The sequence below is a fragment of the Parahoeflea alexandrii genome (assembly GCF_024105735.1).
GTDB lineage: Bacteria > Pseudomonadota > Alphaproteobacteria > Rhizobiales > Rhizobiaceae > Hoeflea > Hoeflea alexandrii.
In genome coordinates, this window is the sequence record NZ_JAAAML010000003.1 from 453,787 (window position 1) to 510,137 (window position 56,351).

A 56,351-nucleotide genomic window follows, 5' to 3' on the forward strand; every position below is an offset into this window, starting at 1 on the left:
ATCGGGCAGCTGGTCGACAGGCGCCGAATCCTCGTGGATGATGCCGCGATGGCCGATCTCGTTGCCGTAGCGGTCAAGGAAGGTGACGGCGAAATCGTCCCGCGCCTGCCAGTTGCCGGCGGTTTCCTCAAACGCCGGCAGCGCCAGCGCCAGCAGCAGCACGAAGCCCGCGGTACCGGCATTCATGCCCTCGCCGGCGACCTCGAACACCGCCTTCCAGACCCCGCGGGTGCGGAACCGGCGGAAGAAGATGGTGATCTCCTCCCAGATCTCGCCGACCCTGAAACCGGCATTCCAGATGGTGGAATCGATCCAGGAGTCGATGCGCAGAAGGATGTTGGAGCGCTTGCGGGGCCGGTTTTCCTGATTGAACGGGTCTTGCACGGGTCTTGGGTCCATTGCGGGCTTGGCGACCAGCATCGTCGCGCGTTGCTTTTGCCGCGGTGCAGGATGTCACCACAGTTTTTGCCCCCTGTGAGCTATGCTTTTGGCGCATTTTCAGTCAAAGGACAAGCCGTCGGCGCATGCGTGCGCGCCAAGCAGATGATAAAAAGGAAGCCGCTCATGAACGCCAAGCCCTTCTGGAAAGCCAAGACGCTTTCCCAGATGACCAGGGCCGAATGGGAAAGCCTGTGCGACGGGTGCGGCCGCTGCTGCCTCAACAAGCTCGAGGACTGGGACACCGGCGAAATCGCCTGGACCAACATCGCCTGCCGGCTTCTCGACGGCCAGTCCTGCCGCTGCAAGGACTATGACAACCGCCAGGCGACGGTGCCCGACTGCATCGGGCTGACGCCTCAGCAGGTCGAGACCATCACCTGGCTGCCGCCGACCTGCGGCTACCGGCTGGTGGCCCAGGGCGCCGATCTCTACTGGTGGCATCCGCTGGTCTCCGGTGATCCCGAGACCGTGCACGAGGCCGGGGTCTCGGTGCGCGGCCGCACGGTGAGCGAGGCCGGCATCGAGGTCGAGGATTTCGAGGACCACCTGGTCGACTGGCCGGGCGAGGAGCCCTGAGCGGCGGGCGCGCCGTTTTTTCGCCACGAAGGTGGAACCAAGACTGCACAAGCGGCGTTTAGTCCCCGTATTCCAAACGGAGGGACTATCCGATGATCCAGTGGATCCTTATTTTGCTTATTGTCGCAGCCGTCGCCGGCCTGCTTGGTTTTGGCCGCCTGTCGGGCGCAGCGCTGACCGGCGCCAAGCTTCTGATTGCCGTCGTGCTGATTCTTTTCCTGCTTGCCGTTCTCGGCATTGTCGCCATCGCCTAGCGCGAAACGTCCTTCATCCCCCAAGCTGAAGCACGCCTTGAGCCGCCGGAGAGATTTCTCCGGCGGTTTTTTCATACGCTGGCCCGGGGTGTGCCGGGGGGTGCGCCGGGCGTGTGCCCGAGGGTGTAGATCCCAGGCGCTTGCGAAGACGCCGGTCATCCCCACTTTAGGGTGCCAGGCCAATGCATGTCGCGCTCAATCGGATTCAATTGAGCGATAACGAACATGTATTATTTCAAAGTGCTACAGCATCCTTTGCGCATCCAAATGGATGCGCGGCGCTGCAGGACCCGAACGCAGGAGACATGCACCGTGGCAGACACACCCGACACGCCGCCGAAACTCGAGACCCTTCTCTCCGGAGAGGCGCGCCCGCAGAACCAGTCGCTTGCGTTGAACTATGCCGCGGCGGGCGGCGAAAACATCGGCATCGAGCTCGATGCCCGGGTCGTGCCGGCGACGATCACCGCGCTGACCAGCCTGCTGGGCCAGGTGATGTCGAGCCTGCCGGAGGAGGAGTGGCCGAATTTCCAGGTGCTCAAGACCACCGCGATGGGCCTCGCCATGAACGCCGAGGGTGAACTGGCGCTGGCGCTGGAACTCGAAGGCGGCGGCCAGCTGACGCTCGGCCTCGCCAAGGGGGACTTGGCCCTGCTGCGCGATGAGATCGACGAGGCGATGCGGATTGCGGGGGATTTGCGGCATTAGGGGGATTGAGCCGGGCGTCAGCCAGGACGCTCGGCTTTCAATTCGGCGAGCAACGGTCCGGCATTCACCGCGCGGCCTTTGCCGCTGGCCTTGCCTTCGTCATAGGCGCGCTTCAGCCGGTTGAGTTCGAGCGCGCGGATTTCCTGTTGGCATACGTAGCTACTGAGTTACAGCGAAGACGAACTTAAGCCCTAGGCTTTTCATCACGCTTTTCCTTGCTAACATCCTTACCGGTCTTAGGATCGGGAGGGTTTTCAACAGGCGGCGCAAAATCTTGTCGCCTTTCTTGTCGTTAGTCTGTTTTTTGGGTTCGGGCATGTTTCCATCCAGAAAGAAATTCAAGTTTCAAGTTACACCATCGGACCGCGAATTGTGGGCTATAGGCATGGTGGCAATGCAGTGGTCGCTTCTGGAAGCGTGGGTGTCGACTTTGGTTCAAGGTTTAGCCCAACATGACGAAGACGCCCTAGCTCGTTTCAATACTACCCATTCCCTAGAGGGTAGGTTGGAAACCTGGAAAGAACTCACCAAGGAAAAGATGCAGGAACCCTACTGTAGTAGGATGCTACGGCTTCACCAAAGAGCTGTCGACACAAAGCAGATGCGCGATAGGATCATTCACGGCATTTGGTCGTCTAACGATCCCGTAGCCACCACGATTCAAGGCGGGGCACCTAAGCATCCTTTCAAATGGTCTCCCAAATTCGACAAGATCAAGGAAACAGCCGAGAGGATCGACAATCTGATGATGGATATCCTTCAGATGCTTGCCGAATTGTCTCCAGACAAGAACGAGGTCAACGGGCGTGATGCATTGCGACAAACATTAAAACAGCCAAATCACCCACGTTCGAAAAATGAGGGTTAGCTTCCTTCCAAAGAAAAAATGCCTTTGGTCCCTTTAGCCTCATCGCTGCCGTTGCATTGTTGAGTTCAATTTCATTGCCCTGCTCTATACCGGCCTGGCGCCAATCATCGATATTCACCATGGTACGCAAAAGGCTCGTGATAGGAAAATAATCCTTGACCCCGTCACGGTCCTCTGGTAGGGTTATGTCATCGTCACAGAACTGCGCCGATAGCGGTGCGGCGGCGAGGGCGGTGGTGCCTGCGGGTGCACCGGTTTGAGAGTTTGATGAATGCGCGAGGCGCCTCTGGATTTTCAGGGGCGCTTTTTTGGTGGCCGCTGCCCGGAGGGGTGGCCGGATTTTTTGGATCTTTGCGAGGCATGTGATGACCGAGGCTTATGCGGCCGCCGGGCGGCTTGGGCTGTCCGCGACGGATGTTTCTGTCGCGGGCGAGCTGGCGCTGGTCGACCGGCTGATCGATCTGCTCACGGCGCTCGAACCGTTCGAGATCAAGCAGTCGGCGGTGTCCGGCGATTCGGGGCCAGGAGAGGGGCGAGTGCCGGGGAAAGGGCAAGAGAAAGGGCAAGGGATCGGTGACGGGATTTGCGACGCCGCCGGTGATGCGGCAGCGGTCGCGACTGCAGGTTCGGTGATGGCCGCGACCTCTGAGACCGGAGCGCAGCTCGCTGCGGCAGAGGCGGCGGATGCCGGGCCTGTGCCGGAGGGCCATGCGGCGAAGCCTTCCGCCGAGAGCACCAGGGCCATGCTTGCCCGGATGCGCGCAGTGCTCGACCGCGAGGCGGCACGGCTGGGCGAGGACGGGCTCGAGGGCAAGGCGGCGGTCGACCAGGTGGCGCTGATTGCCCGCACGCTCGAGAAGATCGACCAGATGGAACGGCTGATCGCCGAGGACCAGGCCCGCACCGCTGGGCAGCGGCTTGGGCCACAGGAACGCGAGCAGCTGCGGCAGACGGTGCGGCAGCTCATTATCGCCGCCGCCGAGCGTCTGGCGGTCGAGCGGGCAGGCGGGCCGGATGAGGCCCATGAGGCCCATGAGGCCAATCAGGCAGGGCAGGCGCGGTCATCAGCATCGCCGTGCGGACCGCCCGGATGACCGCCCCCTTGACCATGCCCTTGGTTACGCCCCTGGCACCGCTTTTGGCCAGCGCAGTGTCCGCTTGGTTTGCGGCAAGGCTGGCGGCGAGCGTCTGGGACAATCCGGTGCCCGGCGCGCCGGTGCCGCTCCGCAACCTCGTGGCGCTGGGCCGGCAATTGCCGCCGGTGTGGCGCAGGCCGCCGGCCCTCACGGAGCCGGACCTTCCCGGCGATATCCGGGATGCCGGGGACCCGGAGGCGGCAACGCCCAGCACGGGGGACATTTTCGCCGGGGATCTTTTCGCCGAGGACCTGGTCACAGCCCACATCGCCCGGTTCGACGACCGAACGCTGATGGCGCACGCCCATGACTGGTCCCTGACGGCGCGGCCCGAACAATTGCCGCCTCGCGGCGCGTGGCGCACCTGGCTGATGATGGGCGGGCGCGGCTCGGGCAAGACCCGCGCCGGGGCCGAATGGGTGCACGCGCTTGCCACCGGCGATATGCCGGGGCTGGGGCGCGATGGCCGCATCGCGCTGGTGGCCGAAACATTTGGCGATGCCCGCGAGGTGATGATCGACGGCATCTCCGGCATTCTCGGCGTGGCGCGAGCGGAGCGGCCGAGCTTCGAAGCGACGCGGCGCAGGCTGGTCTGGCCTTCGGGCGCGGTGGCGCAGATGTTTTCGTCCGAAGATCCCGAAAGCCTGCGCGGGCCGCAATTCGATCTTGCCTGGTGCGACGAACTCGGCAAGTGGCGCCATGCCCGCGAGACCTGGGACATGCTGCAATTCGGTCTCCGGCTCGGCACGTCGCCGCGCCAGCTGGTCACCACCACGCCGCGGGCGACGCCCTTGATGCTGGCGCTGGTCAAGGACAAGGCGACGCGGGTGACACGGATTCGCACCGAGGACAATGCGGCCAACCTCGCGGCGGGTTTTCTCGAGACCATCCGGGCGCGCTACGGCGGCACGCGGCTGGGGCGGCAGGAACTCGACGGCGAATTGATTGCCGACCGCGAGGACGGGCTGTGGCGGCGCGAGCAGATCGAGGCGCTGGTGGTGCGCACGCACGGGCCGCTCCATCGCATCGTCGTGGCGGTCGATCCGCCGGCCTCGGGCGAGGCGAAACACTCCTGCTGCGGCATCGTCGCCGTTGGCCTTGATGCCGAGGGTCGCGCGGTGGTGCTGGCCGACGGCTCGGTCGAGGGCGCAAGCCCATCGCACTGGGCGGGCGCGGTGAGCCGGCTCTACCGCCGCTTCGACGCCGATTGCGTGGTGGCCGAAATCAACCAGGGCGGCGACATGGTGACGAGCGTTCTGAGAACCGTCGATCCGACGCTGCCGGTGAGGCAAGTGCGGGCGACGCGCGGCAAGTGGCTGCGCGCCGAACCGGTCGCCGCTCTCTACGAGCAGGGCCGGGTGGCTCACGCCGGCCACTTCGCGGCACTGGAAGACCAGATGTGCGATTTCGGCCCCGACGGGCTCTCCTCCGGCCGCTCTCCCGACCGGCTCGATGCGCTGGTGTGGGCGCTGACCGAACTGATGCTGGGCCGGAGAGGCGAGCCGCAGGTGCGGCATCTGTGAGCGGTGTTCAGCCGTAAAACAAAGCGGCGAGGGCGAACAGGCCGGTCAACAGCAAGGGCGGCCAGCCGATGTGGCGACCGCGGCTGACCACGAGATCGAAAATGCCGACCGCGGTAAAACTCAGGCCGACACTGCCCAGGATCATCGTTTGCAGATGCGGCTCGTCAAAGGCCAGCACGTAAAGAATGACGGCCAGAACGATCCAGGTAACTGATGTGACGTGCCAGGCGAACCGCAAGACCATGCGGGCCAGATGGTGGTCGAGCACCCGGTTGCCGCGATGTTTGAACAGCGGCCGCAACAGATAGATTTCGCCGCCGATTGAATGAAGCACGGACGTCACAACCAGCCCGGCAATGCTGGCGACGACCAACCATTGAAACAGCAAACGGCCACTCCTTGTGGGCAGGGATCCGCATCTTCAGGCGGTGCGCGGCGGCAAACAGACGTCAGGTTCTAACCACTGGATTTTGAAAGGGCAACAACATGGCATTCGGATTTCGGCTTCCCTGGACCCGCGCCGCCGCGTCACGACCGCCTGCCGCCAGGAACTGGTTGCCGGGCGCGATCGCGGCGCTGTCGGGCGACGCGGGCGCACGCTGGAGCGGGCGCTCCTATGCAGGCCTGGCGCGCGAAGGCTTCATGCGCAACCCGGTGGCGCACCGTGCGACGCGGATGATTGCCGAAGCCGCGGCCTCGGTGCCCTGGCTGGTGTTTGACGGCGGCCGCGAGCAGGAGCGCCACCCGGTCAGGGACCTGCTCATGAGGCCCGATCCGAACGGCGCGGGCGACGGTTTCTTCGAGACACTTTACGGCCACCTGGTGCTCGCGGGCAATGCCTGGATCAACCCGGTCGGCGCCGGCGGAAGGATCGCCGGGCTGCAACTGCTCAGGCCCGACCGGATGCGGGTGATCGAGGGCGCCGACGGCTGGCCGGTGGCCTATGAGCACCAGTCCGGCGGGCGGCGGCAGCGCTTTGCCGTCAACCCCGAGGAGGGGCCGGGGCTCTTGCACCTCAAGCTGTTTCATCCGCTCGACGATCACCTCGGCTTCGCGCCGCTGGAAGCAGCGCTGATGGCGCTTGATCTGCACAATGCGGCGATGAGCTGGAACAAGGCGCTGCTCGACAATTCCGCCCGGCCCTCGGGCGCGCTGGTCTACCAGCCCAAGGACGGCGGCAACCTGACGCCGGAGCAATATGAGCGGCTGAAGGCCGAACTCGAGGACGGCTACCAGGGCGCGCGACGGGCCGGGCGGCCGATGCTGCTCGAGGGCGGGCTCGACTGGAAGGCGATGGGGCTGACCCCGCGCGACATGGATTTCGTCGAGGCAAGGAACGGGGCGGCGCGCGACATCGCGCTTGCGCTCGGCGTGCCGCCGATGCTTCTGGGCATCCCCGGCGACCTGACCTACGCCAACTACCAGGAGGCCAACCGCGCCTTCTGCCGCCTCACCGTTTTGCCGCTGGTCGGCCGCACCGCGCAGGCGCTGACCGCCTGGCTGCAGCCGGTTCATGGCGCGGGGCTGAAGATCGATTACGACGCCGACCGCCTGCCGGGGCTTGCCGCCGAGCGCGACGGGCTCTGGGCCCGGCTCGGCGCCGCAGATTTCCTCACCGACGAGGAAAAGCGGGAAGCCGTGGGATATCAAAATGTTGCGGGCTGAACCGGACTCAATCCGGCAGCCAGATGAATCAGTTTGTGAACAAGAATTGACCGTCAGGGGCGGAGGTGAAGCGATGCCTAATATTGATCCGGACCCCGCGATGCTGGCGGCACGGATCGCCGGCGCGGTTGCCGGAGCTCTGGTCTCGCTCGCCTACATGATGCCGCGTGGCGCACGCGAAGCGATGGCCCGTGCGGTCGCGGGCATCGTCTCCGGCCTGGTCTTCGGCGGCCCGGCGGGTGTTGCGCTGACGCAGTGGATGGGCGTGTCCGACATGCTCTCGCCCGCCGAGACACTGCTTACCGGATCGGCGGCGGCGAGCATGACCGCCTGGTGGGCGCTGGGCGCGCTCGCCCGCATCGCCGACCGGACCGGGCGCGGACCCCGAGCCTGAGCCGGGCCCGCATCGACCCCATTTCGACACCAACAAGGACATCATCATGACACCTGACTGGAGCGCATCCGGACGGCAGCACAAGCGCGTCGATCTGGCATTGGAGGACGTGAGCGGCGATGGCAGTTTCTCGGGCTATGCAAGCCTGTTCGGTGCGGTCGATCTCGGCCGCGACGTGATCGAGCCCGGCGCCTTCGCCGCCTCGCTGAAGCGCCGGGGAGCGGGCGACGTGCGCATGCTCTACCAGCACGACCCGGACCAGCCGATCGGCCGCTGGCTGTCGATCCGCGAGGATGCGCGCGGCCTGCATGTCGAGGGCAAGCTGTCGCTTGGCGTGGCCCGCGCCCGCGAGGTGCACGAGCTGATGAAATCCGGCGCGCTCGACGGGCTGTCGATCGGCTTCCAGACCCTTCGCGCCCGCAACGAGGCCAAGGCCGGGGTGCGAAGGATATTGAGCGCCGATCTCTGGGAGATCTCGGTGGTGACGTTTCCGATGCAGCCGGGCGCGCGGGTGACCGCGGTCAAGGCCGCATCCGGGCTGACCGCGCCGCCGACAGTGCGCGAACTCGAACGCCGGCTCACGCGGGATGCGGGGCTGACACGGCGCCAGGCGCGCGGGCTGATCGCCCGCGGCTTCGGCGCGCTTTCGGACAGGCAGGACGCTGGCCCGGAGGATCTCAAACGCCTGGAACGGCAGTTGCGCAGGCTAACCGCGACGCTCGGCCGTTCCACCCCTTCCACCGACAACACCCTGTTGAAAGGACGACCAATGACCTTCCAGACCAGGGCGCCCCGCGCGCCCGAAACCAAGAGCATCGACGCCGACGTCTCCGCCGCCTTCGAGGACTTCATGTCCGCCTTCGAGCATTACAGGCAATCCAACGACGAGCGGCTGAGCGAGATCGAGCGCCGCGGCGGCGCCGATGTGATCACCGAGGAAAAGATGGCCCGCATCGACACGGCGCTCGACGAGCAGAAACGCGCGCTCGATGCGCTCGCGGTCAAGCGCGCGCGGCCCGATCTCGGACGCGGCGCGGCGCAGCCCAGCGCCGTGCGCCAGGCCTTCGACGCCTATGTCCGCCGTGGCGACGAGGCGGCGCTGCGCCAGACCGAACTCAAGGCGATGTCGGCGGGCAGCGATGCCGATGGCGGCTACCTGGTGCCCGACGAACTCGACACCGAGATCGGCCGGCGTCTCTCCGAACTCTCGCCGATCCGCTCGATCGCCACGGTGCGGCAGGTCTCCGGCGCTGTGCTGAAGAAGCCGTTTGCCCTGAACGGTATGGCCACCGGCTGGGTCGGCGAGACCGACGCGCGGCCGCAGACGAACACGCCGCAGCTCGCCGAGCTGCAGTTCCCGACCATGGAGCTCTACGCCATGCCGGCCGCCACCGCCTCGCTGATCGAGGACAGCGCGGTCGACATCGAGGGCTGGATCGCGAGCGAAGTCGAGGCGGCGTTTGCCGAGCAGGAGGGCGCGGCATTTGTCACAGGTGACGGCGTCAACAAGCCGCGCGGTTTCCTCGATTATCCGAGCGTCGCCGACGACAGCTGGAGCTGGGGCAATCTCGGCTTCGTCGCCACCGGCGCTGCGGGCGCCTTCGGCGCGGACCCGTCCGACCGGCTGGTTGAGCTGATCTATGCGCTCAAGGCCGGACACCGGCAGAACGGGCGCTTCGTCATGAACCGCAAGACGCAGGCCCAGATCCGCAAGTTCAAGGATGCCGACGGCAACTATCTCTGGATGCCGCCAGCGGGCGCCGGCCAGGCCGCCTCGCTGATGGGCTTTCCCGTGGTCGAGGCCGAGGACATGCCGGATGTCGCGGCCAACGCGCTGGCGCTTGCCTTTGGCGATTTCCGCCGCGGCTACCTGGTGGTCGACCGGACGGGCGTGCGCATCCTGCGCGATCCCTATTCGGCCAAACCCTACGTGCTGTTCTACACCACCAAGCGCGTCGGCGGCGGGGTGCAGAATTTCGAGGCGATCAAGCTTCTGAAATTCGCCGCCTGACGGAGCCTTCGCTCCTTGCGAGCAACCCCTCTCCCGGCTTCCGGGGGAGGGACTCGGACCCCCAACCCACGCACACCCCGGAGACTGCCATGACCCTGATTTCAACCGATCCGCCGCTGGCGGAACCGGTGACGCTTGCCGAGTTGAAGGCGCATCTGCGCATCGATGCGGGCGACGAAGACACGCTGCTCGAAGGCCTGATCCGGGTCGCCCGCGCCCATCTCGAAGCGGTCACGGGCGTGGCGCTGATCACCCAGGGCTTTCGCTTGGCTCTCGATGACTGGCCGCGCGGCGAGGTGATTCATTTGCTCAAGACGCCGGTTCAAACCATTGATGCGATTCTGGTTTACGACGCCGACGGCGTGGAACAGACCCTCGATCTGTCGGGGCTCGTGCTTGACGGCACCGCGCACCCGGCGCGGCTCATGGTGCGGCAACGACCGCCTGCCGGCCAGCCGATCAACGGCATCGAGATCGAGTTCACCGCGGGCTTCGGTTCGGGCGCGGAGCTGCCGCCAGAACTCAAGCGCGCGGTTCTGATTCATGCCGCTTATCTCTATGAATTCCGCGGCGCGGTAACCCCGGACATGCAGCCTGCGGCGATCCCCGCGGGCTATGACCGGTTGATTGCGCCTTGGCTGTGGCGGGCTCTCTGATGGGCGGGCTGTTCATCGATCCGGGCCGCTTGAGCGCCCGGCTGGATCTGGAAACGCCGGCCGATCTGTCTGACGGGCAGGGCGGCGTGACCGGGGGCTGGACGCCGGTGGCGAGCGTGTGGGCTCGGATCGAGCCGCTGCGCGCTGCGCCCCGAGAAGAGGCGAGCGCGGGCACCGCGCCCATCACCCACCGGGTCACCTTCCGCTATCGCGACGATGTCCGCCACACCATGCGCTTCGTCCACCGCGGCCGCGAGCTATTGATCCGCGCCGTGCGCGATCCCGACGAGAGCCGCCGCTACCTGGTCTGCGATTGCGAGGAGACAAGGCCATGAGCGCCAATCAACTGCAACAGGCGGTCGTCGAGCGTCTGGCCAATGACCCGGATGTGCTCGCCATCACCGGTGCAGGCCGGATCTTCGACCGGCTGATCACCCGCGCCGAGCCGCCTTACCTGGTGCTGGGCGAGATCATCAGCACCGACTTTTCGACCGGCGATTCCGATGCCAGCGAACACCGCTTCGAGATTGAGGCCTGGAGCAAGGACAACGGCCGCAGGGAGGCGGTCGAACTCGCCGATGCTGTCCGCGCCGCCCTGCATGACGCGGATCTGACACTCGCGGGCGCGGTGCTGGTCAATCTCCGCCACGTACGCACCACGAGCCGCCGCGCGCCCAAGACCGGGCTGCATGTGGCGCGGCTGAGGTTCCGCGCGGTGACCGAGCCGTGATCCCGGTACGCGCCGGCAATTCAATCGGACAAGCAGAAAGGACACATCCATGACCGCCCAGAAAGGCAAGGACCTGCTCATCAAGATCGATGATGGCGGGAGTTACGTCACCATCGCCGGCCTGCGCGCAAGGAGGCTGGCCTTCAATGCCGAGGCCGTCGACATCACCGACGCGGAATCAGCGGGGCGCTGGCGCGAGCTTTTGGGCGGCGCCGGGATGCAGCGGGCCTCGCTGTCGGGCGGCGGGCTGTTCAAGGACCAGGCCAGCGACGGGCTGACGAGAAGCGTCTTCTTCGCAAGCGAGATCCGTGACTGGCAGGTGGTGATCCCGGATTTCGGCACCGTGACCGGGCCGTTCCAGATCACGGCGCTCGAATATGCCGGCCGGCACGATGGCGAGATGACCTTCGAGATCGCGCTCGAATCCGCCGGCGCGCTTGTCTTCGCTGCTGTGTGAGGTGGCGATGAGCGTTCATCCCAACCGCCGCCGCGGCGAGATCGCGGCGCAATTCGATGGCGAGATCCGGCTGCTGTGCCTGACGCTGGGCGCGCTGGCCGAACTCGAAAGCGCCTTCGGCGTCGACGATCTCGTCGGGTTGGCCGAGCGCTTCGAGGCCGGAAAGCTCTCGGCCGGCGACATCATCCGCATCGTCGGCGCGGGCCTGCGCGGTGCGGGAAACCGGCTGAGCGACGAGGACGTGGCCGAGATGTCGACCGAGGGCGGGGCTGCGGGCTTTGCCCGGATTGCAACCGAACTGCTCTGGCTGAGCTTCGGCGGCGCCGAGACCGACCGGCTTTCACAAGCAACACCCAATCGGGAGGGCCGGGCTCCGGACAGGCCCGAAAACCCTCCCGGGCCGCAGGTGGCACCGAGGTGACGATGCCGGACCGGACGTTTTTCCCCTGGGCGTCCGTGCTCCGCTTCGGCCTCGGCCACCTGCGGCTGCCACCCGATGCCTTCTGGCGACTGAGCCTTACTGAACTCAACGCGCTCGCCGGCGCAGGCGACCGGCCTGAAACGACCACCCGGAGCTCGTTGCAGGCGCTGATGGCGCTCTACCCGGACAGGCGCGGGGCGCCCGCCCAGCACAATCGAAAGGACCTTGCCGATGACCGATGAGCCAAACCTCAACGTCTCAGTCGAACTCGATCTCAATGGCGCCGACAGGGCGCTCGATGAGCTGACGCGCAAGGCCGACGCCTTTGGCGGGGCGTTGTCGGGCGCGCTCAAATCCGCGACCGTCGACGGCCGCGGCCTTGACGATGTGCTCAGAACGCTCGGAACCCGCATGGTCGGCATTGCGGTGGATGCCGGAACGCGCCCGCTCAACCAGCTGATGAGCAATTCGATCGCCGGGCTGACCGGCAGCCTTGGCCGGCTGTTGCCATTTGCCCGGGGCGGCGTGCCGGGCCGGATGCACGCCTTTGCCGATGGCGGCGTGGTCGGCGGACCGTCCTATTTTCCGATGCCGGGTGGCGATGTCGGGCTGATGGGCGAGGCGGGCGCGGAAGCGATTCTGCCGCTCGCCCGCGGGCCGGATGGACGTCTGGGCGTGGCGGCTGGTGGAGGAACCCAACCGGTGCAGGTGACCTTCAATGTAACCACGCCGGATGCGCAGAGTTTTTCCAAGTCCGAGGCCCAGGTCACCGCCATGCTGGCCCGTGCCGTCGGCCGTGGCCGGCGCGGCCTGTAGGAGGCAGACATGAGCAATGGTTTTCACGAGGTGCGGTTTCCGCTCCGGCTTTCGCTCGGCGCCAGCGGAGGGCCGGGACGGCGCACCGACATTGTCGCGCTGTCCAACGGCGGCGAAACCCGCAACGCCCGCTGGGCCGATGCACGGCGGCGCTATGACGCCGGAACCGGCCTGCGCGGGCTCGATGACCTCTATCAACTCACCGCGTTCTTCGAAGCTCGGCGCGGCCAGCTTTACGGCTTTCGCTTCCGCGATCCGGTCGACCATGCCTCGGCGCCGCCGGGGCAGGCGGTCACCGCCATCGACCAGCAGATCGGGGTGGGAGACGGGGTGAAGGTCCTGTTCGAACTGACGAAGACCTATGCCGATGCCGGCGGCGCCACCACGCGAAGGATTGAAAAGCCCGCCGAGGGCAGCGTCGTGCTGGCTGTCGGTGGCCTGGCGCTGGAACCGGGCGAATACGCGGTCGATCACATCACCGGCCTTGTCACGATTGCGCCCGGATCGGTTCCTGCGCTCGGCGCGATCGTGACCGCGGGCTACGACTTCGACATTCCGGTGCGCTTTGACACCGACCGCATCGAGATCAGCCTCGCGGCCTTCAAGGCGGGCTCGGTGCCGAGCGTGCCGCTGGTGGAGATCAGGCCATGAGGAATATTCCCGAAGCGCTTGCAACGCATCTTGAACAGACCTCGACCACCACCTGCCATGCCTGGCGGCTGACACGGACCGATGGCCTGGTGCTGGGCTTCACTGAGCACGATCATGATCTCGAATTCGCCGGTACGGTGTTTTCCGCTGCCACCGGATTTCGCGCCAGCGAGGTGGAAAGCGGGCTGGGACTGGAAGCCGACGCCGCCACTGTGGCCGGCGCCTTTTCCGATGCGTCGATCAGCGCCGACGATCTGGCGCTCGGGCGTTATGACGGCGCCCGCGTAGAGACCTTTCTGGTCAACTGGCAGAGTCCGGGCGACCACGTGCTTCTGTCGACGCGGGAGCTGGGCGAGGTCCGCACCGCCGGACAGGCCTTCACGGTCGAATTGCGCAGCCTGGCAGCTTCGCTCGACCAGCCGCATGGGCGGCTCTACGGACGCCGCTGTGACGCCGACCTGGGCGACGCAAGCTGCGGCAAGGACATCTCCGCGGCTCCGTTCACCCTGAGCGGGACTGTCGTCGCGGTCAGCGACGAGATGACGTTGATCGTGAGCGGTCTCGACGGTCGGCCCGCGGGCTGGTTCGACCAGGGCCGTATACGTTTCGTGACCGGCCTGCTTGCCGGCCTGTCCGCCGACATTTCCAGCCATGCGATTGAGCCCGGCGGAGCGCGGTTGGGGCTGTGGTCGCCGTTGGCGCGGCTGCCCGCGCCTGGGGATCAGGTGTCGGTCACCGCGGGCTGCGACAAGTCTTTTGAGACCTGTTCAGCCAGGTTCGGCAACGGATTCAATTTCCAGGGCTTTCCCTATCTGCCCGGCAGCGACTTTGCCTATGGCTATGCCGATGCCGATACCGTCCACGACGGAAGGCCGATCGTGCCATGAGCGCGGAACCTCACGGCCAGCGCATCGTCGCCGCGGCGCGCGGCTGGATCGGCACGCCCTACCGGCATCAGGGATCGCGCAAGGGCGTCGGCTGCGATTGCCTCGGGCTGGTGCGCGGCGTCTGGACCGAGATCACAGGCAGCGTGACGCAAGATCCAGGCGCCTATGCGCCCGACTGGGCCGAGCGGGCCGGAGCCGAGCGGCTTCTGTTGGCGGCACGGCTGCATTGCGGCGATCCTGTTGGGCTATCGGAGGTGATGGCCGGTGACATCGTGCTGTTCCGCTGGCGCGACGGCGTCTCCGCCAAGCATGCGGGCATTTTGTCCGGCCCGGATCATTTCATCCACGCCTATGAACCGGTTGGCGTGATCGAAAGCGCGCTGGTTCCTTCCTGGTGGCGGCGGATCGCCGCCGTTCACCGCATTCCCCAGACCAGCTGAAAAGCGAGACACGACATGGCGACAATCCTTTTGCAGGTGGCCGGCGCTTCGCTCGGCGGTGTCTTCGGACCGGTCGGCACGGCGATCGGCTCCGCCATCGGCGCCACCGTCGGCGGCATGCTCGACACCGCGCTGATCAACTCCACCCGGACCATTGCCGGACGGGGCCTGAGTGGCGCGCGGATACCATCGGCCGATGAAGGCTCGCCGATCCTGCGCGTGCATGGCTCGATGCGCATCGCCGGCGCATTGATCTGGGCGACCCGGTTCGAGGAAACCGTGACGCAGGAACGCCAGGGCGGCAAGGGCGGCGGACCGAAGGTCGAGCGCTATCACTATCACGCCAATTTCGCGCTTGGGCTGTGCGAGGGCCCGATCGCCTTCATCCGGCGGGTCTGGGCCGACGGGCGCGAGCTCGATCTCGAAAGCCTCGACATGCGGATCTATCGTGGAACCGCGAGCCAATTGCCCGATCCGTTGATCGAAGCCAAGCAGGGTGCCGGACGGGCGCCGGCCTGGCGCGGGCTTGCCTATGTTGTGTTCGAGCGCTTGCCGCTTGACGATTTCGGCAACCGGATTCCGGCGCTGCAGTTCGAGGTGATCCGGCCGGTGGGCGGGCTGGAACCGGCAATCGAGGCGGTGGCGCTGATCCCTGGTTCGACCGAGCATGGCTATGCGACGACGCCGGTGCGTGAGACCACCGGGGTCGGCGCCGCGCGAACGCTCAACCGCAACATGCGCCAGGCGTCCACCGACTGGACCCAGTCGATCGACGAATTGCAGGCGCTGTGCCCCAATCTCAAGTCGGTCGCGCTGGTGTCGGCCTGGTTCGGCGACGATCTGCGCGCCAGCCATTGCCGCTTCCGTCCCGGTGTCGAGGTGGTCTCGCGCAACGTCGAGACGCGGCCCTGGAAGGTGGGCGGGCTCGACCGGACAACCGCGCATCTGGTTTCCACCAGCAATGGCGGCCCGGCCTATGGCGGCACGCCTGACGATGCCGCGCTCGTTGAGGCGATCCGCGATCTCAAAGCGCGCGGGCTCAAGGTGGTGCTCTATCCCTTCGTGCTGATGGACATACCGGCCGGCAATGGCCTACCAGATCCTGGCGGCGGAACCGGGCAGCCGGTCTACCCCTGGCGCGGGCGGATGAGCGCGAGTATCGCGCCGGGATTGCCGGGAACGCCGGACGGCACGGCCACTATGCGAGCCGAAATCGATGCGCTGTGTGGCGGAACGCTTGTGTCCGATGTCGTCGTCTCGGGCGACATCGTTGCCTGGTTCGGCGGCGACGAAGGCTACCGGCGCTTCATCTTGCATCACGCCGCACTGGCCATCGCCGCCGGCGGTGTCGACGGCTTTGTCATCGGCTCGGAGATGATCGGCCTGACCCGGCTCAGGGATGATGCCGGGGCGTTTCCCTTTGTCGATCAGCTGATCCAGTTGGCCGCCGACACCAAGGCGATGCTGGGCGGGGCGACGACGGTGACCTATGCCGCCGACTGGACCGAATATGCCGGCTACCGGCCCGATGACGGTTCCGGCGACGTTCATTTCAATCTCGATCCGCTCTGGGCCCATCCGGCCATCGGCGCCATCGGCATCGACAACTACATGCCGCTGAGCGACTGGCGCGACGCGGATCTGTCGGCCGGCAATCCCGATGATGCGAATTTTGCCAATGATCAGGCAGCCATGCGAGCCGGCATCGTCGGCGGTGAAGGCTATGACTGGTACTATGCGAGCAAGGCGGGCCGGGATGCGCGGGAGCGGCTGGCGATCACCGACGGTCTTGCGGGCAAACACTGGGTCTACCGGGTCAAGGATCTGCGCGGCTGGTGGCAGAACCAGCATTTCGATCGGGTCGGGGGAGCCGAGGCGTTAAGCCCCAGCCCCTGGGTGCCCGGCTCGAAACCGTTCTGGTTTGCCGAGCTTGGCTGTCCGGCGGTCGACAAGGGCGCGAACCAGCCCAACCTGTTTCCCGACCCGAAATCGTCGGAAGGCGCGATCCCCTGGTACTCGTCGGGCGGGCGCGATGACCTGGCGCAGCGGGCGTTTCTCGAGGCGCATCTTGCCCACTGGTCGGGGGCGGCGAATGCAGATGGCATGGTCGCCACCGACCGTATTCATCTGTGGACCTGGGACGCGCGGCCGTTTCCGGCGTTTCCGCTGTCCGCGCGGGTCTGGTCCGACGGCCCGAACTGGCGTACCGGCCACTGGCTCAATGGCAGGCTGGGGACCGTTGCGCTGAAGGACCTGATCGCGGCCATCCTGACGGAAGCCGGAATGACCGGTTTCAACGTGGACCGTGTCGACGGCATGGTGACCGGGCATGTGATCTCGAGCCCGGCCTCGGTGCGCGCGGTGCTGGCGCCGCTGGTCGAGGCCTTCGCCATCGATGTCCGGGAAGGGGCCGGTGGGCTGGAGTTCACCTCGCGGCTCACCCGTGGCGCGGCGCCGCTGGAAATCGATGCGGTGGCGGAGCCCGCCGAGGGGCCGCTGTTCGAGGAAATCCGTGGCGAACGCAGCGAGTTCGCCAACGAGGCCGTTCTGCTGTCGGCCGATCCGATGAGCGATTACGCCCCGGCCTCGGCCCGATCGCGCCGGCTCGAGGGCGAGGCCGCGCGCCAGCATGATCTGCCCCTGAGCGTTGCGATGGAGGCGGGACTGGCCCGCGTCACCGCCGATCGCTGGCTGCAGGATCACCGCTTGCAGCGCCGCCAGCTGCGCTTTGCGCTGCCGCCACAGGCCGCCGGAATTGAGTCTGGCGACACCGTCCGGTTCGCGATGGAGAACGCCCCGCCGAGCCGCTTCCGCATCACCCGCATCGAGGATGGCGAGATCCGCCGCATCGAGGCCGTGGCTCATGTTGGGGCCGCTGCGCCGCGGTCGAACGAGGACTACGGCGGCGAAACGGGCAACGATGCCAATGCGCCATTCGCACCGGAAGTCGTTCTGCTCGACTTGCCGGTGCTGTCGGGGAACGACGAAACCGGATGGGCAAGGGCAGGGGCACTGGCGATCCCCTGGCGGCAGATGGTTCTGTCGAGTTCCGTTGAAACCGAAGGCTATGCGGCGCGGGTGACGCTGGATGCGCCGGCCCGCATCGGCGCGCTGGCCGAGGCCTTGCCGCCGGGGTCAATCGAAGGACGGTTTGACTGTGGCAACGCGATCCTGGCCGATCTGGGTTTTGGCGGCCTTTCGAGCGCCAGCCGTCTGGCGGTGCTCAACGGCGCCAACGCGGTGGCGGTCCGCTCGGAAGCCGGGAGCTGGGAGATCATCCAGTTCGAGATCGCCGAGGAGATCGCACCGGGACGCTGGCGGCTTGAAAGCCTGTTGCGCGGACAGGCCGGAACCGACGACGCCATGCGCGCCGGCGCAGCCTCCGGTTCGGCCTTCATCGTTCTCGACGGCGCGGTCAGATCTCTCGGACTGACCCTGGATGAGGCCGGTCGCGCCTACAACTGGATCGCGGAAGCAAGCGGCGGACTGGCCGGCGTGCCATCGCCGACGATATTCGCCGGAGGGGAACGGGCGCTCACGCCGCTGTCGCCGGTGCACCTTCGCGCCGAGAGGCGGGCGGAAGGCATCGGGCTGTCCTGGATCCGCCGCGGCAGGCTTTCGGCTGACAGCTGGACCCCCGCCGAGATTGCCAATGACGAGGGCTTCGAGCGCTACCGCATCGAGATCCTCGACGGGGCCACAATTATCCGGACGGCCGAAACCGGAACGTCGGACTGGCTTTATCCGGCAGCCGATGAACTCGCCGATTTCGGCGCTCCGCAGGTGCAGCTGACCTTTCGCGTCGCACAGGCCGGAAAGCGCGTCCCCTGGGGGATCAGCCGAACGGCAGCATGCAGTCTCTGATCTCCTCACACGGCGTCTCCAAACCGGACTGAAGATCCAGCCCGAAAACCTTGAAAGGACATCTGCGATGACCGACGTCAAACCCTGGTGGCAATCGAAAACCCTGTGGGGCGCCATCGTCACGATAGGTTCGGCCGTGCTTGGCCTGACGGGACTTGATCTCGGCGAGACGGATCGCGAGGCGCTGACCGGGCTTCTGGCTTCGCTCGGTGCCGCGATTGGCGGCATGATCGCCATCTTTGGGCGGATCAAGGCCAAAAACCGGATCGGGTGAACCCCGCTTGGCGACCGGTGCCGGTTTCCATTCATTTGCGGTTCAGGCAGGATCTTGTATCACTGGCTCCAAGATGAAATACGAACCGCTCCAGGGCTGATCATGATCATGAATTTCCTCAGTATCGGCTTAGTCGCCGCCCAGGCCGCAACCATGGCGCCGGTCGCCACCGTGTCGCAGGATCTGCGGGCGCCTGATGGCACCGCCATCGTCCGCACCGCCGCCGACTGCTCGGGCGCAGCCAATCAGGTTGTCGGCCAGACCGGCGGACAATTGCTCTCTGCTTCCGCCCAGACGGAAGGCGGTCAGGCGGTCTGCGTGATCACGGTACTGGTACCCGGCAGCGGTAATGACCGCCCGAAGAAAGTCACCGTCACGGTTCCGCAGTAGGAAAACGGCAGTGCAATCGGGGCGGGGCTCGGCAGGTCCTGAAATGCCTGGCCTTGTCACGCCGGCCTGTGCGGATCGCGCGAGTCGGTGCATGGTAAGAGGGCGCGTACAGGCGGTATTGAGCCGACCGCGCGAAGACACAAAGCGGGAGCAGTTCAAGTGCGCATCTTGATCGTCGAGGATGACAAGGATCTCAATCGCCAGCTGGCCGAGGCGCTGCTGGAGCAGGGCTACGTGGTCGACCGGGCCCATGATGGCGAGGAAGGCCATTTCCTCGGTGACACGGAGCCCTATGACGCGGTGATCCTCGATATCGGCTTGCCAGAAATGGACGGCGTCACCGTGCTTGAGAAATGGCGCGCTGACGGCCGCGCCATGCCGGTGCTGATCCTGACCGCGCGCGATCGCTGGAGCGACAAGGTCGCCGGTATCGACGCCGGCGCAGATGACTATGTCACCAAGCCGTTTCACGTCGAGGAGGTGCTCGCACGCATCCGCGCCTTGATCCGCCGCGCCTCCGGCCATGCCTCTTCCGAGATTACCTGCGGTCCGGTCCGGCTCGACACCAAGGCGTCCAAGGCCAGCGTGGATGGTACAACGCTGAAACTGACCAGCCACGAGTACCGGCTTCTCTCCTATCTGATGCACCACATGGGAGAGGTGGTGTCGCGCACCGAACTGGTCGAACACATGTATGATCAGGATTTCGACCGCGATTCCAACACCATCGAGGTTTTCGTCGGCCGGCTGCGCAAGAAGATCGGCGTCGAGCTGATCGAGACCGTGCGCGGTCTCGGCTACCGGATGGTTGCGCCCGAAGGCGACAGCAGCGGCAAGTCCGGATGAAGCGCGGTTCGCTTACCGCCCGCGTCCTGCTGTTTGCATCCGTATGGGCCGTGATCGCCCTGGTGGCGATCGCCATTGTCATTTCCCAACTCTATCGGACCGGCAGCGAACGCGCCTTTGCCGACCTGCTCCGTGCCCATCTCAACAGCGTCATCAATGCAGTGACAATCAACGAGCAGGGGCGCCTGGCTGGCAATCCGCAACTGGGCGACCTTGTGTTCGACCAGCCCGGCAGCGGCTGGATCTGGCTGGTTGAGCCGCTTGGTGGCCTGGATGGCCCGCGGTTGGCTTCGATTTCCATCGGCGAAGAGGCGATACCGTCCCCATCACTTGAGATCTTGCCCTTCGGTGATCGTTATCAGCGCAGCTACGCGGCCGATGATGGCTTTGGCAACCACCTGGAAGTCATCGAGACTGAAGTCGAACTCGACAACCAGGGCCATGCCGCACGGTTCCGCGTCGGCGGCAACCGCGCGGTGCTGGAAGCCGAAATCGCCGATTTCTCGGCCAATCTCTACCTGGCGCTGGCGCTGTTCGGGATTGGCAGCCTGATCGTCAACGCCATCGCCATTCTTTATGGTCTCCGGCCGCTCGATCATGCCCGGCAGGCGCTCGGCCGCATCCGCGCCGGCGAGGCGCAGCAGCTCGACGGCAGTTTTCCGCGCGAGATCGCGCCACTGGCCGGCGAGATCAACGCGCTGATCGAGGCCAATCATCGGGTCATCGAGCGGGCTCGCATGCAGGTCGGCAACCTGGCCCATTCGCTCAAGACGCCGATTGCCGTTCTCATCAATGAATCCCGCGACATGACGCCGGCGCATGCGAGCCTGGTGCGCACCCAGGCCGAAACCATGCAGGCGCAGGTGCAGACCTATCTCGACCGCGCGCGCATAGCTGCCCAGCGCGGCAGCGTTCTGGCGCGCACGGAAGCGGCGCCCGTCATCGAACGGCTGGTGCGGGTGATGGCAAAGCTCAACCGGGACCTGGACTTTGCCGCCGATATCGAACCGCGCGACGCGGTGCTGGCCATGGAAAGCCAGGATCTTGAGGAGGCGCTCGGCAACCTGGTGGAGAATGCCGCCAAGTTCGCGCGCAACAAGGTCGTGGTCAGATTGCGCCCGGCGCCCGCCGTCGAGGGCGAGAGGCCGATGGTCCGCATCGACATCGACGATGATGGCCCAGGCCTCGATGATGAAGGCATGCGCGAGGCAATGAAACGCGGCCGCCGTCTCGACGAATCCAAGCCCGGAACCGGTCTCGGTCTGTCGATCGTTGGCGAGATCGCGTCGGAGTACAAAGGCAGTTTCACGCTGGCGCGCGGCGAAAGCGGCGGCCTGTCGGCACGATTGACCCTGCCGGCGCTGATCACGGAGGCTTGAACCGACGTGGTTGGTTACCAGGCGCCCGCTCGGGTAGTCTCGATGGGAGGTGCGGTGGTGCGCCACAATGCCGCCACAGGAACAAGGCATGAACCTGAAGAGGCGGAGGTCCCGGTTTTGCGGGGCTTGTCCGCAATTCAAGCGAGGATGACGGCAGCATGGCAATTTTGGTCTCAAGAGTGACGCGGTTCGGTATCATTGCCTTGCTGGCGGGAGCAGTTGCCGGATGTGCCGCCACCGGGGGTGTGCAGCCTTTGGCGTTCGCACCCGTCTCCACTCCCAAAGTGGCCGACAGCGACGCCATTCTGGCCGCGCTCAATGGCGGAATCCTGCCGCCGGACGCCGCTGGCGGTCTGGCCGGGCCCGACCGGTTGCGCGCTCTGGAAGCCGAATACCAGGCGCTGGAAAAAGCCTCGCTTGGCCAGGTCGTCGCCTGGAAGAGCCAGGCCCGGGGAACCGCCGGCGAGGTTTCTGCCGGAACACCCTATCAGGTCGGCCAGCAGAACTGCCGCCAGTACACCCATACCGCCACCATCAGGGGTGTGCCGGTGAAGGGGCAGGGAGCAGCCTGCCGCAACGAGGATGGCAGCTGGACGCCGCTGGGTTGATTGCTGGTTTCGGCGCGGAAAGGTCATGTCGCACGCGCATTTTGACCGTCTGCTGATCCCTGCATGGGGCCGATGAATGAGAAGCCCCGGCGCAAGCGCCAAGCGGTCTCGAATGCCGGTCCGGACCGGCGCCTCGCGGCGTATTCTGGTGTGCATGCGGGCTCGCAACACTCAAATACGCGACCAAACGCCCCAATTGGGGAATCAAGGCCGATTGATGTTGGAAAACAATCAATGCTCGGATATTGAAGCATCATGTTGTTTTGGGTAATCGCCGCCGTCATGACTGCCATTGTCACCGTGGCCCTTCTGGGACCGGTGATGCGTTCACGTGCGCAGGCGTCCGACGCGCCTGAATTGCATGACATCGAGGTCTATCGCGACCAGTTGGCCGAGGTCGATCGCGATCTGGCCGATGGCCTCGTCGATCCGGTTCAGGCGGAGGTCGCGAGGACCGAAATCTCCCGCAGGCTTCTGGCGGCAGCACGCAAGAGCGAAGCCGCGGGCACCGATGACGCGTCCGATCGCAACCGACAGCTGCGCCGCGTCGCAGCGATCGCAGTTGCCCTTTTCATGCCTCTTGCAGCCCTGACCGCCTATCTTGAGTTCGGCCGCCCCGGTCTGCCACAACTGCCGCTCGCAGCACGGCTTCAGGCCGATCCGCAGACCAACGACATCGCCATGCTGATCGCCCGGGCCGAGCAGCACCTGGCCGAAAATCCGGATGATGGCAGGGGCTGGGACGTTCTCGGACCGATCTATCTCAGGACCGGGCGTTTTGAGGATTCGGCTGCCGCGTTCAAGAAGGCGATTTCCATTCTCGGGCCGTCACCGACGAGGCTGGCAAGCCTTGGTGAAGCCCTGTTTTCTGCTGCCGGTGGGGTCGTGACTGAAGAAGCGAGCCTGGCTTTCCAGACCGCCCGTGAACTTGATTCGACCGATCCCCGGCCGCAATTCTTCCTGGCGGTGGCCTTGGCCCAGTCGGGCAAGACCAGCGAAGCCCGCGCGGCCTTCTCCGGCATGCTTGAGACGGCGCCGCCGGATGCGCCCTGGATTCCAGCTGTCGAAAGCCAGTTGGCGGCACTTCAGCAGCAACCTCAGACCTCGCCGTTGTCGCCGGCGGGTGCCGCACCTGGAAATCCCTCCGCCGCCGATATCGCCGCTGCGCAAAACATGAGCGCGGAAGACCGTCAGGCGATGATTGCCTCGATGATTGAAGGGCTGGAAGCCAGGCTTACGGACAATCCCGACAATGTCGCCGGATGGCTGCGGCTGGTGCGGTCTCACGTTGTCACCGGAAACCGTGACAAGGCGCAGACGGCACTGGACCGGGCCTTTGCCGTGTTCGCCCCCTCCGGACCTGAGAACTCACAGCTGACCGCGCTGGCTGGCGAACTCGGCCTGAATGCAACGCCCACGCTTGGCGGCGTTCCGATGGCGCCCACCGTTCCCGGGCAGGAGCAGCCTGCCGTTGAGCCGTCCGCCGCGGCCAAGACGCCGTTCATTCTGCCGCCCGCAGGCAGCGAGACACTGGCTTCGCAAGAACGTCAGACTGATGACGCTGCGCCTGCGGGGCCGTCGCAGGCCGACATCGCCGCGGCCGCCGACATGTCCGTCGAGGACCGGGCGTCGATGATCCGCTCCATGGTGGAATCGCTCGATGCGCGGATGGTCGAAAACCCTGACAATCTCGAAGGCTGGCTGCGCCTTGTGCGCTCCTATGCCGTCCTCGGAGACCGGTCTGCAGCGCAAACGGCGCTTGAGCGTGCCGGTACGACGTTCGCTGTGGAGAGCGACGGCGGCCGCGCCTTGGCCGAACTCGCAGCCCAGCTAGGGCTGGAACCTGTTGTGGAGAGCCAATGAACCGCAAGCAGAAACGATTGTCCATCATTGCCGCCGGTGCGGTTTTCCTCGCAGGAGCCGCGGCTCTGGTGACGTCCGCGCTGCGCGAGCAGATCGTGTTCTTCAATTCGCCAACCGATGTGCTGGCTCAGCCGCTGGCACCCGGCACCCGGGTCCGGCTTGGCGGACTGGTTGAGGAGGGCACCGTCCTGCGCGGCGAGAATTCGGCGGTGACCTTCCAGGTGACCGACACCAATGCTTCGGTAAAGGTGCGCTATGTCGGTATCCTGCCCGATCTGTTCCGTGAGGGGCAGGGCGTGGTCACCGAGGGCGTGTTTTCGCCCGAGGAAGGCACCTTCATGGCCGATACGGTTCTGGCCAAGCATGACGAGAATTACATGCCCAAGGAAGTCGCCGATGCGCTCAAGGCGCAGGGCGTCTGGCAGGAGGGCGATCCGACGCCTGGAGTCGGAACCCAAACGCAATAGGCCCGGCGGCAAAGCGCCGCCGAGGCACCGGAGGAGAGGACGCCATGATTATTGAAATCGGCCATTTTGCCCTGATCCTCGCGCTGGCGACCGCGATCGTTCAGTCGGTGGTACCGCTGATCGGAGCGCGGCGCCGCGACGCGGGAATGATGGCGGTCGGTCCGCAGGCGGCGGTGACTTCGCTGATGCTGGTGGCGATCTCTTTCTTCGCGCTCACCCACGCCTATGTGGTGTCCGACTTCTCGGTCCAGAACGTTGTGGAGAACTCCCACTCGCTCAAGCCGATGCTCTACAAGGTGACCGGCGTCTGGGGCAATCACGAAGGCTCGATGCTGCTTTGGGTGCTCATCCTGGTGCTTTTCTCTGCGTTGGTGGCGCTGTTCGGTCGCAATCTGCCTGACACGCTGAAGGCAAATGTGCTTGCGGTTCAGGCATGGGTCACCGTGGCATTTCTGCTCTTTGTCGTGCTCACCTCCAATCCGTTCAACAGGCTTGACCCGGCGCCCCTGGAAGGCAATGACCTCAACCCGATCCTGCAGGACATCGGCCTGGCGATCCATCCGCCGCTGCTCTATCTCGGTTATGTCGGCTTCTCGATTTCCTTTGCCTTTGCCATCGCCGCCCTGATCGAGGGCCGCATCGACGCCGCCTGGGCCCGCTGGGTGCGGCCGTGGACACTGACAGCCTGGATCTTTCTCACCGCCGGCATCTCGATGGGCAGCTACTGGGCCTATTACGAGCTCGGGTGGGGCGGCTGGTGGTTCTGGGACCCGGTCGAGAACGCCTCGTTCATGCCCTGGCTGGTCGGTACCGCGCTGCTTCATTCAGCGCTGGTGATGGAAAAGCGCGAGGCGTTGAAGATCTGGACGGTGCTGCTTGCCATCCTGACATTCTCGTTCTCGCTGCTGGGTACGTTTCTGGTCCGCTCCGGCGTTCTGACCTCGGTGCATGCCTTTGCCACCGATCCGGCGCGCGGCGTGTTCATCCTCGGCATCCTGGTGGTCTTTATCGGAGGAGCGCTTGCCCTTTTCGGCCTCAGGGCGGGAACGCTCAAGGCAGGCGGGATGTTCGCGCCGATATCGCGCGAAGGCTCGCTGGTCCTGAACAACCTGTTCCTGACCACGGCCGCCGCAACGGTTCTGGTCGGCACGCTCTATCCGCTGCTGCTCGAATCGGTGACCGGCACCAAGATCTCTGTTGGCCCGCCCTTCTTCAACCTGACCTTCGGCCCGCTGATGGTTCCGTTGCTGCTGGCGGTTCCTTTCGGGCCCTTGCTGGCCTGGAAACGGGGCGATCTCGCCGGTGCGGCGCAGCGGCTGTATTTTGCCGCCGGCGGATCGCTGCTGGTGGGCCTGGGAGTGGTCTTCATTCAGACCGGCGCACCGGTTCTTGCCGGGCTCGGAATTGCTCTCGGCGTGTTCCTGATCCTGGGCGCCCTGACCGATCTGGCGCTTCGCGCCGGCATCGGCCGCGTCGGCGCCGGTGTGGCCTGGAGCCGGCTGATCGGTCTGCCGCGCTCTGCCTTCGGATCGGCGCTCGGCCATATGGGACTCGGCGTCACGGTGATCGGTGTGGTTGCGGCAAGCGTGTTCTCCACGGAAACCGTGATCGCCATGAAGCCGGGCGACACGGCGACAGCCGGCGGCTATGAGCTGCGTTTCGACGGGATCCGCGATTACAACGGCCCCAACTATACGTCGCAGTCAGGCGAGTTCACGGTGATGCGCGACGGCGTGGAAGTGGCCAGGACCGCTTCCGCCAAGCGCTTCTACCAGGCCCGCGGGATGCCGACCACGGAAGCCGGTATCCTCACCTTTGGCGCCAGCCAGCTCTACATCGCGCTCGGCGATCCGGAGGCCAATGGCGGGCTTGTCGTCAGGATCTGGTGGAAGTCCTGGGTAACCTTCATCTGGTACGGCACCGTCGTCATGATGATCGGCGGGATGCTGTCTCTGTCGGACCGGCGGTTGCGTATAGGTGCGCCCAACCGCGCGAAAGCCCGAAAGAAGACCGCGGAGGCTTCGGCTTGAGCCTGTTTCGTCATACGCTGGCCGCCCTGTTGATGATGCTGGCCTTTGCCGGCCCGGCTGCAGCGGTCAATCCCGATGAGGTTCTTGATGATCCGGCTCTCGAAGCACGGGCGCGCGAGCTCTCGCTCGATCTGAGGTGCCTGGTCTGCCAGAACCAGTCGATCGACGATTCCAACGCCGAACTCGCCCGGGACCTGAGGCTGCTGGTGCGCGAGCGGCTTGTGGCGGGCGACAGCGACGAGGACGTGATCGATTACGTCGTTTCCCGCTATGGCGAATTCGTCCTTCTGACGCCGCGGTTTTCGGTCAAGACCGTGCTCCTGTGGGGCGCGCCGTTGGTGATCCTGCTGATTGGCGCGGGGGTCATGGTGATCAATGCCCGCGGGCGTGACAAGATGGTCGCGGCTGCCGGCGGTAGCGGACTTTCGCAAGCCGAACAGGCAGAGCTCGCAAAAGTGTTGGAGGACCGTGATCGCGAAGCCTGATAGGACGGTCCCGAACATTGAAAAAGGGGCGCGACATGACGGCACACACGATCAGGGCAGAGTTTGAAGGCCATTCCGGGGCCAGGCTGGCCGCACGGCTTGACCTTCCCGCCGGCGCGATACGCGCCTGGGCGCTGTTTGCTCACTGCTTCACCTGTTCCAAGGATACGCTAGCGGCCAAGCGCATTTCCGGGGAACTGGCCCGCGCAGGCATAGCCGTCATGCGGTTCGATTTCACCGGGCTTGGTTCCAGCGACGGCGAATTTGCCTCCACCAATTTTTCCTCCAATGTCGCCGATCTGCGCGCCGCTGCCGACTGGCTGGCAGACCATTACGATGCGCCCGAAATTCTCGTTGGCCATTCGCTTGGCGGCGCCGCCGTGCTGGCGATTGCGGGCGAACTCGATTCGGTCAAGGCTGTCGCCACGCTCGGTGCTCCGGCCGAAGCCAGTCACGTGATCCAGAACTTCGGCGACCATGTAGATGAAATCCGGGCCGAGGGAGAGGCTGAGGTCAATCTTGGTGGACGCACATTCACCATCAAACAGCAGTTTGTCGAGGACCTCAGCGCCACCAGCCTGGCCGACCGCATCGGCCACATGAAAAAGGCGCTGCTGATCCTGCACGCGCCGCGCGATGAGGTGGTCGGCATTGACAATGCCGCCGCAATCTTTGGGGCTGCGAAACATCCAAAGAGTTTCGTCTCGCTTGATGGTGCCGATCACCTGCTCACCGACCCGGCGGATGCGAATTATGTCGCGGGCGTCATTGCCTCCTGGGTGGCGCGCTACCTGCCTGCGGAAGAACCGCGACGCGAGAATGATCCGGTGGAGGACGTTGTCGTCGGCGAAACCGGGCAGGGCCGGTTTCAGGTCTCGGTTCAGGCCGGCCCGCACCGCTTTCTTGCCGACGAGCCCGCCGATGTTGGCGGCGCCGACACCGGACCGTCCCCCTATGACCTGATTTCGGCAGCACTTGGCGCCTGCACCGCCATGACCCTGCGCATGTATGTGCGCCTGAAGAAGATCGACCTCGGCCTGGTGACGGTCACGGTGCGCCACAACAAGGTGCATGCGGCTGATTGCCTGGAATGCACCGATGAAGAACGGGCCAATGGCGGCAAGATCGACCGGTTCGAGCGGATCATCGCGATCGACGGCGGCACACCGGACGGCCTCGCCGACAAGATTGCCGAGATCGCTGGCAAGTGCCCGGTCCATCGCACGCTCGAACACGGCGCCAAGGTGGTAACGACACTGAGGTGAAAGCGAAGTGAATGCTCGCGTTTGCAAGGCACGCCGGCATCCAACATGGCTCCCGGCGCCTGCCTTGGAAGTGGCTTGCCAAACCGATCAAATCGCAGCGCAAACCGGATCCGCAGCAGCGGGTGGAATGCGTTGTCGTTATGAAAACCGGCTATGAGGGCGCGGGATGGCCTACTGACTGCTTTGCTTCGTCGCAGATCTCGTACCACGAGGGTTTTTCGTCGACAAACTCGTGGAGGCTGTTCCTGACAGTCAGTTCGGTGTCGAGTGCGTTTGCTGCTATCGGAAAGCTGTCTGCATCGGACAGGATCTCGCCCAGGGAGGTGCCGCATATCCTGCAGAAACATCTTCCATATATATACGGAGAAACCGGCTCGAACAGCTGAACATGCTCCCGGCCCTCAATCCACTTGAGATCATCCTTCCTGACGAAAACGATAGTGCTCGCCCCCACTTTCCTGCACCTGGAACAATGGCATGTGCCCATCATCGAAGGCTGATTGAGGAGTTCGAATTTCACCGCTCCGCAGCAGCAACTACCGTTAATCATCAAAAGATTCCTGTTTCAAAAAATGGCATGCTATTGGAACAATACATGAACAAAACAAGGAGAGCAAGGTCGCAGTCGAGCTTCGGGAAATGCCCCTTCCTGCAGGAAGCGGCCCGTGAATCTGCCTGGCAGGACCTCACTTGCGAGGGCGCGGCACGCAATGTGGCGAGCACAAGGCAACAAACATTACAAAGGTTTAATGATCCGGAAAGCTTGTCGTAACGGCGACCGCACTATGTCTCTTGCAAAGGTCGGATAAACGGCTTTGCAATCAAGAAGAGGTTGAGACATGTCGAACAAGCCACGCAGATTTTCCAAGGGATTCCTGAGCACGACCGCCATTGCCGGTGTCGCGGCGGCGCTTCTTGCCACGGGCGTGCCCGCGCCGGTCTCCGGTGCCTTCGCAGAAGCCGTCCGCGTTGAAGCTCCTCAGGCACCGAGCTTCGCCGACGTGGTCCAGGCCGTATCGCCGGCCGTTGTATCCGTTCGCGTCCAGGCGGAGGTCAAGCCTGTCGCCAACGACGGCGGTTTCAGTTTCGATTTCAACGGCCGCGGCTTCGAGGACCTGCCGGATGACCATCCGATGAAACGGTTCTTCGACCAGTTCAGCCGTGGCTTCGGTGGTCAGGACGACCGCCGCGCCGAGCGGGACCGCCGCGGGCCCGATTCCGAGCGGCGTCCCGGTCGTGTGCGTCCGGTCAGCCAGGGTTCGGGCTTCTTCATCTCCGAAGACGGCCTCCTGGTGACCAACAACCACGTCGTCGAGGATGGCTCGGCCTTCACCGTCATCATGGATGACGGCACCGAGCTGGACGCCAAGCTGGTCGGACGCGACAGACGCACCGATCTGGCAGTCCTCAAGGTCGAGGAAAGCCGCACCTTCACCTATGTCGACTTTGCCGATGACACCAAGGTCCGCGTCGGCGACTGGGTCGTCGCCGTCGGCAACCCCTTCGGCCTTGGCGGAAGCGTCACCGCCGGTATCGTCTCGGCCCGCGGCCGTGACATCGGCGCCGGCCCCTATGACGACTTCATCCAGGTCGATGCCGCCGTCAACCGGGGCAACTCGGGCGGCCCGACCTTCAACCTCAACGGCGAAGTGATCGGCATCAACACCGCCATCTTCTCGCCCTCGGGCGGCAATGTCGGCATTGCCTTTGCCATTCCGGCCTCGACCGCCCGGGCCGTGATCAACGACCTGGTCCAGAGCGGCTCGGTCGAGCGCGGCTGGCTCGGTGTGCAGATCCAGCCGGTGACCTCCGATATCGCCGAATCTCTGGGGCTTGCAGAAGCCGAAGGCGCGCTGGTGACTGCACCGCAGGACGATGCGCCTGCTGCCAAGGCCGGCATCGAGGCCGGTGACGTGGTCACCGCCGTCGATGGCGAGATGGTCAAGGATCCGCGTGACCTGGCCAAGAAGATCGCGGCCATGGATCCCGGCAAGACCATCGATGTCACGGTCTGGCGCAATGGCAAGAGCGAGACCGTGAAGGTTGAGCTCGGGTCGCTGCCGACGGAAGTTGCGGCTGTCTCTCCTGATCAGGACGAAGCGCCCACCGCGCCCCAGGCCGATGCAACCCTCGACAGCTTTGGTCTGACGGTGGTTCCCGCTGAGACCGGAAGCGGTCTGGTCATCACCTCCGTGGCGCCCGACAGTGCCGCCGAGGAGCGCGGCCTGCGTGCCGGCGACGTGATCATCGCGGTCAACAACCAGGATGTCGCCAAGGCCTCCGATGTGGTCGGCATCATTGACGCCGCCGCCAAGGATGGCCGCAAGGCAGCCCTGTTCCAGGTCGAGAACGAAAACCGTTCGCGCTTCGTCGCCCTGCCGATAGATCAGGGCTGAGTTCATACCTGATCTTGTCGCATCCGGTCTCGCAAGAGGCCGGGTGCAACGACGCGGCGGCCGCCCCTATAGCCGCCGCGTTTTTGTTTGTGTATCCGCCAGCCGGCACCGCTCGGCGAGGCTTGCGGGATAGGGGTGAACCGCTAGGATTGCGACATGAAGATTCTCATCATCGAAGACGATCTGGAAACCGCGGCCTATCTGTCGAAGGCGTTTCGCGAGGCGGGGATCACCGTGGATCAGGCCAGCGATGGAGATTCGGGTTTTTTCCTCGCCTCGGAAAACAGCTATGACGCGCTGGTGGTCGACCGCATGCTGCCCAAGCGCGACGGCCTGTCGATCATCAGCGAATTGCGAGCCAGGGGCGACGACACGCCGGTGCTGATCCTTTCAGCCCTCGGTCAGGTTGACGACCGCGTCACCGGTCTGCGCGCCGGTGGCGATGATTACCTGACCAAGCCCTACGCCTTCTCGGAATTGCTGGCACGCATCGAGATTCTCGGCCGCCGCAAGGGCAGCCGCTCCGAGCAGGAGACCACCTACCGCGTCGGCGATCTCGAACTGGACCGGCTCAGCCATGAAGTCCGCCGCGCCGGCCAGCAGATCCCGCTGCAGCCGCGGGAGTACCGGCTGCTCGAGTATCTGATGAAGAACGCCGGTCAGGTGGTCACCCGCACCATGTTGCTCGAGCACGTCTGGGACTATCATTTCGATCCGCAGACCAATGTCATCGATGTTCACATCTCGCGGCTCAGGTCGAAGATCGAGAAGGATTTCGGCGAGCCGCTGCTGCGCACCGTGCGCGGTGCGGGCTATATGATGAAAGCCGGGGGCTGATCGCCTGTGTCCAGGCTACGCGCCATGCTGTCGACAACGGCGGTCCGCCTGTCGGCTCTCTATCTCGGACTGTTCGCGCTCTGCGCGGTGGCTCTGGTGTTCTACATCACGTCGATTTCCGTCGGAATGCAGCACGACCGCACCCAGGAGATCATCCTGAGCGAGTTGAGGGTGGTGGCAACATCCTACCGCAGGGGCGGCATCACCGGTCTCGTGCGCACCATTGAGCGGCGCTCGCGCCAGCCCGGCGCCAATCTTTACGCCATCGCCACGCCGAGCGGCGAACTGATCGCCGGCAACACGGCTTCGATTGCACCGGGCGTGCTCGATCTTGAAGGCTGGACTTCCACCCCGTTCCGCTACACCCGTCTTGGCGATGCCGAGGACGAGGAGCATCTGGCCCTGGCCCAGGTGGTGGGCTTGCCCAATGGCATGCGGCTGATGGTCGGGCGCGATATCGGCGAGCGGGAACAGGTGCGCGGTCTGGTGCGCCAAGCGCTTGTCAGGGCACTTGCGATCATGTTCGTCGGCGCCCTGGCGATCTGGTTCTTTGTTGGCCGGCGGGCGCTCCGGCGGATCGATCATATGTCGGAAGCCAGCAAGAAGATCATGGCTGGTGATCTGTCGCAGCGCTTGCCTGTCAGCGGGTCCGGCGATGAATTCGACCGGTTGAGCCTGTCGCTCAATGCCATGCTGGGCCGCATCGAGCGGCTCAACGAGGGGCTGCGCCAGGTCTCCGACAACATCGCGCACGATCTGAAAACCCCGCTTACCCGGCTGAGAAACCGGGCCGAGGCGGCACTCTCCGCCGATGGCGGTGCCGCTGCCAAGCAGGAGGCGCTTGAGCAGATGATCGCCGACAGCGATCAGCTGATCCGCACCTTCAATGCCCTTCTGATGATCAGCCGTGTCGAGGCGGGATCGTCAACGGCGCAGATGAGCGACGTCGATCTCTCCGGCTTGGCGCGGGATGCCAGCGAGCTCTATGAGCCGGTTGCTGAAGAGGCCGGGATCAGCCTGGTTGCGCAGATTGCACCGGGTATCACCATTCGTGGCAATCGCGAGCTCCTGGCCCAGGCCCTGTCCAACCTCATCGACAACGCGGTGAAATATGCGGCCGATGCGCCCGCATCGGAGATCACGGTCAGCCTTGCCCGCGCCTCCGGTGGCCAAGTGCGCCTTGCGGTCATCGACAACGGGCCGGGCGTTCCCGCCAACCGTCGCGAGGATGTAGTCAAGCGCTTCGTGCGGCTCGATGAAAGCCGTTCAAAACCAGGTACCGGACTTGGATTGAGCCTTGTTCACGCCGTTGCGGCGCTGCATGGTGGGCAATTGCTGCTTGATGACGCCAAGCCTGGAGCCGAAGAAAATCCCGGCCTTGCCGCGGTCATGGCGCTGCCGGGGTGGACATGAAAGACACGCCAGACACGGGATTGATTGCTGATCTCACCAGGAGCCCGATCCGGGCACCGTCGCAGGCCGCCGCCAAGTCCGTGGCCGCCGATCTCAAGCCGCTTGCCGCCGACCATCCCGAGATCGCGGCGATCCTGGCGTCGGCGGGCGCGCCACGCGATTTTCTTCTGGCAGCGCTGGCGCTGTCGCCCTATCTGCGCGAAACCGCGCTGATCGATCCCAGGTCGCTTGCGCTGGCGCTGTCCTTGCCCGCACCTTACCTGGTTGCCAGAACCATCGAGGAAGCCCGCCTCTGCTGGAAGAACGGGGAGGGCCTGCCGGTTGGCGAGAGCGAGCTGATGGGAGAGCTGCGCCGGGCCAAGCGGCGGGTATCGCTCACACTGGCGCTGCATGATCTTGCGCGGCTGATCGATGCGCGCCACACCACGGCGGCGCTCAGCGATCTTGCCGATGCGGCGCTGGCTTCCGCTTTCGATCACCTGCTGCGCGGCGGCCACGAAGCGGGCAAGCTGACCCTGCCGGATCCGGAAAACCCGTGCGAGAATTCCGGCCTGATCGTGCTCGGAATGGGCAAGCATGGCGCGCGTGAGCTGAACTATTCCTCCGACATCGACATCGTCGTCTTCTTCGATCCCGATGCCGGCATAGCGCGCGACCGGGATGAGGTTGGTGAGGTCTTCGCCCGCATGGTGCGGCGGCTGGTGCGCATCATGCAGGAGCGCACCGGCGACGGCTATGTCTTCCGCACCGACCTGCGGCTGAGGCCCGACCCGGGCTCGACGCCGCTGGCCTTCCCGGTGGATGCGGCGATGAACTACTATGAAAGCCGTGGCCAGAACTGGGAGCGCGCCGCTTACATCAAGGCCCGGCCGGTGGCCGGCGACACCGGTGCCGGCGAGAGGTTCCTGAAGGAACTGGTACCGTTCGTCTTCCGCAAGTATCTCGATTTCGCCGCCATTTCCGATATTCACTCGATCAAGCGGCAGATCCATGCTCATCGCGGTTTCGGCGACATCGCGGTCAAGGGCCACAATGTCAAGCTCGGGCGCGGCGGCATCCGCGAGATCGAGTTCTTCGTCCAGACCCAGCAACTGATCGCCGGCGGCCGGATGCCGAAGCTCAGGCTGCGCCGCACCGACGAAATGCTGGTGGCGCTGGCGCGTGCGCGCTGGATCGACACCACGACCGCCCGGCTGCTGGTGGAAAGCTACTGGTATCTGCGTGATGTCGAACACCGTATCCAGATGGTGCGCGACGAGCAGAGCCACACACTTCCTGAAAGCGAGGCCGAGCTTGCCCGCATCGCGCTGATGATGGGTGATGCCGACACCGCCAGTTTCGGCCAGACCTATGTCGCGGTGCTCGCCCGTGTCGAGGAGTGCTATGCCGAACTGTTCGAGAAGGAGCAGGGGCTTTCCGGTGGCGTCGGCAATCTCGTCTTCACCGGCGACGACGACGACCCGGGCACGCTCAAGACACTGGCCGAGCTTGGCTTCGATCGGCCATCCGACATCGCCCGCATCATCCGCACCTGGCATTACGGCCGCTACCGCGCCACACAGTCCGTCGAAGCGCGCGAACGCCTCACCGAACTGACGCCGGAACTGCTCAAGGTCTTTGGCGCCACCAAGCGCGCCGACGAGGCGCTGATCCGGTTTGACGCGTTCCTGTCGGGATTGCCGGCCGGCATCCAGCTGTTCTCGCTCATCGGCAACAATCCCGGGCTGATGTCGCTGATGGTCACGATCATGGCCTCCGCGCCGCGTCTCGCAGATATCATCTCCCGCAAACCGCATGTCTTCGATGGCATGCTCGATCCGGGATTGATGGCGGAACTGCCGACCCGCGATTACCTCGCCGAACGTCTCAAGACCTTTCTCGAGGGCGCGCGTGCCTATGAGGAGATCCTCGATCGCTTGCGCATCGTCGCTCTTGAGCAGAAATTCCTCATCGGTGTCCGGCTTCTCACCGGTGCCATTTCCCCCGAACGCGCCGCCCGCAGCTTTTCCCATCTCGCCGACTTGATTATCGGTGCGGCGCTGGAGGCGGTGGCCGAGGGCATGGAAGAGGCTCACGGTCGGGTGCCCGGCGGGCGGGTGGCTGTGCTCGGCATGGGCAAGCTCGGAAGCTATGAGCTGACTGCGGGCTCCGATGTCGACATCATCCTGCTTTATGACCACGATGCCGGCGCCGACGAATCCGACGGCGTCAAGCCGCTCGATCCGGTGCGTTACTATACCCGTATGACACAGCGGCTGGTGACTGCGCTGTCGGCGCCGACGGCAGAGGGCATCCTCTACGAAGTTGATCTCAGGCTTCGTCCGTCCGGCAACAAGGGCCCTGTGGCAACCTCGATCCGGGCCTTCGCCAAGTATCAGGCGGAAGAAGCCTGGACCTGGGAGCACATGGCGCTCACCCGGGCCCGCGCGGTGGCGGGCGATGCGAGCCTTTGCGGCGAAGCCCGTGCCCTGATCGATGAAGTGCTGGCCAAACCGCGTGATCGGACAAAACTGCTGGCCGACCTCACGGAGATGCGCGACCTGATCGAGCAGGAAAAGCCGCCACGCGACATCTGGGACGTCAAGCTGATCCCAGGCGGGCTGATCGACATCGAGTTCATCGCCCAGTATCTCTCGCTCAGCGCCCGCGCCGGGGGCTGGCTGCCGGCACCGGAAGATGACGAGGTCACCGGTCTTCTGGTTGGAGCCGATGTGGATCAGAGTTTTGCCGCTCTCGATCACAATGAATGCACCAGTACCGACGCGACGCTCAAGACCCTCGGACCTGATGTGTTGGGCGAAGAAGTAACGGAAACCCTGCGGGCTGCGCTGGCGCTGTGGAGCGGTCATGCCCAGATCGTGCGGCTCTGCACCGAGGGTGATTTCGCGCCGAAGGAAGCACCCGCGGGATTGATAGATCTTGTCATCCGCGCCGGCCAGGCGCCCGACCTCGCCAGCCTGGAGACTGACTTCAAGTCCACCTCGAAGCGTGTTCGCGCGGTTCTCCGGCAGGTGACCGGCTGAGGCTGTCCGCCATCTGCTGCATCACTATGGGCCATGCAGCGCCGCCTGCAGCTCCGGCACCCGTCGGCAGGGGCGCGCTTTTGGCCAGAAAAATGTCTTTGCGATGCCCGATTATGAGAATTGTCCACTTTATCTACGACTTTTGAGAATCTCTTTTTCAACCATTGTTAACGTTGCCAAGGGCAATTGGTTGTCAGTCTCAGCACTTCCTCCAAAGGTTGGATATTAGCAATGATGAAGAACTTTAAAATCTCGACGAGGCTGTTTTTTCTCGTCGGTCTTGCCCTCGCGGTGTTCACCGCCGCAGCAGTCTACAAGCTCTATGAATCCCACAATTCGATGGTCACGGAGCGCAAGGCCAAGCTCAAGGCGATGAACGAAACTGTGGTCACCATGTTTGAGTACTACAAGGGTTTGGAGGACTCCGGGCAACTGAGCACCGAAGAAGCCCAGAACCAGGCACTCGCCGCAGTCAGGCCCATGCGCTACGAGGGCAATGGCTACTTCTGGGTCAATGACATGGACAACATCATGCTCATGCATCCTTTCAGCGCAACGCTTGAAAAACAGGATCTCAAGGGTATCGAAGACGCCAACGGCAAGCTGTTCTTCCAGGAGTTCATCGACACGGTGGAAAAGAGCGGCCAGGGATTTGTCGACTACTACTGGAACAAGCCGGGCGAGGAGGAGCCAACCCTCAAGTACTCGCACGTGCAGGGCTATGCGCCGTGGAACTGGGTTGTCGGCACCGGCGTCTATGGCGACGACCTGGCGGCCCTGTTCCGCCAGAATGCCACGACAACCGCAGTCACACTCGGACTCGGCGCCCTGGCAATTCTGCTGTTCGCCTATGCGACGGTCCGCAGCGTGGTCAATCCGATCCGCAGCCTGAATGCCACCATGCAGGCGATTGCCCGCGAGGATGTCAGCAGCGAAGTGCCCGAGGCCGACCGCAAGGACGAGGTCGGCGAGATGGCGTCCTCGGTTCTGGTTCTGCGTGACTCTGTGCGTGAACGCGCCCAGATGCGGGTTCGTGAAGCCGAGCAGCAGCAGCAGCTCGACGCCGAACGCGAGGATGGTATCCGCCGTCAGGAAAACATCAGCCAGTCGCAGTCCGATGTCATGACCAAGCTCGGCGGTGCGCTCGAAAAACTGGCCGCCGGCGACCTGACGGTCCAGATCGACAACATTGCGCCGGAATACGCAAAGCTTCGGGACGACTTCAACCGCGCAGTAAACGCGCTCGGCGACGTCATCACCGCCATCGCCCAGTCGACCGATGTGGTCAACGCCAGCGCCGACGGCATTTCGGAAGCCGCCAACAACCTGTCGCAGCGCACCGAACAGCAGGCCGCCTCGCTCGAGGAAACTGCTGCCGCTCTCGACGAAATCACCTCCACCGTGCGCGGCTCGTCCGAACGTGCGGCGGAAGCCAACCGCATGGTCGGCGAGACCCGCCAGAGCACCGACAAGTCCGGCAAGATCGTTACCGAGGCGATCACCGCCATGACCCGGATCAAGGATGAATCCGACCGCATCGGCAAGATCATCGGCGTGATCGACGAGATCGCCTTCCAGACCAACCTGCTGGCGCTTAACGCCGGCGTCGAAGCTGCCCGTGCAGGCGAGGCAGGCCGCGGTTTTGCGGTTGTCGCCCAGGAAGTCCGCGAACTGGCGCAGCGGTCGGCAACGGCAGCCCAGGAGATCAAGCAGCTGATCTCGAGCTCGGCCAACGAGGTCCAGAACGGCGTGTCGCTTGTTCAGTCAACCGGCGAGGCACTCTCGGAGATCGAGAAGTTCGTCACCCAGGTCAACGAGCAGGTCAACTCGATCGCCACCGCCGCCCGCGAACAGGCCAACGCGCTTGCCGAGGTCAATACCGCGGTCAACCAGATGGACCAGATGACCCAGCAGAACGCGGCAATGGTCGAAGAGACAAGTGCCGCCAGCATGACGCTGACCCAGGAGAGCGCCCAGCTCAACTCGATGTTGCGCAATTTCCGTCTGCCGCAGTCGGGCGGTGGGCAGCAACGCCGGGCACGCGCTGCCTGATACGGATCACCGGTTCACCGGTTTGACACCAGCAAGACCGGCGCCTGCAGTTGATTGCAGGCGCCGGTTTTTTGTTTCTAGCCCCGTCCGAACCACATGCGCCGGAGCGTGGCGTCACGCTTGATGAAGTGATGAAACAAGGCTGCACCGGCATGCAGAACGAACAGCCCGAGCAGTATCTTGGCACCGATGCCGTGCGGCAGACGGGGGGCGAATGTGTTGAAGTCGGGGAGCGCGCCTGGCGCCCCGCCAAAGATGATGTCGCCTGCGCCCGACAGGACGAACAGGCCGAAACCGCTTGCAGCCATGGCCAGAATGACAGCATAGAGCAGGCCATGGACCAGCTTCGCGGTCTTCTCCTGCCATGCCGGGTCGCCTCCGAGCGGTGCGGGGCGGCTGTCGAAGCGCCACCACCAGACCAGTCGTCCGAGCGTGAGCAGCAGAACGGCAATACCCATCGGCGCATGGGCGCTGAGGATGCGTGCCTTGGTGGCCGGATCGGTGCTTTCCTCGGCCAGCGTGCCTGAAACCAGCAGCCCAATGATCAGCAGCGCGGTGATCCAGTGGATGCTGACCGCGACGGAGCCATAGGTGTTGGGAGTGCTTTTCGTGGTCATCGGAGTGTTCCTTCAGTCGGCTGCGAGGTGGTATTGCTGATTGACTTGTCTGACGATGCGGAGGACAGGCGCTTGTTTCTTTGGCGGGAGACTGTCATTGGCATTGCGGGACATGCCCTTGCCAATGGGTTGGTGGATGCTGCGTCTCCGGATTGGGCGGTCGACCTCCAGGGTTTGCAAAGGCTGGTTCCGCCTTGTCGGCTTCGCCACGCCATGATAGTAATTTACATGGAAATATTTACATGGCAACTAAAAAACCGCTGGATCGTCCTCGCTCGCTTGGCCAGGTCTTGAGTTTCGCCACCGGGGCAACGGTGTCGATGTGCCAGGACATGCTGGCCGAGCACGACCTGACGCTGGCGCAATGGGTGATCCTCTCCGCCCTCTGGCGCCAGGATGGCATGCTGATCAGCGAGATTGCCGACTATAGCGGCAACAACGCGCCGGCGGCATCACGCATCATCGACAGGATGGAGGAGGGCGGCCTGGTGAAGCGGGTGCCGTCGCCGGATGACAAGCGCGTGGTGCGGGTCCACGTCACCGAGCGCGGCGACGGCCTGTCACATCTCAGCGATTTCCACGAGCGGGTGAATGCCCGGCTGCTCAAGGGCATTGATGATCGCGATGCGGATCTGCTGTTTGATCTGCTCAGCCGTGTTGACGCCAATGCCCGGTCGCAAGATTGATCGAGGGCGGGAACGCTTTCTTCAGCAACGCGTTCTCACCGGAACGGCTTGACCGGCCTGCTGAATGATAGACCATCCGGCATGACATCACTGCCGAGCCCATCCAGCCCAGGGAATTTGCCCAATGCGCCGTTATGCCTGTCCCAACTGTTCCAACGAGGTGCACTTCCGCAACACCGAATGTGTCAATTGCCATTCACGTCTTGGCTATGTCCCCGAGTGGGACCGGATGTTCTACGCCATGTCCGATGATGCCCGGTGGCACGACGGCGCGACCGCCTACAAGGCCTGTGCCAACCGGCCCGAAATTGCCTGCAACTGGCTGATTGAAGAAACGCAGACCGAAGACCATTGCCTGAGCTGCAGGCACACGCTGGTCATTCCGGATCTGTCCGCACCCGGCAACCGCGATCATTGGGCCGCACTTGAGGAAGCCAAGCGCCGATTGTTCTACTCGATCGAGAAGTTCCAGCTTGGTGTCGGCAACCTCGTCAATCAGCCTGAGACCGCCCTGCGCTTCGAGTTCAAGGCCGACACGCTCACCGCCGACGGCAAGACCAGACGGGTGCTGACCGGCCACGAGCACGGTCTGATTACCATCAATGTCGCAGAAGCCGATGATCCAACCCGGGAAAAGTACCGCAAGGCCATGGGCGAGCCCTACCGCACCCTGATCGGTCATTTTCGCCACGAGGTCGGGCACTATTACTGGGATGACCTCGTGTTCAATTCACCCAGGCTCGAAGCCTATCGCGCCATTTTTGGTGACGAGCGCCAGGATTACGGCGAGGCGCTGAAGCGGCACTACGATCAGGGCGCGCCGGCCGGCTGGGACGCGACCCATGTCAGCTCCTATGCGTGCGCCCACTCATGGGAGGATTTTGCCGAGACCTGGGCGCATTACTTTCACATCGTCGACGGGCTGGAAACCGCGGGCTGGTACGGGCTTGACGGGCACACACCGGATGCCGGGCTCAACCGGACGCCGGGCGGCTGGTCGGATGCCGGCCCCTACGGCGCCCAGGAGTTCCGGCCCCTGATGGACGCATGGGTGCCGCTGACGGTGGCGATGAACGCGATGAACCGCTCGATCGGCCTGGGGGATTTCTATCCCTTCGTGCTCTCGGACACTATTTTCGCCAAGCTCGAGTTCATTCACGACCTGATCCACGACCGCGGCTGACGTCCTTCCGGCAGGCGCGGGCCCCTGTGTAGCAGGTATCCAGTCTGTAACGGGTACCAAGTCGTTGCTGCCAAAGAGCTGGGCAGGAAACAGGCGGCAATGCCTATTCTGCCGCGATGGTCTCGCTTTTGGGGCACTCGATCGGCATCCGCACGCTGACAATGGTGCCCACGCCCTCGACCGACCGGATCTTCATTGCGCCGCCATGCATTTCGGCGAGACTCCGCGAGATCGCCAGCCCCAGACCCGAGCCGCCGTTGGATTTGGAGAACTGGTTCTGCACCTGCTCGAAAGGCTGGCCGATGCGGCTGAGCAGCGCCTTCGGGATGCCGATGCCGGTATCCTCGATGGTCACGGTGACCGCACAGGAGGTCTTGCGCGCCCTGACCATGATCCGCCCGCCGGGTTCGGTGAACTTGACGGCGTTGGACAGCAGGTTGAGCAGGATCTGCTTCATGGCCCGCCGGTCGGCCATCAGCGACAGGTGCTTGGAGATCTTTTGCTCGACCTCGATTCCCTTGTTTTCTGCCTGGATGGCGACCAGCCGCAGCGCTTCATCAAGCAGCGGCGCAAGATCCACATCCTCGCAATCGAGATGCATCTGACCGGCTTCGATCTTGGCCATGTCGAGAATGTCGTTGATCACCGTCAGCAGATGGATGCCGGAATTGTGGATGTCGTCGGCATATTCCGCATATTTGTCAGAGCCCAGCGGTCCGAACATGCGCGCCTGCAGCACTTCGGAGAACCCGATGATGGCATTGAGCGGTGTTCTCAGCTCATGGCTCATATTGGCGAGGAATTCGGACTTGGCCTTGCTGGCTGCTTCCGCGCGCTCGGTTTCGATCTGGTAGTCGCGGTTGAGTTCCGAGAGTTCTTCCGCCTTGCGCTTGAGCTCGGCCTGGGAGGAGGTGAGGTCGCCGATGGTCGCCATCAGCCGCTTTTCGCTGTCGCGCAGCCGCTCCTGGTTGCGCTTGAGCGGCGTGATGTCTGTGCCGACCGAAACCTGGCCGCCGTCGCGTGTTTGCCGTTCGTTGATCTGCAGCCAGCGGCCATCTGCAAGTTGAACCTCGTAGGTCTGCGCCAGCCCCTTGGAGCAGGGGACAGCCAGGCGCCGCTCCACGACCGGGCGGGTGGCTGCTGCCTCGACAACGGAGCGCGGCGTTCCGGGTGAAAGACTGTCCGCCGGCAGTCCGTGGATCTCCTGATAGTGCTTGTTCCACAGCACCAGCCGGTCGTCGCGGTCCCACAGCACGAAGGCTTCCGATGTGCTCTCGATCGCGTCGAACAGCCGTTGGTCGGCCTCCACCGTGCGTTGTTGCAGCCGGTGTTGTTCGGTGACATCCATGGCGATGCCGATAAGGTGGGTCTGCGTCGAGGTCGGATCGACCACCTGGGCTCGGGCCCGCATCCACAGATAGTGACCGTCTGCATGGCGCATGCGGAACAGGTGGTCGACCTGCCGGATGTCGCCGCTCGCCACCATCTGCGCAATCTCGTAGAGGTCACCGTCGTCCGGATGGATCAGATGCGAGGCCTCCCGGAAGGAAATGACGCTGTCGCGGGGAGGCAGGCCGAGGATCTCATACATCGATCGCGACCAGTAGACCCGGCCCCTGGCCATGTCCCAGTCCCACAAGCCGCAGCGTCCGCGTGACAGGGCCATGTCGACCCGCCGGTGGCTTTCCAGATAGATGTCGTCGGCCTCCTGCGCCCGGCCGGCCTGGCTGAAATAGGCGTAGAGAATGACCAGCAGGATCGAGGAAGTTGCGATGAACAGTGTGACGTTGACCGAAACCGACTGCCGCCATGCGCCGTTCATGTCGGAGATCGGCGTGACCGAAAGGATCGCGCCCGCGCCGTCGGGCAGACGCGACATTGCCGCCAGCACCTGTTCCCCGTTCAGTGCGGTTTCCTGCACGCCTGCGCGCTCGCCGAAAAGCCTCAGCGGCGAGGAGTCGGGCAGCAATGCCTCGACCTGCTTGCCCAGCAGGTGATACCCGCCGGCTGTGACCGCAAACACGCGCTCGTTGCCATCGAGAACCAGCAGATAGCGGCCGGCCGTATCGGGCATTGCGCTGATGACCCGGTTGAGGCGCGCTTCGGTTTCCCAGCGAAGGCTCTCCCGCACAGGTTCCAGATCGGCCGACAGCGTCGCGTGCGCGGCCACAAGCGACAGCGCCGTCACCTGCTCGGCGGCATTGCGCAGACGGTCGTGATTGTCGCTTATGTTGATGTAACGGGCCGCCGCGACGACCACGAGAAAAGCCACGATCAAGATCGGGATCAGGTGCTTGAGAAAAGGCTCGGCACCGATCAGCCGCTCATAGGCAGGCTGCGCAAAAAGCTTGGCGTGCCCCGACATTCCCGCTCCCGCCGCGGGCTTTGCGCCGGCCTGGCGGGCATAGTCCGCCCCTTCGGCCGCAGGTACGTGCTGCGCATCCGTCATAAGTATTGTAAATCCCCGTTAGGATCCGGACTTCCGCATCTCCGAATCTGGCCTATATGAATCAAAGGTGATTCGGCTTGTCCAGTGCTAAAAGTAATCTTTTATTAACAAATTGAATTTGTTGAGTTTTTGTAAGATTCGAGTCGGCGCAGATTGGTGCCGGGCAGGGGGCTCTGCCGGCGTTCGGGCAAATCACTTGTGATCATGAGTTGATTTAGCACACGCTCCATCGCGGCTTGGCGGCGATGGAGCGTATGGCTGTGATGACGGGCGCCTCGAGAGGTCAGGCCGCCAGCATGCGATCGACGATGTCACCGACATCCGGTGACAATTCGCCAGCCTCGCGGATCGAGACCAGGGCCTGGCGTGCCAGTTCCTGCCGGCCCGCTTCGAGCGAGCGCCAGGACCGCATGGCCGTCAACAGCCGTGCCGCAAGTTGCGGATTGCGTTTGTCGATGTCGACCACCTCGGCTGCAAGCAAGCGGTAGCCGGCGCCGTCGGCCGCATTGAATCCGGTCGGATTGCCGGCGGAGAACGCGCCGATCAGGGCCCGCATGCGGTTCGGGTTGCTGCGGTCGAAATCATCGCTCTCGAGCAGTTCCTCGACCCGTTCGCGGGTCGGTGCGCCGGGGGTCATGGCCTGGATCGAATACCACTTGTCGAGAACCAGCGGGTCATCGGCAAAGCGTGTCTTGAAGCCCGCCAGCGCTTCCTCGGCTTCACTGGAACCGGGGAACTGGTGCACCAGAACCTGGAGCGCCTGCGACATCACCGTCATGTTGTCGCTGGAGTCATAGGCTGTCTTGGCGCGCGCCGGCTGCCCTTCGGCAAGCGATGCATAGGCCAGCGCGACGCCCGCAAGGGCGCGCTGTCCGGCGTCCGCCGCATCGGGGCTGTAGGCACCTTTCGGTGCGCTGTCGGCAAGCCGCGCAAACACGTCCAGCCCGGCATTGGCAACTTCCGAAAGAACGGCTTCGCGCGCCGTGTGGATCGCCTCCGGATCGATGTTGGAGCCGATCTCCCGGGCAATATCGCTTTCCGCCGGCAAGGCGAGGGCCTGGGCGCGGAAGGCGGGCTCCAGACTGTCGTCTGCGCCGGTGGCAACGAGAATGTCGGCAAGTTCCCTGGCTGGGGGCAGGGTGCGCCCGTCCCGTGCAAGCTTGGAAACGGCCACGAGATGCCGCATGGCCTGCTCGTTGAGCGCCTGCCAGCGCGAAACCCCGTCACCGTCATGCCGGGCGATATGGGCCAGATCGGCGCTGCTTTGTTCCATGGCAATGTTGACCGGCGCCGAGAAGCCGCGGTTGATCGACAGCACCGGACGTCCGGGAACATTGCTGAAGCTGAATGTCTGCTTGCGCTTGGTCAGGTGCATCACGCCGTTTTCGGCGTCGTCCGTGTCGAGCCGGCCGTCGAATTCGGTGCCGTCGGGCAGGATCAGGCCATAGGCCAGCGGAATGTGCATCAGAGCCTTCCGCGACTGCCCCGGCGTGGGTGCCAGCGTCTGCTCGAGCGTCACCTTGAAGGTCTTTGAGGCTTCGTTCCAATCGGTCGATACCGAGACCGAAGGCGTGCCGGCCTGGCTGTACCAGAGCGCGAACTGCTTGAGATCGCGGCCGCTTGCCTCGGCAAAGCAGGCCAGGAAGTCCTCGATCGTCGCGGCATCGCCATCATGCCGTTCGAAATACAGGTCCATGCCCTTGCGGAAATCCTCGGCGCCCAGGATGGTGCGGATCATGCGCACCACCTCTGAGCCTTTTTCATACACGGTCGCCGTGTAGAAATTGTTGATTTCCTTGTAGGATTCAGGACGAACCGGATGCGCGAGCGGGCCGGCGTCCTCGGGGAACTGGTGCGCTTTCAGCAGCCGGATCTCGGCAATGCGCTTGACCGATGCCGAGCGCTGGTCGGCGGAAAACGCATGGTCGCGATAAACCGTCAGGCCTTCCTTCAGGCACAGCTGGAACCAGTCGCGGCAGGTGATGCGGTTGCCGGTCCAGTTGTGGAAGTATTCATGCGCGATGATGGCTTCGATATTGGCGTAATCGGCGTCGGTGGCTGTTTCCGGGTCGGCCAGGACATACTTGTCGTTGAAGACATTGAGCCCCTTGTTCTCCATGGCGCCCATGTTGAAATCGGAAACCGCGACGATCTGGAAGATGTCGAGATCATATTCGCGTCCGAACATCTCCTCGTCCCACTTCATCGAACGCTTGAGCGCATCCATCGCGTAGCCGGCGCGGCCTTCCTTGCCGTGCTCGACATAGATCTTCAATGCCACCTCTTTCCCGCTCATGGTGGTGAAGCTGTCTTCGACCAGGCCGAGATCGCCGCCTACCAATGCGAAAAGATAGGAAGGTTTGGGGTGTGGATCGAACCAGGCGGCGAAATGCCGGCCTTCGTCGTAATTGCCGCCGCCGAGGAAATTGCCGTTCGACAGGAGATGCTTGGCATCTTCCTTGCCGGCGATGATGGTCACCGTGTAGACCGCAAGCACATCCGGGCGGTCATAGAAATAGGTGATGCGACGGAAGCCCTCCGCCTCGCACTGGGTGCAGTAGACGCCGTTGGTCCGGTAAAGTCCCATCAGCTTGGTGTTGGTGGCGGGTGACAAAGTGGTGTTGACGGTCACCTCGAACGGGCCGCTCTCGGGCAGGCCACGAATGGTCAGGCTGTCGGGTGTGGCATCATAGAGCGACGGGTCGTGATCGTTGCCGTCGATCTGAAGGCTGTCGAGCGTCAGTTCGTCTCCGTCAAACACCAGAGGCGCGTCCGCTGCGACGCCTTCGCGGCGATGCAGGATCACCCGGGAGACGACTGTCGTCTCCTTCGGATCAAGCTCGAAGGTCAGATCGATTCGTTCAACCACGAAGTCGGTCGGCTTGTAGTCCTTGAGCTTGTAGACTTGTCCCGTTTCAGTCCGCATATGCTTTATGCCCCGCAGTTTCCCATTATGGGACGGGACGCTATCACAGCGGATCCTGACATCGGGTTAAGATAATCCCGCATCAATCCACTGGAGATCTGGCAGTGAATCGTAATGAAAAAATAAATAATTTGCGTTTGCCGGGTCCCGGTTCGACAGAAAATCCGAGCCTGGCCGTCAGCAATCGTTTCATCTGATCTTCAAGGTGAAAGCATGGTTTTGCCGATACATTGCCGCGGCCCTTTGACAGGCCGGCGGGAGGCTTGATTTGCTCATTTGCGGCCCCTGCGCCGGATATGGAGCTGTGCGGCCGGTCTGCCGAGCGCCGAGCGGCGATCTTATCGGGTTTGTGGTGGCGCTCTCGACATTCCGGCCCGTGGAGCTAATTATAGTCGAGACTCGCGACCGCGATCTTGAAAACCAATCCAGCACCGGGAACAGCCATGAACATCGCGACACCTAAATTCGGCGTGGGCGCATCGGCCTTGCGCAAGGAAGACCGAAAGCTGATCACCGGCGAGGGAGCCTTTACCGATGACGTCCGGGCCGAGGGCGAGTTGCGCGCCTATGTGCTGCGGTCGGCCTATGCGTCCGCCCGGTTCCGGATTAACGATCTTGACGCGGCGCGCGCGGCGGACGGGGTCCATCTGGTGCTCACGGCCGGCGATGTCGGCCATCTCGGGCCGGTTCCAAACCAGGCGACGGTGGCGCAGCCCGACGGGACGCGTCACGCCCAGAAACACATACCGCTGCTGTGCGACGGGGAAGTCCGCCATGTCGGTGACGCGGTGGCCTTCATCGTCGCCGACAGTCTCGCCCAAGCACAGGAAGCCTCCGAACTCATCGATATCAACTGGGAGCTGGGCGAGGCCCAGGCCGGCCTCGCCACGGCGCTTGACGATGGCGCGCCGCTGGTCTGGCCGGATCTTGGCACCAATCAGGCCTATCTCTACCGTATCGGTGATGCTGCCGGCACCGACCAGGCCTTTGTCGACGCCGATCATGTCACCACCATCGATTTTCTCAACAACCGGCTTGTGTCGAACTACATGGAAACCCGGGCGTGCCTTGCCGAATGGGACGATGCCGCCAGGAAGTTCACCCTGACGCTCGGCTCGCAGGGGGTTCATGGCATCCGCAAGACCATTGCCAAGGATATCTTTGGCATGGAACTCGAGGATTTTCGCGTCATCACCCGTGATGTGGGCGGTGGCTTCGGCACCAAGGTGTTCACCTACCGCGAGTATCCGCTGGCGCTGGAAGCCGCGCGTCAGCTCAACCGTCCGGTCAAATGGGTCTCCGACCGCACCGAGCATTTCCTCACCGACGCCCATGGCCGCGACAACAAGGTCACCGCCTCTCTGGCGCTCGACAAGCAGGGCCGGGTGCTTGGACTGAGGATTGACGTGCTTGCCAATATGGGCGCCTATCTGAGCCAGTTTGGACCGTTCATTCCGGTGTTCGGCGCCTCGATGGCAACCGGCGTCTATGACATCCAGAATCTCGATTTCAAGCTGCGCGGCGTCTACACCCACACCACGCCGGTGGACGCCTATCGTGGCGCGGGCCGGCCGGAGGCAGCCTTCCTGATCGAGCGGCTGATGGATGCGGCGGCGCGCGAAATCGGCATGCCGGTCGCAGAGCTGCGCCGCCGGAACTTCATCCGTCCCGAGCAGTTTCCCTACCGGACCCCGGGTGGCCGGACCTATGATGTGGGCGAGTTTGACGGTCACATGACCCGCGCTCTCGAAAAGGCCGGCGCGGCAGAATTCCCTCGACGCGTCGAGGAGGCCAAGTCCCGGGGCAGACTGCGCGGCCTGGGCACCGCTGTCTACATCGAGGCCTGCGCCTTTGCAGGCTCTGAACCGGCGAGGCTGACGCTCGACGCCGACGGCGGCATCACGCTCTATATCGGCACCCAGACCAACGGCCAGGGGCATGCGACCGCCTACAGCCAGTTTGTCGCCGATCAGATCGGCATCGATTTCGACAGGATCACGGTTCGCCAGGGCGATACCGCCGAATTGGCCAAGGGTGGCGGCACCGGCGGCTCGCGCTCGATCCCGCTCGGCGGCGTCTCGGTTTCCGCCGCCTCGAAGGTTCTGGCCGAAAAGATGAAGAAGCTGGCCGCCGATGAACTCGAGGCCGCCGCAGCCGATATCGAACTGGTCGATGGTGCCGCTCGCATCGTCGGCACCGATCGGGTGATCAGCTACGCCGACATGGCAAAGGCCGCCAAGACCGATGATGACCGCACTGGGATCGCCGATGTCGTTCAGGATGAGGCCACCTATCCCAACGGCACCCATGTCTGTGAAATCGAGATCGATCCGGAAACCGGCAAGGTCGAAATCGTCCGCTACACCATCGTTGACGATTTCGGCATGACCGTGAACCCGGTGCTTCTGCTCGGCCAGATTCACGGCGGCGTGGTCCAGGGCGTCGCGCAGTGTCTGAGCGAGGGGGTTGTCTATTCCGAGGATGGCCAGCTGTTGACAGCCAGCCTGATGGATTACGCGGTGCCGCGCGCCGACAACATGCCCTTCTTCGACTTCGAGACACGCAACGTTCCCTCCACCACCAATGCCATGGGCATCAAGGGGGCCGGAGAGGCGGGTACGATCGGCGCCTGTCCGGCGGCCATGAATGCCCTTGTCGATGCGCTTGACCGGGCCCGCGGCGTCCGCCACATCGAGATGCCGGCCACGCCGCAAAGGGTCTGGGAAGCCTTGAACGGCTGAGGCGGCGGTCCGCAAGGGCCACTGTCATGCATTCGCGCCACGCAGCGGCCCATCAGCTTTTTTGATCGGACGCTGACCGCCGCCCGGGTTATGTTCGTCTCCGCACGTCGTTCTGGCGGGCGGAATCAACCTTATCCACCTTAGCGCCAGGGAATATACACCAGGTGACCGAACAGCCGACACCCACGACCCCGCAAGCGGCCCCGGCGCAGCCGCCCGCCGGACAGTCGGGATCGCCGATGATCGGAATTCTGCTCAAGGTTGCCTCGGTTTCGGTGTTTGTCACCATGTCGACCCTGATCAAGGCCTCGGGGGAGGGCATGCCCGCCGGCCAGATCGTGTTCTTCCGCTCGGCTTTCGCCATTGTTCCGATTCTTGTGTTTCTGGCAGTGCGCGGTCAACTCGACACGGCCTGGCGAACGGCCAGTCCCTTGTCGCATTTCCGCCGTGGCCTGGTTGGCGTCACCGCCATGGGGCTGGGGTTTTATGGCATCATGCGGCTGCCGCTGCCCGACGCGATTGCCATCGGCTATGCCATGCCGTTGCTGACCGTGGTCTTTGCTGCCGTCTTTCTGGGCGAGACCGTCCGCATTTTCCGCTGGTCGGCGGTGGCCGTGGGTCTGGGAGGGGTTCTGATCATCAGCTGGCCGAGGCTCAGCCTGTTCGGCGACGGTTTCGGCTCCAGCGAGGCGCTCGGTGTCATGGCGGTGCTTGCCTCGGCCACCCTCGGCGCCACCGCGATGATCCTGGTCCGGAAACTGATCCTGACCGAAAAGACCCCGACAATCGTTCTCTATTTCTCGCTCACCGCCACGGTTCTCTCGCTCGCCACGCTGCCGTTCGGCTGGATTGTGCCGGATTGGCAGACGCTCGGCCTGATGGCGATGGCTGGTTTTTGTGGTGGTCTCGGCCAGATCCTGCTGACCCAGAGCTATCGCCATGCCGATGTGTCGACGATCGCACCGTTCGAATACACCTCGATCGTGCTCGGCATCCTCATCGGCTATTTCATCTTCGGCGATGTTCCGACCTGGACCATGCTTACCGGAACCGCCATCGTCGTTGGTGCAGGGATCTTCGTCATCCTGCGCGAGCATGCGCTCGGCCTCGAGCGCAAGGCCCAGCGCAAGCTGGTCACCCCGCAGGGCTGATATCCCCGGCAGTTAAAGTCTGCCCCGGCTGTTTGTCTCATATCTTTCAGGAAACCGTGGTTTCGGCGTCTTCCTCGGCGCTCTGCTCGCCCCAGGTCGGGTCCGACCGCGGGTCAAGCTCGGCCGATTGCGGCGTAAGGTCGGGCATGGCCGCCATTGGCAGGAAGTCCGAGCGCATCTCCTCTGTCGGCTGCTCGCGGCGGCTGATGCGCCAGGCGGCATGTCCCGAATAGGCTGCAAAGCAGATAGCGATTACCGCGAAAAGGGCGTGCGGCCCGAACGCGTCCATCGCCACACCCGTGACCACCGGCCCCACCATGGTCGCCACGCCATAGGTGATCATCAGACCGCTCGACACCTCAACGAATTCGTCGGGCTGGGCATGGTCATTTGCATGGGCGACATTGAGCGAATAGATCGGAAACAGAACGGTGCCCAGGAACAGCATGCTCGCAAAGAAGATGATCCTGTTGTCGACGCCGAAGCCGATTGTCAGTGCGCAGGCGGCAATGCCGATGAGGCCGGCGACGATCATCACCCGGCGGCGGTCCATGCGGTCCGAAGCGCGGCCCAGCGGATACTGGAAGATCGCTCCGCCGATCATGGCGATGGCGAGCATGGATGCGCCCTCGATGGTCGAAAGACCGAGCTGCGTCGCATAGACAGGCCCGAGGCCGCCCCAGGCACTGGCGATCAGGCCGGCAAGCAGGGTGCCGATCACCGCGGCCGGCGAGCGCCGGTAGAGCGCGGGAACGTCGAATTTGACCTGTGTGAGTGGCGCGGGCGATTGCGCGCTCGACAGCGCGGTCGGCATCACCGCCATCGAGCAGATCAGCGTGCAGACCATGAACAGGCCTGCGCCGAGCGGATCACCGAAGGGCACGATGTACTGCCCGATCATCACCGCAGACATGCTTACAACCATGTAGACCGAAAACAACGCACCGCGGTTTTCGTTGCTGACCTTTTCGTTGAGCCAGCTTTCGATGATCATGTAGGCGCCGGCGATGGAGAAACCGGCCATGGCCCGGGTCAGCACCCAGATGGCCGGATGCACCAGCAGCGAATGCAACAGATAGGACATCGCCATGATCGTCGTCAGGGCGCCGAACACCCGCACGTGACCGACCCTGAGAACCAGTCTGGGGGTGATGATGCAGCTCACCGTGAAGGCGATGGCATAGCCGGTTGCAATCAGCGAAATGGTGAAGGTCGACCAGCCTTCGGCAACCGCCCTGACCGGAATCAGGTAGCCCGACAGGCCCATGGCGGTGAGAAGGAAAAACGTCGAAAGCAGCAATGACGCCACTGACCGGACGGACTGGATCATGGCGGCTCTCCCTGCCAACGGAGCGCGGCCTGCCCAGGGTCCGGTTCAACGGATCATGCAGACCTGATTGCAATTGCGATTCTGAAAACCAGAGTGACATGTGCGCTTGCGACGCCAAGGCCCGATTGCGACGTTATTGAAATATTTCCGCCACGCCATGCCGTTTGGGCAGGATCTCAACCCTTTCCGAGTTCTTCCAGCCGTGCCTGCAGCGACAGGAAATCCGCCCAGGCGAGCCGCTTTTGCGACGGGTTGCGCAGCAGGTAGGCCGGATGCAGGGTCGGCAGGGCAGGGGTCAGTCGGTCGCCGGTCTTGCAATCCATCCAGTTGCCGCGGACCGAGAGGATGCCCTTGTCGGTGTCGAGCAGGGACTTGTTGGCGATGTTGCCGAGCATCACCAGCACCTTCGGCTGCGCCAGAGCGATATGGCGTTCGATGAACGGCCGGCAGAGCTCGATCTCGTGGGCGGCGGGGGTGCGGTTGCCGGGCGGCCGCCAGGGGATCATGTTGGTGATATAGGCGGTGTCGCGGCTCAATCCGATCGCCGCCAGCATGCGGTCGAGCAATTGCCCCGCGCGGCCGACAAACGGCGTTCCCTGAAGATCTTCCTCGCGGCCCGGCGCTTCGCCGATAAACATCACGTCCGCTTCCGGATTGCCATCTGCGAACACCAGCGTCTTGGCGCTGTGGCGCAGATTGCATCCGGTAAAGCCGTCCAGCGCCGCGCGCAGTTCGGCAATCGTGCCGGCACCGGCAGCCAGCGCCCGGGCGTCCTCGAACGCGGCTTCGCCGGGGATCGTCAGCTGCGACGCCTGCCGCGCCGGTGCGACCGCCGGCGGCCGAGTTCGGCGGCTGTCGCCAGGACCGGTCGCCGCCTGAGTGCCGGGGCCAGGTTTTTGGGCGTTTGAAATACCCGGGCCTGCGCCGGCTTGCGGCTGCGGGCGGTTGCGCGCCTTAAGGATCTGCTCCGACTGCTCGAACCTGTCGATGACCATGTCTTCGCTGAGTTCACTCACACCGCTTTCGGCGTAGAAATGCAAAAGCGCCGCAAGCGCATGCGGGTCCAGATCTGTGGCGGAAGCGTTCATGCCCGGGTTTTACCGCAAACCGGGGGGCGGTGAAAGCGGCATGAGCGCAGGCCCCCAAATGAAATCGCCCGGGACAGCGTGTCCCGGGCGATTTTGTAATGCGGTCGGATGACAGCGAAATCAGGCGTTTTCTTCGCCTGCGCCGTCTTCATCGTCAAGGTAGTCCGGATCGTTGGCGGCAGCTTCTGCAGCTTCCGCGGCAGCTTCCTCGTCAACGCCGTAGATCGCGTCGGCCGACGACAGGTCTTCGCCCTTGAGCTGGCGCTCGGCTTCGTCAGCCGAACGGGCGACGTTGAAGGTGACTGTCACGTTGACTTCTGCATGCAGGGCAAGCGGCACGGTGTGCAGACCGATGGTCTTGACCGGGTTGTTCATGTCGACCTGGCTGCGGCCGATGGAGAAGCCGTTGTCGGCCAGAACCTGGATCACGTCGCGGGCAGCAACCGAACCGTAGAGCTGACCGGTTTCGCCGGCGGAACGAACCACCACGAAGGTCTTGCCGTCGAGCTTCTCGGCGATCTGCTCGGCTTCCGACTTGCGCTCGAGGTTGCGGGCTTCAAGCACCGAACGCTCGGCTTCGAAACGGGCCTTGTTGGCGGCATTGGCGCGCAGCGCCTTGCCCTGGGGCAGCAGGAAGTTGCGGGCGTAGCCGTCGCGAACCTTTACGGTTTCGCCCATCTGGCCGAGCTTGGTGATGCGTTCAAGAAGGATGACGTCCATTGTAGTGTCCTTTCGGGGAGTTGTCAGGGTTTTGAGTTGGGACCGGGGCCGGTCGCCGTGAGAGTGCGGGCCGTGTCGAACAGCCCGAGGAACAGGAAAAATGCGAGCGGCACCGTAAAGATGATCGTCGCGAGATAGGCCGCCCACAGCAGCAGCCCGCGCGCCGGCTTGCCGCGGGTGCGGTGATGGGCGATGGCAAAGCCGGCGATGATGAAGCCAGCTCCGAAAGCGCCGCAGATGGTCCAGCCGATCAGGCCGATGCCGCCATCGACGAAGCTCATCGCGCCGCCCGCTGCAAGGGCAATCGCACTGGTGCGCGGCATTCTCAGCTGTGAAGGGATGTCATCCTTGGGGCGTTTCGACCGGCCCGACATGCGTACGATGGCCGAGGCGACATACCAGCCTGCAAGCAGGATCGTGACCCACATCGCAGCCTGGATCGCTGGCAGCGCATAGAGGAAGAACTGCTTCATTTCGGCAATGCCCTCGGGGCTTGGCGAATAGGCAGCGTTGCTTTCCTGGATGGTGGCAACAAAGATCTCGACCAACTGGCCGACGAATTCGGTGCCGTAGCCCATGGCAACGCCGACGGCGATGAGGCCGATGCACACGCAAAGGGCAATGCGCACGAAGATTTCGGGCAGCGGATACCAGATGACGGCGCCTTCAGGCCCGCCGATTTCCTCGGCTGGACGCGCCAGGTTCGAAAGATGCGCAATCCATGCAGCGGGCGCCAGCGTGGTAACGGCGGAGACGAGCGCGGCTTGCGGCGTGGTGGCAATGCCGATCACGGCCATAGCGCTCAAAACCGCGACGATCGAGGCGAGATTGGACCAGCCGAGACCGGCGATCAGCACCGGCAGCGCTGCCGCGGCAAACAGAATGAAGGAGAGGCTGGAAGGCGAGCCGGCGCTGACAAGCAGAAACGCGGCGGAAACGCCGGCGAGCAGGCCCACGAGGAGCGATGTGCTTTGCTGTGTCATCTTTCGCTGTCCTGCTTCAAGCAGTTAGAGGCATGCTGCCCCAACCCGGGATTTGGCGGCCCAGACCCCGCGCCCGTCGCGGGATGGGAAATGGATCCGGCGCGAAAACGCCGGATCCGCTGTCATACTACTTCAGCACGTAAGGCAGAAGGCCGAGGAAACGCGCGCGCTTGATCGCCTTGGCGAGTTCGCGCTGCTTCTTCTGGCTCACAGCCGTGATGCGCGAAGGAACGATCTTGCCGCGCTCGGAAATGTAGCGCTGCAGCAGGCGAACGTCCTTGTAATCGATCTTCGGCGCATTCGCACCCGAGAACGGGCAGGTCTTGCGGCGGCGATGGAACGGACGGCGCGTCGGGATCTGATTGATATCAACCATGTTCTAAACTCCTATTCGCGGTCTTCGCGCGGACGGCGCGGGCCACGGTCGCCGCGGTCGCCACGATCACCGCGGTCGCCACGGTCACGATCGCCACCACGCGGACGGTCATCACGGTCGCGCTTCTGAAGCATGGCCGACGGGCCTTCTTCATGGGCTTCAACCGAGACGGTCATGAAGCGAAGAATGTCTTCGTTGAAGCGCATCTGGCGCTCCATTTCCTTCACGGCAGGTGCCGGAGCATCAATGTCCATCAGCGCGTAATGCGCCTTGCGGTTCTTGTTGATGCGGTAGGTGAGGGACTTCAGGCCCCAGTGCTCAATGCGCCCGACTTTGCCGCCATTAGCTTCGATCACGCCCTTGTACTGTTCTACGAGGGCTTCGACCTGCTGGCTGGAGACATCCTGCCGGGCAAGGAATACATGTTCATAAAGAGCCATGATTGACTTGCCTTTCTTGCTTTAACATCACCCGGATCCGGCGCTAAGCCCCAGCGACTTGTCCTGGCGGCGTTAAGCCGGGCAAGAAAGACGTAGGTCGAGACGGTCGTGAGCGGAGACACGGGAGGCCGGAGCGCTGTTGCCCCTAGGATCCTTTCGGATCGCACCCTCCGTTCAGCCACCAGCCAGATGACCGGGTGTCGAACAGCCGCGCTTATACGCGGTTTTCAACGCATTGCAAGGTCAAAACCACATGCTGTTGAAGGGTTGCGGGCGGCGAGGAGTTTCGCCGGACACCCGCAGGCCAATCCGGTCCCGCGCAGCCCACCTTTCAGAGGGATTCCCCGCCCGCCTCGTGACAGCTCCTCATTGACCGTTTCGGGCCTGCTCGAGGGGCAGCGGGTCCGCCGGCGATCAATAAATCATGGAAAGTTATAAATTAGAAAAATTGTAACTATCTATTTAACCCGGGCTTAGATCGCGGCTGCTAGATCTTGCACATCAAAACTTGCAGCCGCTATGGCCGGCCTAAGGAAAGGTTATGCAATGATCAAGACAATCCGCTCAATCCTTTTTGCATGCGCCGCCCTGCTTGCCGCCGGCGCCCTGCCGGCCGCAGCTGGAAACGTTATCCTCACCATCGAGGGCGACATCGCCGGCGGCGCGCCCGTCGACATGACCCTCGAGGACATCGAGGCGCTGGGAGCGGCGACCATCGTCACGAAAACACCGTGGCATGAGAACGCGGTCACTTTCGAAGGGGTACCCCTATCGGCGCTGCTTGAGAAGGCCGGGGCAACAGGAACCATTCTCTCGGTTCTCGCGCTCAACAATTACCGCTCGGAAATGCCGGTTTCCGACATCTCCGAGCACGGCGTCATTCTCGCCTACAAGCAGGATGGGGCCTACATGCCGGTGAGCGACAAGGGACCGCTGTTCATCGTCTACCCGTTTGACGCTGATCCCGCTCTCAAAGACGAGGTCTACTACGCCCGTTCTGCCTGGCAGGTGCGGTCCATCACGGTCGAAGACTGATAGATCCGTCGGGAGACAAGTAGCATGGCGCGACTGTCCAAAAACATCTTCAACCTGCTGGCAGTCGCGCTCGCCATCGCCTTCCTTGCGATCTATGTCGTCCACTCCAATGTGGTCAGCGACACCGACAACGCTCTCGACCGGTCCTCGCGCTATGACGTGGCCTGGGTCGGGGCCGCCGGTCGCCTTGAATCGCTCCATCTGCAGAATGCGCTTTCCAACTTCATAATATCGTCAGACAGCGCGGACGCCTCGCAAGTCGTCCTGTTCGCCGACATATTGACCAGCCGCTTCAAGGTCTTCGAGGCCCCTGCTTTCCAGTCATTTCTTGACCGCAAGGAGCGGCGGCGGCCGCTTCTCGAAAAGGCACGGGGCCGCTTCGCCGCCATTGTGACCGACCTGAAATCGATCGAGACGCTGCCGACCGCAGCACGCGAAAACCTCAAGCTGGAACTTGAGAAGGTCAATGCGGCGGTCGACCGGATCGGAGCGGAGGCACAGATGGACTCGGTCAATGAAGTGGCCGAAATCCGCAAGGAACTGAAAAAGAAGCAGTATCTGCAAAAATGGATCGCAACCGGCCTGTTCGGCTCCATCGCCCTGCTGCTTGTCATCGCCGCCGTCCAGAACCGCTACCTGCGTGTGGCCAACCGCAAGGCGGTGCGGAACGCGGACGAGTTTTCCTATCTTGCCCATCACGACAACCTGACCGGTCTGCCCAACCGGATGGCCTTCAACAAGGCGTTTTCAGCATCCGTCGCCCGATTCAAGGATGGTGTCAGTGACGGCCTGGCAGTTCT

General features: G+C 64.0%; 53 protein-coding genes and 1 pseudogene (2 of these 54 only partly in view). 42 read left to right on the forward strand and 12 right to left on the reverse strand.

Annotated features, from left to right (window positions below):
• Positions 1–399 carry the beginning of a transglycosylase domain-containing protein gene (locus GTW23_RS17080; RefSeq protein ID WP_252916661.1) on the reverse strand. Its footprint begins 1,809 nt before the window's first position, so the window shows 399 of its 2,208 coding nt (coding positions 1–399); it begins with the start codon at positions 397–399; the stop codon falls past the left edge of the window.
• A 165-nt stretch (positions 400–564) separates the two neighbouring features.
• Here GTW23_RS17080 and GTW23_RS17085 point away from each other — a divergent pair, with 165 nt between their 5' ends.
• The 6 genes from GTW23_RS17085 (at position 565) to GTW23_RS17110 (ending at position 5,506) form a co-directional block, all read left to right on the forward strand.
• Entirely contained in the window at positions 565–1,017 is a 453-nt protein-coding gene (locus GTW23_RS17085; RefSeq protein WP_252916662.1) for a YcgN family cysteine cluster protein, read from the forward strand.
• A 92-nt stretch (positions 1,018–1,109) separates the two neighbouring features.
• A complete protein-coding gene (locus GTW23_RS17090; protein ID WP_152009347.1) occupies positions 1,110–1,271 on the forward strand; it encodes a DUF1328 family protein in 162 nt (53 codons plus the stop codon).
• Between the two features lie 312 nt (positions 1,272–1,583).
• A complete protein-coding gene (locus tag GTW23_RS17095) occupies positions 1,584–1,979 on the forward strand; it encodes a hypothetical protein (RefSeq protein ID WP_252916663.1) in 396 nt (131 codons plus the stop codon).
• A 316-nt stretch (positions 1,980–2,295) separates the two neighbouring features.
• Positions 2,296–2,847 (forward strand): hypothetical protein, encoded by a 552-nt coding sequence (locus tag GTW23_RS17100; RefSeq protein WP_252916664.1) that lies wholly within the window; start codon positions 2,296–2,298, stop codon positions 2,845–2,847.
• A gap of 365 nt (positions 2,848–3,212) precedes the next feature.
• The gene (locus GTW23_RS17105) at positions 3,213–3,941 is read left to right on the forward strand and encodes a hypothetical protein (RefSeq protein ID WP_252916665.1); all 729 of its coding nucleotides are present in this window, start codon (positions 3,213–3,215) and stop codon (positions 3,939–3,941) included.
• Between the two features lie 335 nt (positions 3,942–4,276).
• Positions 4,277–5,506 (forward strand): DNA-packaging protein, encoded by a 1,230-nt coding sequence (locus GTW23_RS17110; protein WP_252916978.1) that lies wholly within the window; start codon positions 4,277–4,279, stop codon positions 5,504–5,506.
• A 7-nt stretch (positions 5,507–5,513) separates the two neighbouring features.
• Here the strand turns inward: GTW23_RS17110 and GTW23_RS17115 are convergent, their stop codons facing one another.
• Entirely contained in the window at positions 5,514–5,894 is a 381-nt protein-coding gene (locus GTW23_RS17115; RefSeq protein WP_252916666.1) for a hypothetical protein, read from the reverse strand.
• Between the two features lie 98 nt (positions 5,895–5,992).
• Between GTW23_RS17115 and GTW23_RS17120 the strand changes: the two genes are divergently transcribed.
• From GTW23_RS17120 to GTW23_RS17240, 25 genes and pseudogenes are all read left to right on the forward strand, one after another.
• Positions 5,993–7,171 carry a phage portal protein gene (locus tag GTW23_RS17120; protein WP_252916667.1) on the forward strand — a complete coding sequence of 393 codons (1,179 nt, stop codon included), beginning with the start codon at positions 5,993–5,995 and terminating at the stop codon, positions 7,169–7,171.
• Between the two features lie 73 nt (positions 7,172–7,244).
• Positions 7,245–7,565, forward strand: a complete 321-nt coding sequence (locus tag GTW23_RS17125) for a DUF6107 family protein (RefSeq protein ID WP_252916668.1) — start codon at positions 7,245–7,247, stop codon at positions 7,563–7,565.
• Between the two features lie 46 nt (positions 7,566–7,611).
• Positions 7,612–8,085 (forward strand): annotated as a pseudogene (locus GTW23_RS17130) (HK97 family phage prohead protease); the annotation flags it as partial.
• A gap of 249 nt (positions 8,086–8,334) precedes the next feature.
• On the forward strand, positions 8,335–9,576 hold the full coding sequence (locus GTW23_RS17135; protein ID WP_252916979.1) for a phage major capsid protein: 1,242 nt from the start codon (positions 8,335–8,337) through the stop codon (positions 9,574–9,576).
• Between the two features lie 89 nt (positions 9,577–9,665).
• Entirely contained in the window at positions 9,666–10,232 is a 567-nt protein-coding gene (locus GTW23_RS17140; RefSeq protein WP_252916669.1) for a head-tail connector protein, read from the forward strand.
• Complete coding sequence (locus GTW23_RS17145) at positions 10,232–10,567, forward strand: phage head closure protein (RefSeq protein WP_252916670.1); 336 nt, start codon at positions 10,232–10,234, stop codon at positions 10,565–10,567. The genes GTW23_RS17140 and GTW23_RS17145 overlap by 1 nt, the downstream gene beginning before the upstream one ends.
• On the forward strand, positions 10,564–10,962 hold the full coding sequence (locus GTW23_RS17150) for a DUF3168 domain-containing protein (protein ID WP_252916671.1): 399 nt from the start codon (positions 10,564–10,566) through the stop codon (positions 10,960–10,962). The genes GTW23_RS17145 and GTW23_RS17150 overlap by 4 nt, the downstream gene beginning before the upstream one ends.
• Positions 10,963–11,011: 49 nt before the next feature.
• Positions 11,012–11,419, forward strand: coding sequence for a phage major tail protein, TP901-1 family (locus GTW23_RS17155; protein ID WP_252916672.1), 408 nt, complete (start codon positions 11,012–11,014; stop codon positions 11,417–11,419).
• 7 nt (positions 11,420–11,426) lie between these two features.
• Complete coding sequence (locus GTW23_RS17160) at positions 11,427–11,840, forward strand: gene transfer agent family protein (protein ID WP_252916673.1); 414 nt, start codon at positions 11,427–11,429, stop codon at positions 11,838–11,840.
• A gap of 2 nt (positions 11,841–11,842) precedes the next feature.
• Positions 11,843–12,082: a rcc01693 family protein gene (locus tag GTW23_RS17165; RefSeq protein ID WP_252916981.1), complete on the forward strand. Its 240-nt coding sequence runs from the start codon at positions 11,843–11,845 to the stop codon at positions 12,080–12,082.
• A complete protein-coding gene (locus GTW23_RS17170) occupies positions 12,072–12,656 on the forward strand; it encodes a phage tail tape measure protein (protein WP_252916674.1) in 585 nt (194 codons plus the stop codon). The genes GTW23_RS17165 and GTW23_RS17170 overlap by 11 nt, the downstream gene beginning before the upstream one ends.
• A 9-nt stretch (positions 12,657–12,665) precedes the next feature.
• Complete coding sequence (locus GTW23_RS17175) at positions 12,666–13,307, forward strand: DUF2460 domain-containing protein (RefSeq protein ID WP_252916675.1); 642 nt, start codon at positions 12,666–12,668, stop codon at positions 13,305–13,307.
• Positions 13,304–14,194 (forward strand): DUF2163 domain-containing protein, encoded by an 891-nt coding sequence (locus tag GTW23_RS17180; RefSeq protein WP_252916676.1) that lies wholly within the window; start codon positions 13,304–13,306, stop codon positions 14,192–14,194. The genes GTW23_RS17175 and GTW23_RS17180 overlap by 4 nt, the downstream gene beginning before the upstream one ends.
• Complete coding sequence (locus GTW23_RS17185; RefSeq protein ID WP_252916677.1) at positions 14,191–14,634, forward strand: NlpC/P60 family protein; 444 nt, start codon at positions 14,191–14,193, stop codon at positions 14,632–14,634. The genes GTW23_RS17180 and GTW23_RS17185 overlap by 4 nt, the downstream gene beginning before the upstream one ends.
• A 15-nt stretch (positions 14,635–14,649) precedes the next feature.
• Positions 14,650–18,498 (forward strand): baseplate multidomain protein megatron, encoded by a 3,849-nt coding sequence (locus GTW23_RS17190; protein ID WP_252916678.1) that lies wholly within the window; start codon positions 14,650–14,652, stop codon positions 18,496–18,498.
• A gap of 67 nt (positions 18,499–18,565) precedes the next feature.
• A complete protein-coding gene (locus GTW23_RS17195; RefSeq protein WP_252916679.1) occupies positions 18,566–18,772 on the forward strand; it encodes a hypothetical protein in 207 nt (68 codons plus the stop codon).
• A gap of 108 nt (positions 18,773–18,880) precedes the next feature.
• A complete protein-coding gene (locus GTW23_RS17200; RefSeq protein ID WP_290129014.1) occupies positions 18,881–19,162 on the forward strand; it encodes a hypothetical protein in 282 nt (93 codons plus the stop codon).
• A gap of 159 nt (positions 19,163–19,321) precedes the next feature.
• Positions 19,322–20,008 (forward strand): response regulator transcription factor, encoded by a 687-nt coding sequence (locus tag GTW23_RS17205; RefSeq protein ID WP_152009325.1) that lies wholly within the window; start codon positions 19,322–19,324, stop codon positions 20,006–20,008.
• The gene (locus tag GTW23_RS17210; protein WP_252916680.1) at positions 20,005–21,387 is read left to right on the forward strand and encodes a sensor histidine kinase; all 1,383 of its coding nucleotides are present in this window, start codon (positions 20,005–20,007) and stop codon (positions 21,385–21,387) included. Before GTW23_RS17205 ends, GTW23_RS17210 begins: the two co-directional genes overlap by 4 nt.
• 158 nt (positions 21,388–21,545) lie before the next feature.
• Complete coding sequence (locus GTW23_RS17215) at positions 21,546–21,995, forward strand: hypothetical protein (protein WP_252916681.1); 450 nt, start codon at positions 21,546–21,548, stop codon at positions 21,993–21,995.
• Positions 21,996–22,250: 255 nt separating this feature from the next.
• Positions 22,251–23,858 carry a c-type cytochrome biogenesis protein CcmI gene (ccmI, locus tag GTW23_RS17220; protein ID WP_252916682.1) on the forward strand — a complete coding sequence of 536 codons (1,608 nt, stop codon included), beginning with the start codon at positions 22,251–22,253 and terminating at the stop codon, positions 23,856–23,858.
• Positions 23,855–24,325 (forward strand): cytochrome c maturation protein CcmE, encoded by a 471-nt coding sequence (gene ccmE, locus GTW23_RS17225; protein WP_252916683.1) that lies wholly within the window; start codon positions 23,855–23,857, stop codon positions 24,323–24,325. The genes ccmI and ccmE overlap by 4 nt, the downstream gene beginning before the upstream one ends.
• 44 nt (positions 24,326–24,369) lie before the next feature.
• Positions 24,370–26,355 carry a heme lyase CcmF/NrfE family subunit gene (locus GTW23_RS17230; RefSeq protein ID WP_252916684.1) on the forward strand — a complete coding sequence of 662 codons (1,986 nt, stop codon included), beginning with the start codon at positions 24,370–24,372 and terminating at the stop codon, positions 26,353–26,355.
• Between the two features lie 32 nt (positions 26,356–26,387).
• Positions 26,388–26,840 (forward strand): cytochrome c-type biogenesis protein, encoded by a 453-nt coding sequence (locus GTW23_RS17235; RefSeq protein WP_252916984.1) that lies wholly within the window; start codon positions 26,388–26,390, stop codon positions 26,838–26,840.
• Positions 26,841–26,875: 35 nt separating this feature from the next.
• Positions 26,876–28,105 (forward strand): bifunctional alpha/beta hydrolase/OsmC family protein, encoded by a 1,230-nt coding sequence (locus GTW23_RS17240; protein ID WP_252916685.1) that lies wholly within the window; start codon positions 26,876–26,878, stop codon positions 28,103–28,105.
• 151 nt (positions 28,106–28,256) lie between these two features.
• Here GTW23_RS17240 and GTW23_RS17245 read toward each other — a convergent pair whose 3' ends face one another.
• Positions 28,257–28,655, reverse strand: coding sequence for a GFA family protein (locus tag GTW23_RS17245; RefSeq protein ID WP_252916686.1), 399 nt, complete (start codon positions 28,653–28,655; stop codon positions 28,257–28,259).
• Positions 28,656–28,944: 289 nt separating this feature from the next.
• Here GTW23_RS17245 and GTW23_RS17250 point away from each other — a divergent pair, with 289 nt between their 5' ends.
• The 5 genes from GTW23_RS17250 to GTW23_RS17270 all read left to right on the forward strand — a co-directional run bounded on the left by GTW23_RS17250 (position 28,945) and on the right by GTW23_RS17270 (position 37,826).
• Entirely contained in the window at positions 28,945–30,501 is a 1,557-nt protein-coding gene (locus GTW23_RS17250; protein WP_252916687.1) for a Do family serine endopeptidase, read from the forward strand.
• Positions 30,502–30,657: 156 nt separating this feature from the next.
• On the forward strand, positions 30,658–31,338 hold the full coding sequence (locus GTW23_RS17255; protein ID WP_252916688.1) for a response regulator transcription factor: 681 nt from the start codon (positions 30,658–30,660) through the stop codon (positions 31,336–31,338).
• A gap of 6 nt (positions 31,339–31,344) precedes the next feature.
• Entirely contained in the window at positions 31,345–32,751 is a 1,407-nt protein-coding gene (locus tag GTW23_RS17260) for a sensor histidine kinase (RefSeq protein WP_382264462.1), read from the forward strand.
• Complete coding sequence (locus GTW23_RS17265; RefSeq protein WP_252916690.1) at positions 32,748–35,774, forward strand: bifunctional [glutamine synthetase] adenylyltransferase/[glutamine synthetase]-adenylyl-L-tyrosine phosphorylase; 3,027 nt, start codon at positions 32,748–32,750, stop codon at positions 35,772–35,774. The genes GTW23_RS17260 and GTW23_RS17265 overlap by 4 nt, the downstream gene beginning before the upstream one ends.
• A gap of 234 nt (positions 35,775–36,008) precedes the next feature.
• Positions 36,009–37,826, forward strand: a complete 1,818-nt coding sequence (locus tag GTW23_RS17270) for a methyl-accepting chemotaxis protein (RefSeq protein ID WP_152011557.1) — start codon at positions 36,009–36,011, stop codon at positions 37,824–37,826.
• A 77-nt stretch (positions 37,827–37,903) separates the two neighbouring features.
• On the opposite strand, the gene GTW23_RS17275 is transcribed toward GTW23_RS17270, so the two are convergent.
• Positions 37,904–38,443: a cytochrome b gene (locus GTW23_RS17275; protein WP_252916691.1), complete on the reverse strand. Its 540-nt coding sequence runs from the start codon at positions 38,441–38,443 to the stop codon at positions 37,904–37,906.
• A 242-nt stretch (positions 38,444–38,685) separates the two neighbouring features.
• Here GTW23_RS17275 and GTW23_RS17280 point away from each other — a divergent pair, with 242 nt between their 5' ends.
• Together GTW23_RS17280 and GTW23_RS17285 are read left to right on the forward strand one after the other, a co-directional pair.
• Positions 38,686–39,129, forward strand: coding sequence for a MarR family winged helix-turn-helix transcriptional regulator (locus tag GTW23_RS17280; protein ID WP_152009312.1), 444 nt, complete (start codon positions 38,686–38,688; stop codon positions 39,127–39,129).
• A 124-nt stretch (positions 39,130–39,253) separates the two neighbouring features.
• On the forward strand, positions 39,254–40,312 hold the full coding sequence (locus GTW23_RS17285) for a zinc-binding metallopeptidase family protein (RefSeq protein WP_252916692.1): 1,059 nt from the start codon (positions 39,254–39,256) through the stop codon (positions 40,310–40,312).
• A 103-nt stretch (positions 40,313–40,415) separates the two neighbouring features.
• Here the strand turns inward: GTW23_RS17285 and GTW23_RS17290 are convergent, their stop codons facing one another.
• Together GTW23_RS17290 and pepN are read right to left on the reverse strand one after the other, a co-directional pair.
• The gene (locus GTW23_RS17290; RefSeq protein ID WP_252916693.1) at positions 40,416–42,761 is read right to left on the reverse strand and encodes a PAS domain-containing sensor histidine kinase; all 2,346 of its coding nucleotides are present in this window, start codon (positions 42,759–42,761) and stop codon (positions 40,416–40,418) included.
• Positions 42,762–43,044: 283 nt separating this feature from the next.
• Positions 43,045–45,687 carry an aminopeptidase N gene (pepN, locus tag GTW23_RS17295; RefSeq protein ID WP_252916694.1) on the reverse strand — a complete coding sequence of 881 codons (2,643 nt, stop codon included), beginning with the start codon at positions 45,685–45,687 and terminating at the stop codon, positions 43,045–43,047.
• A 443-nt stretch (positions 45,688–46,130) separates the two neighbouring features.
• Here pepN and GTW23_RS17300 point away from each other — a divergent pair, with 443 nt between their 5' ends.
• Positions 46,131–48,428, forward strand: coding sequence for a xanthine dehydrogenase family protein molybdopterin-binding subunit (locus GTW23_RS17300; protein ID WP_252916695.1), 2,298 nt, complete (start codon positions 46,131–46,133; stop codon positions 48,426–48,428).
• 239 nt (positions 48,429–48,667) lie between these two features.
• Positions 48,668–49,579 carry a DMT family transporter gene (locus tag GTW23_RS17305; RefSeq protein ID WP_252916696.1) on the forward strand — a complete coding sequence of 304 codons (912 nt, stop codon included), beginning with the start codon at positions 48,668–48,670 and terminating at the stop codon, positions 49,577–49,579.
• 46 nt (positions 49,580–49,625) lie between these two features.
• Here the strand turns inward: GTW23_RS17305 and GTW23_RS17310 are convergent, their stop codons facing one another.
• The 6 genes from GTW23_RS17310 to rpsF form a co-directional block, all read right to left on the reverse strand.
• Positions 49,626–50,909 (reverse strand): MFS transporter, encoded by a 1,284-nt coding sequence (locus GTW23_RS17310; protein WP_252916697.1) that lies wholly within the window; start codon positions 50,907–50,909, stop codon positions 49,626–49,628.
• Between the two features lie 176 nt (positions 50,910–51,085).
• Positions 51,086–51,997 (reverse strand): uracil-DNA glycosylase, encoded by a 912-nt coding sequence (locus GTW23_RS17315; protein ID WP_252916698.1) that lies wholly within the window; start codon positions 51,995–51,997, stop codon positions 51,086–51,088.
• 120 nt (positions 51,998–52,117) lie between these two features.
• The gene (gene rplI / locus GTW23_RS17320; RefSeq protein ID WP_152009302.1) at positions 52,118–52,717 is read right to left on the reverse strand and encodes a 50S ribosomal protein L9; all 600 of its coding nucleotides are present in this window, start codon (positions 52,715–52,717) and stop codon (positions 52,118–52,120) included.
• A gap of 23 nt (positions 52,718–52,740) precedes the next feature.
• Positions 52,741–53,700 (reverse strand): DUF2232 domain-containing protein, encoded by a 960-nt coding sequence (locus tag GTW23_RS17325; RefSeq protein ID WP_252916699.1) that lies wholly within the window; start codon positions 53,698–53,700, stop codon positions 52,741–52,743.
• Positions 53,701–53,827: 127 nt separating this feature from the next.
• Positions 53,828–54,076 (reverse strand): 30S ribosomal protein S18, encoded by a 249-nt coding sequence (gene rpsR, locus GTW23_RS17330; protein ID WP_007196805.1) that lies wholly within the window; start codon positions 54,074–54,076, stop codon positions 53,828–53,830.
• 11 nt (positions 54,077–54,087) lie between these two features.
• On the reverse strand, positions 54,088–54,516 hold the full coding sequence (gene rpsF / locus GTW23_RS17335) for a 30S ribosomal protein S6 (protein WP_152009300.1): 429 nt from the start codon (positions 54,514–54,516) through the stop codon (positions 54,088–54,090).
• 546 nt (positions 54,517–55,062) lie between these two features.
• Between rpsF and GTW23_RS17340 the strand changes: the two genes are divergently transcribed.
• Complete coding sequence (locus GTW23_RS17340) at positions 55,063–55,551, forward strand: putative pterin-binding protein (protein ID WP_252916700.1); 489 nt, start codon at positions 55,063–55,065, stop codon at positions 55,549–55,551.
• A gap of 24 nt (positions 55,552–55,575) precedes the next feature.
• Positions 55,576–56,351, forward strand: partial view of a putative bifunctional diguanylate cyclase/phosphodiesterase gene (locus GTW23_RS17345; RefSeq protein ID WP_252916701.1) — the 5' end (the start) only. Its footprint extends 1,225 nt past the window's final position; only the first 776 of its 2,001 coding nucleotides appear in the window; the start codon lies at positions 55,576–55,578; the stop codon falls past the right edge of the window.

What these genes read in the sequence shown, in the direction of transcription:
- GTW23_RS17085 (WP_252916662.1), top strand. Translation starts at nt 565, where the DNA reads ATGAACGCCAAGCCCTTCTGGAAAGCCAAGACGCTTTCCCAGATGACC.
- GTW23_RS17090 (WP_152009347.1), top strand. Translation starts at nt 1,110, where the DNA reads ATGATCCAGTGGATCCTTATTTTGCTTATTGTCGCAGCCGTCGCCGGC.
- GTW23_RS17100 (WP_252916664.1), top strand. Translation starts at nt 2,296, where the DNA reads ATGTTTCCATCCAGAAAGAAATTCAAGTTTCAAGTTACACCATCGGAC.
- GTW23_RS17105 (WP_252916665.1), top strand. Translation starts at nt 3,213, where the DNA reads ATGACCGAGGCTTATGCGGCCGCCGGGCGGCTTGGGCTGTCCGCGACG.
- GTW23_RS17110 (WP_252916978.1), top strand. Translation starts at nt 4,277, where the DNA reads ATGGCGCACGCCCATGACTGGTCCCTGACGGCGCGGCCCGAACAATTG.
- GTW23_RS17120 (WP_252916667.1), top strand. Translation starts at nt 5,993, where the DNA reads ATGGCATTCGGATTTCGGCTTCCCTGGACCCGCGCCGCCGCGTCACGA.
- GTW23_RS17125 (WP_252916668.1), top strand. Translation starts at nt 7,245, where the DNA reads ATGCCTAATATTGATCCGGACCCCGCGATGCTGGCGGCACGGATCGCC.
- GTW23_RS17135 (WP_252916979.1), top strand. Translation starts at nt 8,335, where the DNA reads ATGACCTTCCAGACCAGGGCGCCCCGCGCGCCCGAAACCAAGAGCATC.
- GTW23_RS17140 (WP_252916669.1), top strand. Translation starts at nt 9,666, where the DNA reads ATGACCCTGATTTCAACCGATCCGCCGCTGGCGGAACCGGTGACGCTT.
- GTW23_RS17145 (WP_252916670.1), top strand. Translation starts at nt 10,232, where the DNA reads ATGGGCGGGCTGTTCATCGATCCGGGCCGCTTGAGCGCCCGGCTGGAT.
- GTW23_RS17150 (WP_252916671.1), top strand. Translation starts at nt 10,564, where the DNA reads ATGAGCGCCAATCAACTGCAACAGGCGGTCGTCGAGCGTCTGGCCAAT.
- GTW23_RS17155 (WP_252916672.1), top strand. Translation starts at nt 11,012, where the DNA reads ATGACCGCCCAGAAAGGCAAGGACCTGCTCATCAAGATCGATGATGGC.
- GTW23_RS17160 (WP_252916673.1), top strand. Translation starts at nt 11,427, where the DNA reads ATGAGCGTTCATCCCAACCGCCGCCGCGGCGAGATCGCGGCGCAATTC.
- GTW23_RS17165 (WP_252916981.1), top strand. Translation starts at nt 11,843, where the DNA reads ATGCCGGACCGGACGTTTTTCCCCTGGGCGTCCGTGCTCCGCTTCGGC.
- GTW23_RS17170 (WP_252916674.1), top strand. Translation starts at nt 12,072, where the DNA reads ATGACCGATGAGCCAAACCTCAACGTCTCAGTCGAACTCGATCTCAAT.
- GTW23_RS17175 (WP_252916675.1), top strand. Translation starts at nt 12,666, where the DNA reads ATGAGCAATGGTTTTCACGAGGTGCGGTTTCCGCTCCGGCTTTCGCTC.
- GTW23_RS17180 (WP_252916676.1), top strand. Translation starts at nt 13,304, where the DNA reads ATGAGGAATATTCCCGAAGCGCTTGCAACGCATCTTGAACAGACCTCG.
- GTW23_RS17185 (WP_252916677.1), top strand. Translation starts at nt 14,191, where the DNA reads ATGAGCGCGGAACCTCACGGCCAGCGCATCGTCGCCGCGGCGCGCGGC.
- GTW23_RS17190 (WP_252916678.1), top strand. Translation starts at nt 14,650, where the DNA reads ATGGCGACAATCCTTTTGCAGGTGGCCGGCGCTTCGCTCGGCGGTGTC.
- GTW23_RS17195 (WP_252916679.1), top strand. Translation starts at nt 18,566, where the DNA reads ATGACCGACGTCAAACCCTGGTGGCAATCGAAAACCCTGTGGGGCGCC.
- GTW23_RS17200 (WP_290129014.1), top strand. Translation starts at nt 18,881, where the DNA reads ATGAATTTCCTCAGTATCGGCTTAGTCGCCGCCCAGGCCGCAACCATG.
- GTW23_RS17210 (WP_252916680.1), top strand. Translation starts at nt 20,005, where the DNA reads ATGAAGCGCGGTTCGCTTACCGCCCGCGTCCTGCTGTTTGCATCCGTA.
- GTW23_RS17215 (WP_252916681.1), top strand. Translation starts at nt 21,546, where the DNA reads ATGGCAATTTTGGTCTCAAGAGTGACGCGGTTCGGTATCATTGCCTTG.
- ccmI (WP_252916682.1), top strand. Translation starts at nt 22,251, where the DNA reads ATGTTGTTTTGGGTAATCGCCGCCGTCATGACTGCCATTGTCACCGTG.
- ccmE (WP_252916683.1), top strand. Translation starts at nt 23,855, where the DNA reads ATGAACCGCAAGCAGAAACGATTGTCCATCATTGCCGCCGGTGCGGTT.
- GTW23_RS17230 (WP_252916684.1), top strand. Translation starts at nt 24,370, where the DNA reads ATGATTATTGAAATCGGCCATTTTGCCCTGATCCTCGCGCTGGCGACC.
- GTW23_RS17235 (WP_252916984.1), top strand. Translation starts at nt 26,388, where the DNA reads ATGATGCTGGCCTTTGCCGGCCCGGCTGCAGCGGTCAATCCCGATGAG.
- GTW23_RS17240 (WP_252916685.1), top strand. Translation starts at nt 26,876, where the DNA reads ATGACGGCACACACGATCAGGGCAGAGTTTGAAGGCCATTCCGGGGCC.
- GTW23_RS17245 (WP_252916686.1), bottom strand. Translation starts at nt 28,655, where the DNA reads ATGATTAACGGTAGTTGCTGCTGCGGAGCGGTGAAATTCGAACTCCTC.
- GTW23_RS17250 (WP_252916687.1), top strand. Translation starts at nt 28,945, where the DNA reads ATGTCGAACAAGCCACGCAGATTTTCCAAGGGATTCCTGAGCACGACC.
- GTW23_RS17255 (WP_252916688.1), top strand. Translation starts at nt 30,658, where the DNA reads ATGAAGATTCTCATCATCGAAGACGATCTGGAAACCGCGGCCTATCTG.
- GTW23_RS17265 (WP_252916690.1), top strand. Translation starts at nt 32,748, where the DNA reads ATGAAAGACACGCCAGACACGGGATTGATTGCTGATCTCACCAGGAGC.
- GTW23_RS17270 (WP_152011557.1), top strand. Translation starts at nt 36,009, where the DNA reads ATGAAGAACTTTAAAATCTCGACGAGGCTGTTTTTTCTCGTCGGTCTT.
- GTW23_RS17275 (WP_252916691.1), bottom strand. Translation starts at nt 38,443, where the DNA reads ATGACCACGAAAAGCACTCCCAACACCTATGGCTCCGTCGCGGTCAGC.
- GTW23_RS17280 (WP_152009312.1), top strand. Translation starts at nt 38,686, where the DNA reads ATGGCAACTAAAAAACCGCTGGATCGTCCTCGCTCGCTTGGCCAGGTC.
- GTW23_RS17285 (WP_252916692.1), top strand. Translation starts at nt 39,254, where the DNA reads ATGCGCCGTTATGCCTGTCCCAACTGTTCCAACGAGGTGCACTTCCGC.
- GTW23_RS17290 (WP_252916693.1), bottom strand. Translation starts at nt 42,761, where the DNA reads ATGACGGATGCGCAGCACGTACCTGCGGCCGAAGGGGCGGACTATGCC.
- pepN (WP_252916694.1), bottom strand. Translation starts at nt 45,687, where the DNA reads ATGCGGACTGAAACGGGACAAGTCTACAAGCTCAAGGACTACAAGCCG.
- GTW23_RS17300 (WP_252916695.1), top strand. Translation starts at nt 46,131, where the DNA reads ATGAACATCGCGACACCTAAATTCGGCGTGGGCGCATCGGCCTTGCGC.
- GTW23_RS17305 (WP_252916696.1), top strand. Translation starts at nt 48,668, where the DNA reads ATGATCGGAATTCTGCTCAAGGTTGCCTCGGTTTCGGTGTTTGTCACC.
- GTW23_RS17310 (WP_252916697.1), bottom strand. Translation starts at nt 50,909, where the DNA reads ATGATCCAGTCCGTCCGGTCAGTGGCGTCATTGCTGCTTTCGACGTTT.
- GTW23_RS17315 (WP_252916698.1), bottom strand. Translation starts at nt 51,997, where the DNA reads ATGAACGCTTCCGCCACAGATCTGGACCCGCATGCGCTTGCGGCGCTT.
- rplI (WP_152009302.1), bottom strand. Translation starts at nt 52,717, where the DNA reads ATGGACGTCATCCTTCTTGAACGCATCACCAAGCTCGGCCAGATGGGC.
- GTW23_RS17325 (WP_252916699.1), bottom strand. Translation starts at nt 53,700, where the DNA reads ATGACACAGCAAAGCACATCGCTCCTCGTGGGCCTGCTCGCCGGCGTT.
- rpsR (WP_007196805.1), bottom strand. Translation starts at nt 54,076, where the DNA reads ATGGTTGATATCAATCAGATCCCGACGCGCCGTCCGTTCCATCGCCGC.
- rpsF (WP_152009300.1), bottom strand. Translation starts at nt 54,516, where the DNA reads ATGGCTCTTTATGAACATGTATTCCTTGCCCGGCAGGATGTCTCCAGC.
- GTW23_RS17340 (WP_252916700.1), top strand. Translation starts at nt 55,063, where the DNA reads ATGATCAAGACAATCCGCTCAATCCTTTTTGCATGCGCCGCCCTGCTT.